This window comes from Xylanibacter rodentium (genome assembly GCF_013166575.1).
Lineage (GTDB): Bacteria > Bacteroidota > Bacteroidia > Bacteroidales > Bacteroidaceae > Prevotella > Prevotella rodentium.
Genome location: NZ_JABKKE010000009.1, coordinates 1 through 55,470 on the forward strand (window position 1 = coordinate 1; position 55,470 = coordinate 55,470).

Here is a 55,470-nt window from a genome sequence, read left to right on the forward strand (position 1 = left end):
CGCCAAGCAGGTGGAGGCTGGCATGAAAGCCAAAGGCACACTCTTGAAATACAAGACCGTTTACAAGCACCTGCAAGAGTTCCTCTCCATCCGCTACCGCGTGAAGGACATCGCGCTGAAAGAGCTTACGCCCGCCTTCATCTCCGACTTCGAGATGTTCCTGCGCACGGACAAGCACTGCTGCACCAACACCGTGTGGCTGTATGTCTGCCCTTTGCGGACGATGGTGTTCATCGCTATCAACAACGAGTGGCTCACACGCGACCCGTTCCGGGAGTACGAAATCAAGAAGGAGGAAACTGTGCGCAGTTTCCTGACGAAAGAGGAAATCCGGCTGCTGATGGAGGGCAGGCTGAAAAACGCCAAGCAGGAGCTTTACCGCAACCTCTACCTGTTCTGCGCCTTCACGGGCTTGTCGTTCGCCGACATGCGCAACCTGACGGAAGAGAACATCCATACCTACTTCGACGAACACGAGTGGATAAACATCAACCGCCAGAAGACGGGCGTGGTGTCCAATATCCGCCTGCTCGACATCGCAAAGCGCATCATCGACAAATACAGGGGGCTGTGCGGGAACGGCAGGATTTTCCCCGTTCCCCACTACAACACGTGCCTTGCCGGAATCCGTTCCGTCGCCAAACGTTGCGGCATCACCAAGCATATCACGTGGCATCAGAGCCGTCACACGGCTGCCACGACGGTGTTCCTCTCCAACGGCGTACCCATCGAAACGGTAAGTTCCATGCTGGGACACAAGAGCATAAAGACGACGCAGATATACGCGAAAATCACCAAAGAGAAGCTCAACCAAGACATGGAGAACCTTGCCGCAAGGTTGAACGGCATCGAGGAATTTGCATGTTGCACCATCTAAAAACAGAGAAGCCATGACACGAGGAACCATCATCATAGAGGACAACACAGTTATCGTAACCGGTAACGGGGTATGGATGACCGCCACAGAAATCGCCGGGCTGTTCCACACGGGCGTCCCGGCAGTGAACGCCGCCATCAGAGCCGTCCGCAAGCCGGACGTGCTGAACGACTACGAGGTGTGCCGCTACATGCGGCTTGAAAACGGGCTGCACGCAGATGTTTACTCGCTTGAAATCATCATCCCCGTCGCCTTCCGGCTGAACACCTACCATGCACACGTGTTCCGCACGTGGCTGGTAGGCAAGGCACTCTCGAAGGAAAAGTGGCAGGCATACGTGATGTTCATACAGAACGGAAAAGCCGGGTATTGCTGAACACGCATGAAAAAAAGGAAACGGACAGCCCCGTGAAGGAGTTGCCCGTTTCCTTTTTTCATGCAGCCGCCTTATTCCATCGGCTTGCGGTAGTTCGCCTCCAGCAGCTCACGCAACCCCGATTCGGGGTAAAGCACCTTTCCTCCCAAAAGGATAAAGGGCAACACCCTGTTGTTGCGGTACTCCTGCAAGGTGCGGCGGCTGACACGGAGCAGTTCCGCCACCTCCCTGTCCGTCAGGTAACGCTCCCCGTCCAACGGCGGGCGGTAACTTTCCAGAAAGGCGGAGAGCCATTTCGAGCCTTTGCGCATGTTCTGCACAAGGGTGGCAAGCGGCTCGTCCTCCATCGTAAACACTTCATTGTTCTCGTTCATCATCATTTCGGATTCAGTGGGTTGTGAATAAAAAATCAAATCATTTTCCGCCGGGATAGAGCGTGCCGACAAGCGGAATGAGCCTTTTGACCTCCTCCGGCTTGTAATAGAACCTGCGGTTAATCTGCGAGTAGCCGACAAGCGGAATGAGCCTTTTGACCTCCTCCGGCTTGTAATAGAACCTGCGGTTAATCTGCGAGTAGCCGATAAGCCGCCTGTCACGCAAGGTCTGCAACGTGCGCGGGCTGATCCTCAACTGCCCGCAGACCTCCTCGCCCGTGAGCCACCTTTCCATCCGCCCGCCGTCGCTCCTGCGCCTCAGGGCGGCAACCTTCTCCGCGAGGGCGTTGAAGGACGCCACCATCATCTCGAAGGTCTTTTTCTCGATAGATACTATTTCCATAAGCAAAACATTTCTGAGTTTGCCGCAAAGGTAACGAAGCCGCCTTGAACACGAGCCGTTTTCCGCTAAAAGGCAGCTTGTTGCGCCGTCTGTCCGGGTTACGGAGCCATTATCCGTAAAAATCTTACGTGAGCCACGTAGTGAGCTGTTAAAGCCCCTTTGGTTTATTGCCGAATTTTGCCGCATAAACCAAAAGAAATGACTGAATATGAAAGTGATAACGATGGAAAGTTCCGCCTTTACCGCATTGACGGAACAGATAGCCGAGATAGCGGCACACGTGCGTGCCGTTTCCGGCGGTAGGAAGGAAGAAGCTCCCGACAGGCTGCTCACCACCCGCGAGGCGGCACACCTGCTGAACGTGAGTTGCCGCACCCTCCAGCGCATGCGCAGCGAACAGCGCATCGCCTATGTCGTGCTGCGCGGCAAGTGCCGCTACCGGCAGTCGGAGATAGACCGCCTACTCGAAGACAGCACCGTCACGGGAGATGCCGCGACACCGGAACAGATGAAACGCAACCACACGCTGCGCACGGGCGGCAGCCCCAAAGGAAGGAGGACGTAGGACATGGAACTGCTTACCCGCAACAATTTCGAGAACTGGATGCAGAAGGTGATGGAACGGCTCGACCGTCTGGACGAAATGCTGCTCTCCATGCAGCCGTCCGGCAAAGCCCCGAACCCGATGGAAGGGATCAGGCTTTTCGACAACCAAGACCTGTGCATGCTGCTCCAGATCAGCAAGCGCACCCTGCAACGCTACCGCAGCATCGGCGCATTGCCCTACAAGACGCTCGGCAAAAAGACCTATTACAGCGAGGCGGACGTGCTGACGTTCCTCTCCGAACATGTAAAGGACTTCCGCAAGGAAGATATAGCCTTCTACAAGGCTCGTATCCATAATTTCTTTCAAAAATAACCATTAAAACATTTTTCAGATGGCAAAGAAAAAAGACGAAAAGGACGTGCTGGTTGTCCGTGACGAGAAGACGGGCGAAATCAGCGTGGTAGCCGGGTTGAACGCCGACGGCTCCCCCAAGCGCATCCCCGCGAAAGCGGAGAACGCGCAGAGTTTCCTGCAATTCGACCGGCACGGCGACGTGCTGGACAACTTCTTCAAGAACTTCTTCCGGCAGTGCAAGGAACCCAGCCGTTTCGGTTTCTACCGTGTCGCGGCGGACCAAGCCGACAAGCTGCTGGAGGTTATCAAGGACTTGCTGAAAGACCCCGACGGCAACAAGGAGATGCTTGCGCCCCACAAGGTGGACACCTCCGGCTACGAAAAGGAAGTACAGGAGGAGCAGTCCGCCGAAAAGCAGGAACAACCGGAACAGAAACAAGATGACGAACCTAAAAAACAGGAAGAAATGGAACAGAAAAACGAACAGAATCAGGAAAGCCCGCAACAGACGCAGGGCAACCGGGGCTACCAGCCCATCGACGAGAGCAAGATCAACTGGCAAGAGTTGGAGGAGAAATGGGGCGTGAAGCGCGACGACCTTGAAAAGTCGGGCGACCTTGACAGGATGCTCAACTACGGCAAGTCCGACTTGGTGAGGGTGTCGCCCAATTTCGGCGGAGAGGCTTTCGAGCTGGACGCCCGCCTTTCCTTCAAGAAAGACGGCGAGGGCAACGTCAGCCTTGTTCCGCACTTCATCCGCAAGGAGCAGAAACTTGACGAGTACAAGGAACACAAGTTCTCCGACGACGACCGGAAGAACCTGCGCGAAACGGGCAACCTCGGCAGGGTCGTGGACCTCGTGGACAGGGAAACGGGCGAGATCATCCCCTCGTTCGTCAGCATCGACCGCAAGACGAATGAAATCACGGATGTCCCGGCAAACAAGGTGCGCATACCGGAGCGCATCGGCAAGACGGAAATCACCAAGCAGGAGCAGGACATGCTGCGTGCCGGGCTGCCTGTGCGCGACAAACTCATCGAGCGCAAGGACGGCAGGAAGTTCGTCACCACCCTGCAAGTGAACGTGGAGCAGCGCGGCGTGGAGTTCGTGCCGGGAACCGGCAGGTCGCCACGTGCCGCACAAGCACAGGAAGCCAAGAACAACCCCGCACAGGGACAGGCGCAGGGTACGGAAAACACAGCCAACACGAACAAGGAGCAACGCCGCAACACGTGGACGAACGCCGACGGCAGCATCCGACCCATCAGCAAATGGAGCGGCGTGGACTTCACCGAGCAGCAGAAAGCCGACTACGTGGCTGGCAAAGCCGTGAAATTAGAGAACGTGACCGACAAGCAGGGCTTCCACGCCACGATGTACATCAGGTTCAATCCGGAGAAGGGACGCCCGTACCGCTACGACACCAACCCCGACAACGCGCAGAAGGTCGCGCCTTCCAACGAGAGCCGCACGCAGGTAGCGGTGAACAGCGAGGGCAAGACCAACGAGGCTACCAAGAACCTGAAGGAGCCGTTGCGGAAGGGACAGACCGCCCCGAAGGACACCGCACAGCAACAGCAGCAGGAGAAGCCGCAGAAGAAAACGGGCAAGGGCATGAAGATGTAATCCGGTGTCCGCCACTAAATCCGAAGTAACATTTGTAAAATTCAAAACAACAGAAGAATATGAAGACAATCATTGCAGAAAAGCCGTCTGTGGCACGTGAGATTGCCCGTATCGTGGGCGCGACAAAGAGAGAGGAAGGATATTTCGAGGGAGGCGGCTACGCCGTGACATGGGCGTTCGGACACCTCGTGCAGCTTGCCATGCCCGACGGCTACGGCATACGCGGCTTCGTCCGTGACAACCTGCCCGTCATCCCCGACACCTTCACGCTCGTCCCCCGCCAGACCAAGACGGAGAAGGGTTACAAGCCTGACAGCGGTGTGGCGGCGCAGATAAAGGTTATCGCCACCCTGTTCAACAGGAGCGAACAGATCATCGTGGCGACCGATGCAGGGCGTGAGGGTGAGCTTATCTTCCGATACCTCTACCATTATATCGGATGCGTCACCCCGTTTGTGCGCCTTTGGATAAGCTCGCTTACCGACAAGGCTATCCGCGAGGGATTACGCAACCTCGAAGCGGGAGACAAATACGACAACCTCTACCTTGCCGCCAAAGCGCGGAGCGAATCAGACTGGCTCGTGGGCATCAACGGCACGCAGGCACTCTCCATCGCCGCCGGACACGGCACTTACTCCGTCGGGCGGGTGCAGACACCCACGTTGGCGATGGTGTGCGCACGCTATTGGGAGAACCGCCGCTTTACCTCCGAAGCCTTCTGGCAGCTCCATATCGCAACGGACGGCTACGATGAAGGAACGGTGAAGTTTTCCTCTTCCGAAAAATGGAAAGAGAAAGAGCCTGCGACGGAACTGTATAATAAGGTGAAGTCGGCAGGCACAGCCACCGTCACGAAAGCCGAACGCAAGGAGAAGACGGAGGAAACACCGCTCCTGTACGACCTGACCACGCTCCAGAAGGAAGCCAACGCCAAGCACGGCTTCACGGCGGAACAGACGCTTGAAATCGCGCAGAAGCTCTACGAGAAGAAGCTCATCACCTATCCGCGAACCGGAAGCCGCTACATACCCGAAGACGTGTTCGCCGAAATCCCCAAGCTGCTCGCCTTCATCGGGGCTTTGCCCGAATGGAAAGGCAAGGTGCAGCCGAAATGCGTCCCGACACGCAGAAGCGTGGACGGCGGCAAGGTGACGGACCACCACGCCCTGCTCGTCACGGGCGAGAAGCCGCTGTTCCTCTCCAAAGAGGACAGCACCGTCTATCAGATGGTTGCCGGACGCATGATCGAGGCTTTTATGGGCAGGAAAACGAAACGAGCATAATGTGTGAGTGTGGGAAATGACGGGATGGCCTTTATTTATAGGAAGTTACAGAGGTTTGGAGGGTTGGACGCTGGAAAAACGAAACGTGCAAAAAGTTGAATTTGCTTTAATTCTGGTTTAATTTTGGAGGCGCACCCGTTAAATGGGGCTTTAACGCAGGTTTAATTCTGGTTTAATTTGGTTTAATCGACAGCTGGAAATGGTGGGGTTTGAGCTTTGAGCTGGACGCACCAGACGCTGGAGCTGCTGACGGCATGGAGCCGCTGGGCATGACCGCTAAAAACGGCACGCCTGGCGGCTTTTCTTTTGCCTGACGTGGGAACGGACGGAAACGGCGCGAAACGCGGCGACAGCGGGGGTTATGGGGCTTTCTGCGGTGTGTCTGGGCGTGTGGTGGGATACCATTTGCGTGTGGCCACGAAAAAGCCCCCATTTCGGAGGTTCCAGGGCATCGGACAGGGGCGCAGCTGGGTGGCATGGTGGCCGCTCATGGGCGACGAGGCAGGCGGCTGGAGGGGTGTTTACACGACCGTTAAATGACCCGTTAAATGGGCAGGGCTGGAGGCCGAAAAAATGCTGCCCAAAAGTGCCTTTTTCGTTCCATTTTCGAGGTCGCAAAAAGGGCTAAAAATGGGGTTGGGGGGACAGTTGGGGGGACAAATGGGTGGACAATTCGTGCAAGCATAGACCCCTTTAAGGGAAAAAATCAAGGCAAAAACCGCGAAAATCTGGCAGAACCCCCCCCTTTAATTCCATTTAACGCATAGGAAAAACACCCCTAACAAATAGGGTATTTTGCACTGAAAATAAGCAAGTTAAACGCATTTAACGGCGATTTAACGTGCAGAAAAAAGCGTTTTAGTGCCTTTTACGTTATTTCAGGGGGTCGCGGGGTGCCCATAGTGACCACCCCATTACCCTGCATTTGCAGTAGTTTCGGTGTTCGCAGCATCGGCACTTTTTTGTAGTCTATCCTTTAGCTGCACTATCTGCTCACGCAGACGGCCTATTTCTTCGGCCTGCTGTATTATTTTTGCATCTTTACGCTGAATATATGGCTCGTACTGCTTAAAAAAATCAACTAAATGCGACTGGTCAGTTAGAGGTTGTGGCGTTTCCTCTGGCTGGTTAGGCAGTGTATGATACCCCAACCCTGTGAGCAACCACATGGCATTAACCTCGTAAGATATTACGATTTTCTCCAAAATATCAGCTTTTGGCATTACGCCCTTTAGATAGCTGCGTATATTTGCCTCGGAAACACCTAATTTATCGGCAAATACGGTGTTTTTTCCGCCTGCTTTCTCATTGATTAGCAGCCTTATTCTGTCGTTTATTGTTGTACTCATTGCATTATTTTTTGAGTTAAACCGTAATTTATTACGATTTTGTTTGGTCATGTCGCAAGAAATTGCGAACTTTGCAGCGTTGTAACATATTACAGCGCGGACAAAATTACAAAATTTTGCCCACATACGAAAAAGGAAAACCCTAAAAGTAAGTATTGTAAACCCATAAAGAATAAAGGACATGACAGCAAGAAAACAAATCGAGGTAAGCAAGCAGACCCGTGAAATGCTTGTAAAATCTTTCGAGACTACGAGTGTGAGCGTATGGCGCGCATTATCATTCAGGGACAACAGCCCCAAGAGCCAGCGCATACGCAGAGCAGCAGAGCAGAACGGCGGCGTGCTGCTTATGCTGACCCCCGCCATGGAGACCATACACGACGCGGACAACTTCATGCGGCAGTATCTGCCTGGCGGTGTACTCATTGAGTGCAACAAGAATAACAGCCATGTTGACCTGCTTAAAAATGGCAAAGTCGTAAAGAGCTGGGACAATGTCCTGCTTAAAAATCTGGAGGAAATACAGCAGGAAGCTGTAAAGCTCTGCGGCACTCATGTGATACTGTAACGAGAGGAGGGCACTATGGAAATGTATAACAATGCGCTTTGCGTAAGTCCGCAGGAACTTACAGGCATTATTAGCCTGGAGGCTCTAAAGAAAATGAGCCAGCGCGGCACAGTGCAGCAGGTACGCCGTGCCTGTTATGGTAGCTGCGCGTTATATGTGGTCGAGAGCCTGCCCGTGCAGTACCGCGCAGAGGTTTACCGCCGTTATCCAGACATTAAGGAGCAGGCCGAAAGCAAGCCATTTGTGGAAAGCGTGGAGCCTGACGGCAAGGCGATGCAGTTCTTTGCCGACTACGTATTGAGCGACGGGCGGCACCTGACGACCGAGAAGCAAAGAGAGTATGCCAATAACTGCTCGGTGCTGGCCGCTTTCGGCCAGATGCTGGACAGAGCGAACAGCCACCGCATGAGGCAGAGCAAAGGCAGGATAAACGCGGGCGAGTTCTGGGCAAAGGCTGCCGCCGCGCTGCCGCGTCTGTGCGACCGCTGGCCTAACAGCCTGCCGCAAAGCCCGCGCCGCCTGCGCATGAAATATGCGGAGTATCAGGCACAGGGCTATGAGTGTATGATTAGCCGCAAGTTCCAGAACAAGAACGCCGCCAAGGTGCTGGACGCGGAGCAGACCGCCAGCTTGCAGGTGCTTTTGGCACACCACAACAACCTGCCCGACACGGAGGTGGCGCGCAGATACAACCAGGTGGCCAAGGTGAAAGGCTGGCCGCAGATAACAGCCAGCGCAGTGGCCGTGTGGCGTGAAAAATGCGACCTGGTAACGGCAGCCGCCCGCCGTGGTGCTACCAATTTCCGCAACGAGCGCACCATGCAGGTGAAGCGCAGCAGGCCGACCGCGCCGTTCCTCATGTGGTCGCTGGACGGCTGGACATGTGAGCTGCTATTCCAGCAGACGACCGTAAACAAGCAGGGGCAGCGCACGACGACCTACCACAACCGCCTGACGCTGGAGGTGGTGCTCGACCCGTGCTGTGATTACCCCATTGGCTACGCCATAGGCAGCCATGAGACACCCGCGCTTATTACCGAAGCCCTGCGCAATGCCGCGCGGCACAGCCGCGAGCTGGTGGGCGTAATGATGCGGGCGTATCAGATACAGTGCGACCGCTACGCCATTAAGACCATGACAGACCTGTACCAGGTAATGTCGAAGCACGTAACGCCCGCCCGCGCGCACAATGCAAAGACAAAGCCCATCGAGCCATATTTCAACTACCTAAACACGACCTACTGCCAGAAGTTCGATAATTGGAGCGGCTTCGGCGTAACGACCAACCCGAAAAAGCAGCCGAACAGCGAAGCCCTGAACGCTCTACGCCACAGCTTCCCCGACGAGCAGGGGGTGCGCGAACAGATACACAAAATAATGGCCTATGAGCGCGCCAGCAAGCGCGCGCAGTTCATGCAGATGCTGGCCAACCTGAGCGACGAGCACCGCCTGCCGCTGTCAAAGGAAAATTATTTGCTGTATTTCGGAGCCACCACGGGCATGACCAACGCCATAGAGGGCTGCGGGCTGCGCCCGACGCTGTTAGGCATTAAGCGCGATTATGACACCTTCGACCTGACATTCAGAGAGCACGCCAGCGAAAAATGGCAGGTGCGCTTTGACCCCGACGACCTCACCGAGGTGCTGGCCGTGAATGAAGACGGCAGCCGCCGTTACATGCTGCGCGAAAAGTATGTGCAGCCCATGGCATTGGCAGAGCGCAGAGAGGGGGACGCGGAGCAGCTGGAGGCCGTCAGAGCCTTTAACAAGCAGCTGGAAACGCACGTTACCGAGCAGCTGGGCGCGGCCTATAAGACGGTCGACCGCATGATACAGGACACGGACAGGCAGGAAGCCTTACTGTTAGGCCGTCTGCTGCTGACCGACAGCCACGGGCAGCACAAGCTCCCCGCCGCACAGCAGCGGTTAAGCCAGCAGGCCATTACGGACGTGGAGTATGAGACCGTGGAGCCAACGCCCGCCATGCCCGCAGGGTGGTAGGAGGAAGACCCCGAAAGCTACGACATATTTTAACCAACCATTTAACACCACATAAAAAGATGATTAAGGACGAAAAAACGCAGATAGCCGCACGGCTCAAAGAATACTGCGAAAAAATGGGCAGCCAGAACAAAGCCGCCCGTAGCCTGAACGGCATAAGCACGGCGACCGTCAGCAAGATGCTGTCGGGACAGTGGGACACAATCAGCGACGAGCTGTGGCGCGCCCTGGCCGCCCAGATAGGCCACGACAGCAGCGCGTGGCAAATCGTGAAAACAGGAGCCTACAAGCGCATGGCCTTTTTAATGGAGCAGGCCAAGGAAGAGAGCCTCGTAATAGCCATAACGGGCTTTGCAGGCTGCGGAAAGACCGAGGCCATAAAGAGCTACGCCAAGGGCAGACAGAACGTGTACCATTTAATGTGCAGCGAGTATTGGAACAGGCCGACGTTTATAAACAAGCTGCTGCGTGCGCTGGGCAAAGATGTGGGCGGCAGTGTGAGCGACCAAATGGACGCCATAGTGGAGACGCTGAACAGTGCAGACGCGCCGCTCATCATTCTGGACGAGGCCGACAAGCTGCGCGACCAGGTGCTCTATTTTTTCATTTCCCTGTATAACCAGCTGGAGGGGCACTGCGGCATTATCATGGTGGCCACGGAGTACCTTAAAAACCGCATAGAACGCGGCGTGCGCCTGAAAAAGAAAGGCTATGAGGAAATATACAGCCGCATAGGCCGCAAGTTCGTGCAGCTCCAGGTTATCAATGGCGAGGACATAGCCGCCGTGTGCAAGGCCAACGGCGTGAACGACCCCAAGACCATACAGGAAATAATAGCAGGCGCGGAGTGCGACCTGCGCCGCGTAAAACGCGCTGTATGGGCAGCGAAAAAGAAAGGAGGGGCACAGTAATGGCACGCTTTAATATCATACGCCCTAAACGCACGCCTAATTGGGTGCTGTCGCTGCTGGTAGGCTTTCCCTACGACAGAGGGGCAGAATACGCCGACGCAGAGTGTGAGTCCGTTATAAATGGGGTGCTGGACTATGTGCGCAGTTTTCAGTATTTGCGCAGGAACGCATGGGAGTGCCTGGGTTCCACACATTTTATAACTTCAACAGACCGCAGCATAATTATAAGCACCCCTAACGGCGTGCCACAGCTGACAATATCCCTAAATTAGAAGACATGCGCAGGGCGATAAGTAATAAGAACGTGATGCAGGCCAAGTTTGAAACAGCCCCTTTTACAGGGGCGTGGCTTGCAAGCCTGGGACGGCCAGAACTGCGGGGCGCGTGGATAGTGTACGGCGGCAGCGGAAGCGGTAAGACGACCTACGTAATGCAGCTGTGCAAATATCTTACCAACTTCGGACGCGTGGCCTACAACAGCCTGGAGCAGGGTTTGAGCTTGTCGCTGCAAAAAGCCTGGGAGCGTGTCGGCATGGAGGAAGCAGGCAGCAAAATAATACTGCTGCAAAAGGAAAGCCTCAAGGACATACGGGAACGCCTGACCAAAAAGAACGCGCCCGACATTGTGGTAATAGACAGTGTAAATTATTGGATAGGCTTTACCATGCGCGACTACACCCGCCTGAAAGACGACAACCCCAACACCCTGTTTGTCTTTATAGCCCATGAGGACAAAGGACAGCCAAAGGGCAACATGGCCAAAAACATACGCTACGATGCTGACATAAAAATCCGCGTGGAGGGTTACAAGGCATTTGCCACCACCCGCTACGAGGACAGCGACAAAGGCGAGGGCGGCCAGGACTTCACTATCTGGGAGCAGGGCGCACGTGAGTATTGGGCAGAACTTTAACACCACCAAGACAATGAAAGAAAACAAAACCATGGACGAAATCCACAGAGGGCTGCTTAAAAAGTTCCACACACTTTGCAGCGTGCTGGGCATGAGCGACGACGAGAAGCGCAGCCTCATAGAGGCATACGGCGTGGAGAGCAGCCGCGACATAGACACCCACGACCTGGTGGACATTTGCGGCAAACTGTCGGCACAGGCGGGCGGCCACAAGCAGCAGGACTATGACAAGCTGCGCAAGCAGTGCATGGCAGCCATAGGGAGCTGGCTAAAGATGTGCGGGCGTGAGAGCAACGCCACGGTCATAAAGGCCATAGCGTGCAGGGCGGCCAAGAAAGCCGACTTTAATAAAATCCCGCTGGAGCGTCTGCGCAACCTGGTGTACCTGTTTAACAACAAGGTGAAAGACCACGACGCAGTGGACGACGTAACCACAGAACATAAAAAGGTGGTCTTTCTGTACCCCACAGAAAGCGGCCTTAAACACATGAACTGACCATGAGCACGGACAGCATGATGCGCGAGACCCAGCGCAAAATAAATGAGGCCACCATAGACATGGACACCGAGGCATATTGCTGGTTTATGCGTGAGCTGGCAGAGTGGTGCCAGACACAGGCAGACATGCAGGAATACCGCGACGACGTGGTCTATGATGAAAACGAGTAACAACCAATTAAATAAAACGAAATGAGTAAAAAGAAAGACAAGAAAAAGCAGAGTATTACCGTGCACGGGTACTGCTTTAAGTGCGACGTGCGCGAGTTCTACAAGCCCGTAAGTGGTGGCGACCCGATACGCGAGGCATTGGACAGGCTGGCGGGCTTAAAAAAGCTGCGCGAACAGAACGCCCCAAAGTGTTACATAAGTGGAGCCATAGCCCACCACGACCTTGTGGAGCGCATGGACACGTTCGACAGAGCAGCCGCAGTGCTGGAAAAGGCAGGCTATGAGCCTGTAAACCCGTTTCACAACGGTGTGCCGCAGTCAGAGCATTGGACAAAGCACATGCGCAGGGACATAGGTCTGCTGGTGCGCTGCGACTATATTTACATGCTGAAAGGCTGGGAGCTGTCGAAAGGCGCGAAGCTGGAGCTCGACGTGGCCAGCTCATGCGGCATAAAGGTGCTATTTGAACATTAACCCATAAAAACAAAAAGACAATGAAAAAGAATGTATTAAACTATCTGAAGGTGGCAGTTCGTCTGCCGTTGGCCGTTTTAGGCGGCCTGCTGAAAATCACAGCCGTGGTGTTCCAGGTTCTGTCGTTCCTGGTACATGGCGACACCGAGGGCGCAAAGACTTGCACCGACACGTTAAAGAGAATATAAACACCTATTAAAACCCCGTTAAACATGGACGAAAACAAAACAACGACTGTCGAAATGACAGCAGAGGAACAGGCACAGTTTGCAGCGTTCAAAGAGGAACAGGAAAAGAAAGCCCGCCAGCAGAGGCGCAAGGAAAACCGCGAAATGTACGCGCAGCTTGTGGACGAGCAGGTGGCTTTGGCCATTCCAGAGCTGCAAAGCCTGTCTGAACAGATTAAGGCCGTAAAAAATACGGTGTTCGGCAATTTCCGCACGGTTCTGGACATGAAGGCCGACGTTATGAGCCTGACCAAGCAGAGCGGCCAGCACAGCCACACGTTTACCACCAGCGACGGAAACATGCGCATAACTTTGGGCAGTAACACCATAGACGCATACCGCGACACAGTGGAGGACGGCATCGAAATGGTGCGCAACTACATAGAGAGCCTGGCAAAGGACGAGAACAGCCGCACGTTGGTGAACGCTGTAATGCGTCTGCTGGCACGCGACCAGAAAGGCACGCTAAAGGCCAGCCGTGTGCTCCAGCTGCGCAAAATGGCCGACGACAGCGGCGACGAGACATTCCAGGAGGGTGTGCGTATCATCGAGGAAAGCTACCAGCCTGCCGAAACAAAGCAGTACATTCGCGCCGAGTACAAGGACGAGAAAGGCTGGCACATTATCCCGCTTTCAGTAACAGACGCATAGGCCATGAAAGCGGCCATAAAAAAAGCACGACCCCCGTAAGCCGTAGCCCTGGAAACCGTGCACCCGATGTGTTATAAAGGACGCTGCAAAAGTACAAAAAAATCGGGAAATGGGCAAATTTCGGCATTACAAAAGCACGTATGACCGTGTAAAATTGATTAAGGCGTTGACCGAGCAGCACTATGAGCCTGGGAATAACGCAAAATGCTACAAGGCGGTGTGGAAAAAGTATATTTACCCCATTTACCCGATGTGTTATAGAACGTACTTAAATTATCTGAATATACCACCAGAACCACCCGCCCCACCACAATCGCAGCAACCCGACCTTTTCGGCGGTCTGCTGGAGTTTTAGGCAAAAGCCCGTCAGCATTACAGAGCTGGCGGGCTTTTCTCATTTCAGGCGTAGTGTGTCTATGGGGTGCAGCTGTGCCGTTCTGGCTCCAGCAGTGAACTGCGCACGGGTAACGTAGCGTTCAATGCTTTCTATTAGTTCGGCGTGGTTGTGGTTGGTGGCCGAGGTGGTCAGCATAAAGGTGCTGAAATTGTCGCCCGCCAGCGTCGCCATGGCCGCGTGCACCTGGTCTATCAGGTCGAAATAGTCCAGAGCCGCCTCGAGGCGTTTGTCGTCTATGCCAGCGGTGTAGTTTTTCGTGCGTGTAATGATGTGGAGCCGCACGGGCACGTCGGCCATGCAGACGCGGTTAGCGCACTGCCGCACGTCGTACTGTTCAAACTCAATAAAGACCGAGGGCACAGGCCACGCCGTAGTGCTTTTGATTTCGGCGAGGTGCTCATTCCACAGGTCGATAAACTTAATGCCTGGCACCTGTTCTTTAATGCGCTGGGCAATCGCTAAAAATAGTTTCTTTCTCATTTTTTCAGTGTTTTTATTAGTTCCTGGTTGTATTGCTCCAAGTTGTCGTCGATAACATTCTGTATAATGCGCTGCGTCTCTTTGCCGTCGCCGACAAACTGACGCTGTGGCACCTTAACGGCACGGGTGTGCTGCTTTACGGTGTACGTCTTACCCTTTTTACTCTTTCGGGTGTGCTGTCGCACCGTTACCGAGCCTTTGCCGCCCTCATTGTGCAGGGTGGCATAGGGCTGGTTGGAGGTGAACTTAACCCCGTCGGGCGTTTCCTTTGCCTGTATGGACTTACGGAGGCTGCCCGTAACGACCAGCAGCGAGCCGAGGGCGTTTGGGTTCCTGCGCTTTTTCCACTTTTCGGTAAAAAAGGCTTTGCGGTTGAAATTCTTGTCAAATTCCTCTGCAAGGTCTACCCGCATGTCGCTAATTATGTCTTTTTTGAGCTGTTCGGGGGTTCTCATTGTTATTTTTTACGATTTATTTGTCTACATATCAGGAATAATTTGTAATTTTGCGGCATGAAGCAGCAAACTATACCAAAACAAATTCAGGAAGCCTTTGCATCAGAGGTGCAACGCTACGGCAACCACATTTACCATTTGGGTAAAGAGGCGGGGGTCGCTTACTACGGCTTTGCCTATCCTGACGATTTGGACATTTGCCTTCCCTCTGTCTATGGCTACGACGGCCATAGCGTCGTTATCACCGACAGCGCAGAGGTCGCGCGCCTCTTTTCTCTATTCGGTGTCGAATAAGTCCATATAACCTGCATTAAAAATTTTGTTATCTACGCGGAGCACGCCACGTTTTGGGTGTGGGTTTCCTGCGCCTTTCTTGCATAGTTCGTCTATGTCTCTTTTTGCCGCTGTTCCGTTATATTCCTGTGGCTCTATATATGCCAGCGTACCATCGGCGAAACGCTGTAAAATAGTAGCATGACCGCCGCGACCTTTCCAGCCTATTGTGAGAATATAAACGCCCTCCTCCTTTGTTACTTCCTCAAAGTATTCGTGATAGCGTTTTTCTGTCATGGTCTTATAGCCTTTTTTCTCTTTCCATTCATAGGTGTAGGCTGGCTTTGCAGGTGTACCGTCTGCATTTGTCCACATGTCGAAGCTGTGCCCATTCATAGCCCACTCGTTACGACTGCCTGAACGCTCCACGCAGCCCTTTGCCGTAACATTGAAGCCACGCAGGCGCAGTGCGTATGCAGGTGAACATGTGGCGCAATTTATACTATACCGCTCATCCCGTGACTTTTTATAGTCAGGGTTCAACTTGTAACGCTTACCTGCTTTATCGCGGTATGTGCCGTTGGGGTCTTCAATAAACTGCAAAACGTGTTTAGGGTTCGCGCTCTGTTTGTCTGCATCATCCAGGCTCATGGGTACACCTTTGCGTATTTTAGCCGCTTTTTCTATGTCTATGTAATTTTGCACAATGGCCTCCTTTTCCGCATCGGTCAGGCTGTCGGGCAGTTCTGCTTTATAACGGTCTTTTCTGACCTGTTCGCTTTCTTCCTGGACGACTTCCTGTACTACCTTTTTCGCCGCCGCTGGAGCCTTAAAATACGGGTGTTTCGGCGGAAACAGTTGCATTTCCTTACCAGCGTTAAAGCGGAAAATCTGCTGCTTTGCCGCCTCTGTGGCACTGTCGCCCAGCTCCATGGCCGCCTTTGGGTCGCTTTCGGTGTATTTGCCACGGCGTACCTGTACGGCGGTGCATCGGCAGCCCCAGCCATTCGGCGGGTAGTATTTAGACCAGAACGGGTCGGAAGGCGGCAGTGTTATGCCGTCCAGGGCTGCGTGGTCTTCGCGCACGCGGTTATCCTCTGCCGTGCGGTACTGCAACAGGTAGCGGTCGCCGTCGGCCTCTATACCCACCCATTTGGCTGCCATTTGGCTGGTGCTTATGGCGTGTTTATATTCGGCATACAGATAGGCTTTGTTATACTTGTTGTTGAGCTTTATCACGTCGGCCTGAAAATCGGCGTACTGCTTTATTTCGCCTTTGTCGTTCAGCAGCGACAGCCCTATTTCGCGCATGGCGTGGAACGTCTTAAAGCCTGAAAATATAAAAGCTGTTTTCTTCCAGGGCATAGCGCAGCGTGTCGGGCACGTCGGTAGGCAGGTGCGTGTTTACGCCCCTGTTAATGGCTGCCGCCGTCTCGATCAAGAGTTTGCGCGCCGCAGGGTCTTTAACCTGGTTTATGTCGAAGCCGCCAGCCTTATAGATAAGGTCGGCCACAGCATCGAAGACAGACGGGGCAAGGCTGGGCGCGTCGTCATCGGCGGCCAGCTGGAGCGTGTCGTCCTCATAAAGCATATTTACTGCTGCATGGAAAGCCCCGTATTTTTCGCGCAGGTCAGCAGCGTGCGCGGGGCTTACCCGAAAAAAGCGTCGGGCTGTGTCTTTTTTTCACGCACGCCTGTGATAGGCACGTTGTATTTGTCTGTGAAATACTGCGGGTCTATTTCGTAATACTCCAGAAGCACGCGCTCCATTTCGCGCTGTTCTGACGGTGTAAAGGCCGCCGCGTCGTCCCACTCAAAGCGCAGGCCGCCGACAGGGAAGCCGTGCGCCTGCATGAACGGCAGCAGGTGGTCGTTCACATTGTTAGACAGCATTTTTTTGTCGGCCTCTATGACATTCTCGAACACGTCCAGGTGCGTTTCAGACTGTGAAAGCGAGCTGCCCGCGTCTATGGTCATGGTCTGGTTAAGTATGCCCTTTGAAATTTCGCTGTTACATCTGTCCACGCGCTTGTCATAGACGTTGTAAGCGTCGCCCCTGCTGCTTTCCTTTATGTCTATTTCGGTGCCGTCAGGGAACAGACCCCAAAACGCGCTGCCCATGTTTTCGAGGGCACTTTCAATTTTGGCACGTTCCGCGTCGTCTGTGGTGGTGGCCCTTGCTATACGCATAGGCGCGCCGAAAATTTCGCCGAACATGTCCCAGAAACCCAGCATATTTTTTTTGCTTATGCACTGCGGGGCGCATTTCAGCAGCAGGCCGAGGTCGTAGGGTTTGCCTATCTCCAGGCACCAGCTGGCCAGCTCACCCTCGCGGTAGCTTATGCCGCTGCGCCAATCGTCGCCCGTGTTCCGCAGCAGCATACCATGCTCCTGGCACACATGCTTACGTGGCACCAGCTCCACGCCCTCAAAGCTCAACCCGTCCGAGGTCTTCACAATGTCGCCAAACTGCACAAGGCTGTGCCCCCAGAAACGGGAGTCCAGAGCCAGGGAGCAGTAGTCGTTAAACCATTCGCGCTCAAACATAGCCGTGGCCTTTTCCACCTCTTTGCCGTCTGCGCCCACCATGCGGAACTTTTGTTTCATCACCATGCCTTTACGCTGGCCTATGCAGCCCTCAAGATGCAGGTCAATGAGGCAGTCGGTATAAATGTCGTAAAGGTTCTGCCGTTTGGGGTTGTCTATGTTTATGGCCATTTGCCAGGCCTGCCGCCACATGCCCACGTCCTTTTTTGTCAGGCTGTCGGTCTGTCGTATGAGTTCGGCGGTAAGGCGGCGACCCTCTTTGCTTTTGACAAATTCGGCAATGCGGTGCACCTCTGCACTGCTGTACGTCTGGCCGCCTGTAAAGATATTGCCTATTTTCTGTAAAATGTTCATTTAACGGGTGTTTAACGGTTTGTAAATTACCATGTGCAGCTGCCCACCTTATCCAGGCCAGAGCCGAAGCGCACGGGGTTGTGGCTGTCAGTGTCGCCGTCGTCGCTTATGTATCTGGGCAGGTCAGGCGTGGCCTTTGAGGCTTGCACGTCTTTGAGCCATTTAATGCTGTCCTCATACATCTGGTCGCGTCTTTCGCTGCCCATGTCTCCAGGCAGACGGTGTACAAGTATATACAGCGCAATGTTTACGGCGCAGTCCACCAGCATGGCGTTACGGCAGTCGCCTTTCTGGGCAAACGCCTTTTTCATGTCGTAGCGGTCGCGGGTGTAGCTGCTTATTTTCTCCATGGCGGCCTTTTCGGCCTGCTTTCGTATGTCGGTGTGTGCCTGGAGCTGTTCAAACTCGAAATCGTCGCACACGGACTTGTAGTCCTCATCTGTAAGAAACATTTGCTTTACTTTTTAATGGGTTGCGGGTCTGCCACATAAAGGGCTATTTCGCGGGCTTTCTCTGCCGTGAAGCCCTTTGCAAAGCGGTGGCACCGTATGAGCTTTTTAACGCCCTGCATCGACACGACAACGGGCTTTCCGTTCTGTACCAGCACCAGGAAACGACGGCGCAGGAGGTTAGCATCTTTCTGCGCCTTTTTTATGGCGCGTTTTCTGCGCCACTCAAATACGGTGGCGCGCACAAGTTTTTTAATAAAAGTTACCATGTTACATTTTTTGCGTTTCGCCGCTTTCCGAAAGACGGCGTGAAGTTTGTAATTTTAGAGTGTTTTTGCAGTATGCTAATAGCCGACTCGTCAGCGTCTGGCGCATCATCGTGGCCGCGCATACCCTTTTGGAATGCCAGCGTCTGGTCAAGGCCGCGCAGCATGTCGGGGTCGTCCTTTTGGCTCTCGTCGTAAAAGACAAAGCCGCGCTCCCACAGCGGTGCGGAGGCCTCAATACGCTGGAACTTGTCGGGCTTTTTGCGTTTGTCGCCAATAATAGGCAGCTGGTAGCCGCGCAGGTCGCCCTCCTTTGTAAAGTCGTCCATTAACATGTCCTGCATGAAGTTGGCCTCCATGTAGAACTTTATGGCCACGCCTGTGGCCTGTGCCCATTCGTAGAGGTCGTAACACCAGCGCACCATTTCGGCCACGGTAGCCTGCCGCACGAAAGCGCGCAGGTGCCACAGCTGGCCGCCTTTGACCTTACCCCAGAGCTTTGCGGCTTTGTAGTCGTTCTTTGTTGAGCCTTTCCATGAGGGGTCGATATACAGGACTATTTCCTCAAACTGTCGCCACTGTGGCCGTTTTGCCCACCTTATCCATTCCTGGCGGAACACGGCACCCTCGACAATCGGGTTGTTCATGTACTCTTTTTGAAATGAGCGGTACCCCTGGAAGTCCTCAATGGCCTGCACCTCTGCGCGTGTCCATTTGGCCGCCCATGAGACGTTGCCGTTCTCGTCCAATATATTGACCTGCGACACGCGCACGCCTTTGGTCTCTGAAATCTTTTGCAGTACGCTGTTTTTGGCTATGAGGTTGCCGACCATGATAAAGCGGCCACGGCCACCGTCCAGGGCACCGAACAAAGCCTCCTTTACCCAATCGGTAAGCCTCTGCACGCGGCTGGGGTTTTCGCACAGCTCGTCGTCGTCCAGGTCGTCTATGACAATGTAGTCAGGGCGGTGGCTGCGGTATCGCAGACCACGGGGCGACTGACCACGGCCACGGGCAAAAAAGGCCGTGCCGTCCTTTGTAACAAATTCGCCCTCCTCCCATGAACCGCTGTTGTACTGTTCGCCGAAATCGTTAATATAACGCTGGTTGTACTGAAGCTCTGCCTGCACGTCAGCCAGCAGGGTATTTGCGTTGTCTTCACTCTTACCCACCAGCACCATGACGTTAATTTCGCGCTGTTCCTGACACTTTAGCCACAGGGGGATAAATATGTCCAGGTGTGTGGACTTTGCCGCGCCACGGTGCCATTTATAGACCGCCCGCAGGTTCCTGTTTGCCTTTACCTCTTTGGCCGCCTTAATGTGGAAAGGCGCGCATGGTGTTTGCGCGCCTGTCTGCGAGTTCTGGGTGTAATGGGGAAAATAGTAATCGACAAACGCGGAATAATCGGCACGCACACGCTTAATGCGCTGCTCCCGCTGGGCGTTTGTTTCGCCGCGCCCTATCATGGTGGCCGTCTGCACATCAGCACAGTGCTGTTTCCACAGTTCGAGTGCCTCTTTTCTTGTCAGTTTGTCGTAATTTGGCATGTTACTTTATAAGTTTGTTTTGCATCAGGTAGTCGATATATTGGTTGTGGTATCTGTTTATGGTTTTGAGCAGTTCGGGTGTTATCTCATCATCAAACTGCGCCTGGAACTGTAACCACTTACTAAAGGCCATAAAGACCTCGATAACGTCCACTATGCTGGTGTGTTTGTCCAGCTTTTCAATGGTGGCCGAGAATTTGGCCAGCTTGTCGCCCAGGCCGTTTATGGCCGTCGGGTCTTCGCTGTTGTTTACGCTCTCAAGCATTTTGTCAATGGTGCGCAGCAGCTTGTTTACAAGTTCGGGGCGTGTGATATTCTGCGCCGCCCGCTGTTCCTGCCAGCCCTCACCGTTCACCCACTTTGTAATGGTCTGCGCGCTTATGCCTGTCTTTTCGGCTATGACCTTTTGGCTGTCTCCCTGCATAAACAGAATGCGGGCGTAGTCTTTCTTTTCCTCACGTTCTTTTTTAGTTGCCATTCATAACTTTTTAATGTGTTAGGGCAGCATATGGAAAATACCAAACGCTGCGGGGTTAATACTGTTAAAACTGCTGCAAAATTCCGCATTATTATTGGGAGTAAAAAAAAGTGTGTCAAGTCTTTACACTCTTTTTGCGGGGGCAGAAAAAAGCCCGCAAATTTGCACAGAAAAACCTAACCACATCGCGGCGTAGAGCAGTGGTAGCTCGGGAGGTTCATTCCCTCCAGGTCGCAGGTTCGAGTCCTGCCGCCGCAACAACCCAGAGTAGAAAAATGACGCTGACGGCACAGGCTGGCAGTCCACGCAAAAGAGTGCTTAAACGGGTTTAGCACCAGGGCTGCCGCCTACCGTCTTTTTAAGACCTACGCAATGAAATGGCAAAAGAAATGATTATCAGCACCAGCCGCCTGAACAGTTACGGCAGCCGTGTGATTACAGCGGGCATCGACATTTCGCAGTACTCAAAAAATCCCGTGCTGCTGTGGATGCACCGTAGGAGTTTTAGCAATGGCACCCCGCTGCCTATCGGCAGGGTGGAAAACTTGCATTTTGACGGGGACGCGCTGAAAGGCACGCCCGTGTTTGACGTGAACGACCCATTCGCCAAACAGATAGCCGACAAGTGGGAGGGCGGGTTCCTGAAAATGTGCAGCGCAGGGCTGGACATCGTGGAGACCAGCGTCGACCCCGTGCACCTGCTGCCTGGCCAGACGCGTGCCACTGTGCTGCGCTCCAAACTTACCGAGGTCAGCATTGTGGACATCGGCAGCAATGACGACGCTTTGCAGCTGTCAAACAGCGGCCAGCTGCTGACGCTGGCGGCGGGTGAGGCGTGCGAGGCTCTGCCCCTGCTGGAGCTGTCCAAGACCGACGGGCAGGACGACACGACAGACGACAAAGGAAAGGCCAAGGGCGGCAAGCCTGCGGCAAGTATTAACAATAACAATAATAAACGCATGAAGAAAGAAACCTTACAGTTGCTCGGTCTGGCCGAAGAGGCGACCGAGGAGCAGGTACACAGTGCTGTGCAGCTGCTCAAACAGAGTGCCGACAAGGCGCAGAGCATGGAGCTGGCCGCTATCACTGCGGCGGTTGACCAGGCAGTCAAGGACAAACGTATTACGGAAGCCAAGCGCGACCACTTTATCCAGCTGGGTAAAAATGTAGGCGTGCAGCAGCTTAATGAAACGCTGGAGTGCATGTCGCCCGCCAGCAAGCCGCTGGACATGATTAACCAGCAGCCTGGCAGCAACGGTGCGCCCGCTGGTGCGGAGCATCAGACCTTTGCCAAACTGTCCGAGGTGCCCGCCGACAAAATCGAGAGCCTGAAAAAGGAGCAGCCCCAGGAGTATGCCCGCCTGTATAAGGCAGAGTATGGCATCGACCTGCCCCGCTAACCGTAGTTAAACAACCATTTAACAAGTTATAAACAATGAAAGCAATTACAAAAATTTTCAGCTGTCTGCTTATGATGCTGGTAGGCATCGGAGTAAACAGCGCAATGGGAGCCACAATTTCCTGTGCCGTAGGCGGCACCCCTGTGGTGGGTGCACTTGCAGCCAACGGCGTGGCTTTGCTGGCAGGCGGCTTTATGCCTGCAAACGCCCTCCATGCAGGTGTACTTACTGAAATCTGGACAGGCGAAATGATTAAGGCGTTCCGCACCGCGCCCGAGTCTCTGGGCTGGTACGACCGCATCCGCTCTTATGACCAGTATGTGGAAAATGACGTTATCCACTTTACCGAAATCGGCGGCGACCCTAAAGTGCTGGTAAATAACACCACCTACCCGCTGAACATCACATCGCTGGACGACGCGGACAAGCCTGTGAGCCTGGACAAGTTCGACACCGAGGCCACCCCCGTAACAGACGACGAGCTCCACGCTGTCAGCTATGACAAAATGGCCAGCGTGCAGGAACGCCACCGCGAAGCTCTGAAAGAGAAGAAACGCGAAAAGGCCATACATGCCATCGCTCCAGACAAGGCCGAAGCTGGTAAGACCATAGTCCTGCGCACCACAGGAGAGAAAGACGCTGCCACCCTGCGCAAGCGCATGGTGCCTGCTGACCTCATCGCATTAAAGGCCGCATTTGACAATATGGGCACACCTGCAAAAGACCGTATTTTGGTGCTTTGCAGCGACCACGCAAATGACCTGCTCCTTGTCGATCAGAAATTCCGCGAACAGTACAACATCAACCAGACAGAGGGTAAGATTGCCCGCCTTTACGGTTTTGACATCTACGAGTATAACGGCACACCGTTCTACACCAGCGCAGGCAATAAAAAAGCCTTTGGCACCACGGCAGCCGCTACCGACCGCCAGGCCTCTGTGGCTTTCTATTGCCCTGGTATGATGAAAGCGAACGGCAGTGTGAAAATGTATTACAGCGAAGCAGAGAAAGACCCGCTTTACCACCGCAATTTGGTGAACTTCCGCAACTGGGGTATCTGTCTGCCTCTTAAAGCCGACAAGACCCGCGCGGCAATCGTCAGCACGGTAGAAACTGCCTAAAGATGAAACAGGAACTTAAATATCTGGTACTTCACTGCACTGCCACCCCCGAGGGGCGCGACGTGTCGGCGGCTGAAATACGCCGCTGGCACACGTCGCCCGTCTCTGCGGGCGGCAGAGGCTGGAAACAGGTAGGATATACAGACCTGGTGCACCTCAATGGCAGCGTGGAGCGTCTGGTCGCCAACAACGAGGACGCATGGGTAGACCCCTGGGAAATCACCAACGGCGCAAAAGGCTACAACAGCATAAGCAGGCATATAGTCTATGCTGGCGGTGTGGCAGCAGACGGAAAGACCCCCAAGGACACCCGCACCGCAGCCCAGAAGGCAGCCCTGGAAAAGTATGTTAAAGACTTCCACACCGCGCACCCGAAAGTAAAAATTATCGGCCATAATCAGGTAGCCGCAAAAGCCTGCCCGTCTTTCGACGTGTCAGCCTGGCTGCGTGAAATCGGCATAAATCAGTAATAACCCATTAACCCCCTGAATGAGCAGCATAACGACAATTATACTCGCAATTATCGGCAGCAGCACCATAAGCGCGTCCCTGGGCGCGTGGTTAGGCTCCATATTGACCCGCGACAAGTACAAGGCTGAAATCGACGCACTGCGCGCCGAGGTGGCCGCCAAAATGTCAGCTGTGGAAAATTCGGAGCTGGACAACGTACGCAAAGCCAATCAAATGCTTGTGGAGACTGTCGTTGAGCCGCTCCAAAAGGAAATAACAAGCCTACGCCGCAATGTTGATAAATTCCGCAAAGCTATTGAAAAAATCCCTGGCTGTCCTCATGCTAACGAGTGCCCTGTATCTCGTCAGCTGTGGGACGACGAAGGTAACGACGACAACCGCCAGGGCGCAGTATGACCGCGCCGCTGAAAGCGTCGCCGACAGCATCGGAGCTGAAACAACCGCGACGCAGACACGAATAAAGGCGCAGGTCGATAGTCTGTTGCAGGCTGCCTTACAGCAGACATTTGACCAAGAGAGTGAGGCCAGCGTTGAACAGACCCTGCACCTTTTACTATTCGATACGACACAGCCAGCCGACACGGCCACAGGGCTGCCGCCTGTCAAAGCAGCTTTAACGCAGACCACAGCGACCAAGCGAAAGGACACGACCAGAAGCACGGCGCAGGCCGACATTAAAGCGGAGCTGACCAAGGAACAGACCGACAGCACGCAGACTGTTACCGACCGCACGGCACACGTGCAGACGGAACAGCAGACGACCGAGGCCGCCAGGACCGACACCACGGACAACGTAAAGACCCAGCGCAGCAGCTGGAAAGCCTGGGCGGTCATTATCCTGGCACTACTGCTTGCAGCAGCGGGCTGCGTCTTTTGTCTGCGTAGATATTACAAACATTAAAAACAAAGAAAATGAACTCTTTAGAAATCAAAAGACAGAACGGCAACGTCCCCAAAAGTCTGCCAGGCCAAGACCATGTGTCAGGCATGATTTTCTACGTAAACGAAGCCGACATCCCCGAAGACTTCAAAGCCGAAGCCGTGCAGGCCGTCAGCACCATAGACGCAGCCGAAGCGTTGGGTATCACGTCAGACGCAACGTCCTGGGCTGCCCGTGTCATGCACTACCAGCTGTCCGAGGTGTTCCGCATTAACAACGGCATAACGCTGTATGTGGGTATTTTCACGAAGCCCGCCGCGCACACCTTTGCAGAGCTGGCCACCGTGCAGAACTACGCCGACGGCGCAATCCGTCAGTTCGGCATTTGGGACGGCCTTACAGAGCTGACAAAGGAGAACGTCACCCTGCTGCAATCGCAGGCCGACGCTTTAGACCTCAATAACGCCCCTGTATCGGTGGGCTACGCACCGAGCCTCAAAGGGGGCTACCAGGCACTCCCTACCGACATAGCAGGAGCCGCCCCGCGTGTGTCCGTTATCATCGCCCAGCCAGGCGGTACCAACGACACGGGCGCGCTGCTTTTCGCGGAGGCTACCAACAAGACGACCAAGAACGCCGTCAGCTGCATAGGCGTGTGGCTGGGGCATGTGTCTGCGGCGGCAGTTCACGAAAGCATTTCATGGGTTAAGAAATTCCCGTCTGGCATTTCCCTGCCCGCCTTTAGTGACGGCACCCTGGTGCGTTCAGTGGACAAGGCATGGCTGGAGAAATTGGACACAGCGCGCTATTTGTTCCTGACCCCCATTGTGGGCGTGTCGGGCAGCTATTGGAACGACAGCCATAACATGGACGCGGCCATTAGCGACTACAACGCCATAGAGCTGGTGCGCACCATGGACAAGGCGTGCCGTGGCATACGCACTTACTTGACCCCAGAGCTGGGCGGTAACGTGTATATAGACGCAAACACGGGCAAGCTCCAGAGCTACACCGTGGCTTATCTGGAGACCGTGGCCAACAAAGCCCTCGAGGACATGGAGAAAGCAGGCGAGCTTTCAGGCTATGAGGCTAAAATCGACCCTGAGCAGGACGTTTTGAGCACCAGCACCGTAGAGGTGGTAATCAAGAACGTGCCCGTGGGTGTTATCCGCAAAATGAAAGTAAAAATCGGTTACGTAAAATCACTGTAATATGGTAGGAAACAACGGCGTGCCATTCATCAATGGCAAATTATATGATTGGGCAGACATCGTGCTCGTCATAGCAGGTGTGCCCGTTACAGGCATTACGGGCATCGAATACAAGGACGATCAGGACATCGTAACAAAGTACGGCGCAGGCCGCTACCCTGTCGGCTACGCGAAGGGGCGCATTACTGCGACGGGCAAAATTACACTGTACCAGGAAGAGGTCGAGGCAATCCAGCGGCAGAGCCTTACGGGCAGGCTTCAAGACATCGCGCCTTTTGACATCATCGTCAACTATCTGCCCGACACGGGCATCGTATCAACCGACAAGCTGCGCAATGTCATTTTCAAGAACAACGGGCGCGGCTGGAAAGAGGGCGACACAGGCCAGGAGGTGGAAATCGACCTCGTAATGTCGCATATCGAGTGGAACAAATAAGCGCGGGTGGTGGGCGGCCATAGTGCCGACCCACCGCCAACGTAAAGCAGTTTTAAGACACATTAAAAACCCATTAAAGACCCATTAAAATGAATACAGACACCAAGGCTGCACAGGCAGAAAAGCACACCTACGACGGAGGTGTAACACAGGAAACCATTAACAAGTGGAAAGCCCAGCACAGAAAGGTTACGCGCATCGACGTAGAGGACGACGGCGACCTGCATGTGGGCTATTTCAAACGTCCGAGCATGGAGACCATGGCGGCGGTCAATAAGCTGGCAAAATCAGACGAAATGCGAAGCGCGCAGACGCTCTTCGACGGTTGCTGGTTGGGCGGCAGTGAAGACCTGCGCCATGACGCTGTGCTCTTTACTGCATGTATGGGGCAGCTCAATGTGGCGTTTGCCTCTGTATCTGCAAGCCTAAAAAACTTGTAGAGGCGCACCAGCTCAACGCACAGGACGACGTGGAGGACAAACCCGAGGACGGCTTTCTGAAAGCCTGCGCCCTCATCAGGTCAAACCTGCACATCGACCCGACCGCTGGGAGTGCCGAGGACTTCGCAGCATATTATGCGCAGGCCGTATGGCTGGAAAATTGGAGGCTGAAACGGCAGGCCGAAATGATAGCCGCACTTTTTACACCAAAAGACAAATAAACAAGTAACACAGCAACCATGCAGGCGTTTAATTATCAGTTTAACGTAAACGGCGACTTTACTTCCAAAATGTCGCAAATGAACGAGGCGGTCGGCGAGTTTTCCGCAAAGGTGGAGAACGCGCAGGGCTGGGTCGTGAGCATGGCGCAGAAAATGGCGGCCTTTGAGCTGGCCAGCGGCTACGTGGAACGCCTGGCGAGCACCTTTGAGGGGCTGGCAAGCAGCGGCGTAAAGCTGGACAGCCAAATGCACGACCTTTCAGCTGTGGCAGGTGTTACAGGCGACTCGCTCAAAGAAATAGAGGGCTACGCCCGCCAGAGTGCAAAAGCCTTTGGCACGGACGCGTCCGTGGCCGTGGAGGGCTACAAACTGCTGCTGTCGCAGCTGACCCCAGAGCTGGGCAAATGCCCCGAAGCTCTGCAAGCCATGGGCAACAGCATACAGATAACAAGCAAACTTATGGGCGGCGACGGCGTGGCCGCCGCGCAGGTGCTGACCACCGCCATGAACCAATACGGCGTAAGCCTGGACGACCCCATAGCAGCCAGCAAGACCATGGCCGACATGATGAACACCATGGCCGCCGCTGGTCAGGCTGGTAGTGCTGAGCTGCCCGCAATCAAGGCCGCCCTGGAGCAGTGCGGTATGGCCGCCAAGGCTGCCAACGTCAGCTTTGAAGAAACGAACGCGGCCATCCAGGTGCTGGACAAAGCGGGCAAAAAAGGCAGTGAGGGCGGTGTGGCTCTGCGCAACACCATGGCTATACTGTCGCAAGGCAGATTTTTGCCGAAAGACACCCGCGAGGAGCTGGAGGCTGCGGGCATCGACGTGCTGGCTTTAGGCGACAAGAACAAGACCCTGAAGGAACGCCTGGAAATGCTCAAGCCCGTGCTTAATGACAGCGCGCTATTTAGCAAGCTGTTCGGCATGGAGAACGCCAACGCCGCCCGCGCCCTGGTGCAGGGCACCGACCAGCTGGCAGCCTTTACCGAGCAGGTAACGGGCACCAGCAGCGCGGAGGAACAGGCGGCCATTATCATGGACAGCTACGCCGAAAAGCAGGCGCGCATAAACCAGCAAATCGAGGACGTGAAAATTAGCCTTTTCCAGGCTACGGGCGGCGCGACCATGTGGGCGGGTGCCCTGTCTTCCGTTCTGGTGCCTGTGGCGCAGCTCATGCCCCTGTTTTCAGGTCTGGGCAGTCTTATGACCTGGATAAAGGGCATACAGTGGGCGAACATGTGGGGCAACATTCGCGGCTACATGTACGCCGCCCGCATACAGGCTGCCTTAATGAACAGGGAGCTTGTGACGGGTCAGTTTGTCAGCAACGGGTTTATGATAAACATCACCCGCGCCACGCTGGCAGTGCTGCGCTTTGCCACGGTGGGCATCTTTGAGGGGCTTAAAGCCCTGGGCGCGTTCCTGCTGTCATTGGTTACGACGGGCACCGCATCGACCACTTTTGCGGGCATAGCCTCTACGGCTTTCGGCGCGTTCAAAATGGCGGCAGTTACTGCCTGCCGTGCCGTAAGCGTGGCCATTATGAACATACCCATCATCGGCTGGATAGCTGCGGCCATAGCCGCGCTGGTGGCTGTGGGTGTGTACTTCTGGAACACGTCGGCCAAGTTCCGCGCTGTCCTGAAGGGAACGTGGGCATCATTTAAGGCCATGTTTACAGGCATCGCAGAGCTGGCCAAACAGGTGTTTGGAGCCATAGGCGACCTGCTGAAAGCGTGCTTTCATCTGGACGGGGCGGGCATCAGTGCAGCCCTGAACAAGTTAAAGGCGGGCTTTTCGGACTACGGCAAGCAGATAGGCTCCGCCTTTAAGACGGCCTACGACGAGGAAATGGCCGCCAGCGCAAAGGAGCAGGAGGTCAAAAAGAAAAAGGAGCAGAAGCCGACACAGGCGGCCATACCAGGCATCCCAGAAACGCCGCAGGTGCCGACCATACAAAGCCCGACAGCTGGAGCCACCGACGTAACGGGCGGCAAGACCAGCACCAAGAGCGCGGGCAGCACAGGTGCCGACAAGATAAGAAACATAACTGTGAATATCGAGCGGCTGGTGGATAAGTTCGAGGTGCACACGGCCACTTTAACCGAAAGCGCGGAAAGGGTTAAAGAGACTGTAACCGAGGTTTTGCTTTCCGCGCTTAACGACACGCAATTAGCATAATATGTTACCGCTTAATTTCAACTTTGTAAGCGTCGCAGCCATAGGCGCAGCGCATCAGCTCAAGGGCGCGCTGTACCGCTTTAAGCCTGCCCGTACCGCCGCCCCACCAAATTGGGACAACAACGGCGCGACCATGCAGGCCAAGGAGATAGCGGCACCCATGACCGACCCGTCTTTCTGGGCTGACCGTTACGCGCTCTGTACGCTCTATTTCCGCAAGGAGAACGGCGAACAGCTGGAGATGAACGACGCGGTCGTGTCAGTAAGCCGAAAAAAGAACATAGTAACCACCCAGCTGGTGGGCATGGACGGCACGGTAAAAGAGTATGTGAACGCAGACGACTACACCGTTAAAATTGCCGTGGGCGTGCAGGCCGTAAAGGACGGCGTATTTGTGGACGAGTACCCCACCGAGGGCATCAAGGAGCTGCGGGCGTTCTTTGACCTGAACGAGCCCATCCTGGTAAATTCTGCCTTTCTGGAGATTTTCGACATAGACAGGCTGGTAATAACCGACTTTGCAGTGGCGCAGGCCACGGAAAGCAACTACCAGCCCATTACGCTGTCGGCTCTGTCAGATACGGAATATAATGTTTACAGCACCGAGTATTAACACCTATTAAATGCCTGTTAAATGTACGTATTAAGCGCAAAAATAGAGATACAGGGCGACAAGTCGTGGCAGGTGCCTTTCGTGTCTTCGGTGGAAATCACCAGGGACACCGAGAAGCTCACGGACGAGTGCAAAGTAACCTTACCGAAACGCATAAAGTGGGACGGTGAGGCGCAAATCCCTGTGAAGCGCGGCGACAGCATCAAGGTGTGGACGGGCTACGGCGAGGACATGGAGCTGGCCTTTGCTGGGTATGTGCGCAGCGTGGGCATTAAAACGCCCATAGTGCTGACCTGCGAGGACGAAATGTTTAAGCTCAAACAAATGGCCTGCACCAAAAAGGCATATAAAAACGTGAACCTGGGAACGCTGCTGAAAGACCAGGGGCTCGAAAATGTTAAGGTGTTCGGTGAGCAGAACCTGGGGCAGTTCCGCGTTACGGACGACACGGTGGCCGCCCTGTTGGGCAGGCTCCAAGACAGTGGCATCCGCAGCTTTTACCGCTATGAGGACGGCACGCCCGTACTTTACTGCGGGGTGCTTTTCGAGCGCGACACACAGCCCAGCCAGGTGTTTGCCACGGGGGTGAACATCATAAGCGACAGCAGCCTCGAGCAGCAGCTGGCTGCAAACATACGCCTGTGCATTAAAGCCGTCAGCATCATGCCCGACAACAAAAAAATAAAAGTGGAGGTGGGCGACAAGGACGGCGAGAAGCGGACGATCCATACGTACAACAAGACGGAAAGCGAGCTAAAGGCATGGGCAGAGCAGGAAATAAAACGCCTAAAGGTGGACGGCCTTACAGGCAGCTTTACCACATTCGGCTACCGTCTGGTCGATAAGCTGGACGCTATCGGCATAAAGATAGACGGCAACAAAATGGGCGTATATCAAGTAAAGAAAAACGTAATAAAGTACGGCACGGGCGGCTATCGTCAGGAAATAACGCTCGGCCTAAGAGTAGCGAAATAATGAGCGGACTAAAACACATAATACGGCAGCTTGCCACCGAGGGAGAAAGTGCCAGCATCATGGTGGGCACTGTGTCCGCTGTGGACACGGAAGCCCGCACGGTGGACGTGGAGCCTATCAACGAGGACGCGCCTGTGCTGGGCGTGAACCTGCAAGCCAACCAGGCGGCGAAGCTGGGCGTGGTGCTTTTCCCCCGCGTCGGCAGCTATGTGGCTGTGGCCATGCTGTCGGGCTATTCCGCTGGCGTGGTGGTGCTGACCGAGGACGTGGAAAGCATCGAGGTGAACATCAACGACGGCACAAAGCTGACCATAACAGAGGGCGGCATCAGCCTGAACGTGAAAGACAGCATAACGCTGGACATCGACGACAGCTCGGCAGCTTTCAACGGCGGCAAGCTGGGCGGCCTTATCAACGTGGCCGACCTGACCAGCCACCTGAACACAATAGAAAAGGACATTAACAACCTTAAAACGGTCTTTTCCTCATGGGTGCCAGCACCGCAGGACGGTGGCGCAGCCCTCAAGGGTGCCGTATCATCGTGGGCGGGTCAGCAGCTGGCCTTATCCCAGCGCAGCGACTATGAGGACGACAAAGTAAAGCATTAAGGCAATGAACGGACTAATAACAGACACCAACACGGGCGACCTGCTTATCGGCAGGGGCAAACAGGCCGAAATTACAGGCTGCGAGGCGCAGGTCTGTGAAAGCGTGCTGCTGGCCATGCGCGGCGAGTTCAAAGAATTTCCGCTGCTGGGTGCCGAGGTGCGCCAGCAGTTGGGCGGCTGTGTCGACCCGTTCTGGCCGCAGGAAACAAAAAAAATGCTCCGAGCCTGTAAGGTGGCCGCCGAAACGGTCAGACTGAACGAGGACGGAACCTTAACAATAGAGTAAATGAAAGTAACGGTAAAAGACAGGCAGAGCCTTTTTGACGTGGCCATCCAGGTGCTGGGCAGTGCCGAGGGCGTGTTCGCCCTGTCAGAGCGCAACGGGTTGAGCATTACCGACCGCCTGACGGACGGCCAGGAGCTTGAGTATGACCTGGGCGACATCGTGGACAGCCGCACGGCGGAGCTGGTGGCGGCGCGTGGCATCTGTCCTGCTACCGAGATACCGAGCACAGACGAGCGGGCACTGCTGCTGCGTGTGCGCTCTATCCACGCGCCGAACATCTTACCACCGCCGCCGCTTGTGCGCCCTGGCATCATTACGACCATAGGCACCATGTACGACAGCGGCGTAACGACACAGCAGCCTAAAGCCATGGGAGTGGCGGCAGAACCCGAGGAGAACGTATTAAACGACGTACTGAACGAGGCCAAGAAAGCCGCCGCAAGCAATGAGCCGCCACCGAACAAGAGCGGCCAGGCTGTAACAAGCATATTTAGTAATGAATTTAACGACAGTTTCGCATAATGGAAATTACAAACATCACGCTCAAAGACTTTGACAGGCTGACGCTCCAGGAACGGGCGGCAGCTATCCGCGACGCAGTGGCAAACAAGGCCGTAACGCCCCACATGGTGGGCGCGCTCTTTGCCGACCTAATAGACACCTGCGGCGACATTCGCACGGCTTTGCAGCTCTTTCTCAACACCAACGTGCCCGAAATTACGCAGGACATCGACAAACGTCTGGCAGGTGCTGACGAAGCGGCCACAGCTGCAACAGTGGCAGCCCAGCGTGCTGAAGCTACCCGTCTGCTGGTGGAAGAACTGACGGCCACCCTGCAAGCAGAGGCAAGCACCAAGCCCGCCCCCAAACAGGTGGTAATAGACTACTGCCCGACGGAGGTAACGCTGGCCGAGGGTGTGCACCCGCAAATTAAAGCGCGTGCCGTGCCTGGCTATGGTGAGGGCGGCGTGCTTTTCATCGCAGACAACCGCGCCTTAATGATAACTCCCGACGGCATCATCACGCCGACAGCAGCAGGCACCACCGTGGTGAACGCTGCCTCGGTCTATAAATCGACTGTTTACAAGCAGCTGACCATAGCCGTGGTGCCGCCGCGCATACGCACCACATCATCAGGCACCATGCGCCTGGACGCAAACGGAAATATAAGACTGACATAATGGCTACACAATACCAGAACTATAAAAGCGACTTTGTGCTGCGTGAGTCCTTTGTGGACATCACAGGCAAAGCGGTGCCACTGCCTACCGACATAGACTTCACGCTCCGCTATTGGACACAGCACGGGCGTGAGTACGTCGCCAGCAGGCAGGGCGGCGTTTACACCAACTGCACGCCAGAGGGCGGCGACCTGCTGGTCTTTTTCAAGGCGCACAACCTCTGCGAGGGTGAGCTGCACCATGAACTGCATTTGCAGCTGGATAACCCAGCCTTTGAGGGCGGCGTGCAAAACGTCTTTTACCCTGCTGACCTGCACATCCTCTTATGGGATAAGCCGAGCAGCACCGACAAGCAGGGCAGTGCGCTGGTAGCTGACTACACCCGTGGCAACGCCTTTACTTACGACGACTTCACGCCCGAACAAATCGAGCAGCTGCAACGGCCAGCCCAGGAAGCTGCCGACCGCTACGACAAGGCCATGGCCGAGTATGACACGAAAGCCAGCGAGCAGGTGGCGCGCATCGAAAAGTCGGCCACCGAGCTGGAGGGGCTTGTGGGAAAATTCGGGAGTGAAAGCGCGGAGCTGGTCGCCACCATGAACAGCACCACCGACGAGGCGCGCAAGGCCGTAGAGGCGGCAGAACAGCGCACGGCGGCAGCTGTCAAGGCAGCCACCGACGCGGCAGCAGAAGCCCAGGCAGCCAAACAGCGGGCAGACGAAGCGGCACAACGTGCGGCCACCGCACAGAACGCCGCAGCAACAGCAGCGCAGGAGGCGGCCACAGCCACACGGCAGGCACAGACGGCCACCGACGCAGCCAGCACGGCCAAGCGGGAGGCAGACGCGGCAGCACAGGCCGCACGGTCAGCTGCTGGGGACGCGACATCAAACGCCCAGGAGGCGAGGACGGCAGCACATGAAGCCCGCACCGCCATAAGCACCCTCGAACAGGTAACAAACGACGGGCGCAGCATTGCGGAACGTGCAGAGGCAGCAGCAACGGCAGCCACCGAGGCAAAGAAAGCCGCCGACACAGCCACGGCAGCGGCCAACAAGGCAAAGGCCGACGCGGACACAGCAGCCGCAGCAGCCAGGAAAGCAAAGCAGGACGCAGACACGGCCACAGCGGCAGCCATAGCGGCGGCGCAGCGTGCAGAGGCCGCCACGCAGGCAACAGAGCAGCAGCGCGCCATACTTGAGGCACTCATAGAACGGGCGCAGCATGTAACCGCTGGCGTGCCTACGGGCATGGAGGTGGAAAGCCCCGCCACTGTTACCATGGGCAACCCCGTGAAGCAGTATGTGCGCGGCAGAGTTCTGCCGACATCTGCCCTGCAAAATGTCCTTTACCTGTCAGACGGCAGAGCGGTGGACGTGCTGCCAGACGGTGAAATCGTGCCGAAAGCGGCAGGCACCAGCAGGGTGCATGTCATACCGACAGACGGCACACGCTTTTATAAGACTATCCAGGTGGAAACGGTAGCCCCACGCATCAGAACTGCGGGCAGCACCATGCGCCTGGACGCACAAGGAAACATACGTTTAACATAAATAAAACATCAGTAAAATGGCTTTTACATCAGAACAGGAGCAGGGCATCAAAGACATGCTGACTGCATTTCAGAACGGTAAGCGCATTAACGACCTGCCCGAAGCGACAGGCGCGCTTAAAGACATGAGCGTCGAGGTAATGGACGAGACGGGCGAAACGCGCCGCATGGAGCTGGCCAAGGCCATAGAACAGGCAGGAAACCCCATAGCTGGCCGCTACTGGAACGAGGCTAACAACACCAGCACGGCAGCAGGCTACTACGGCAGCCTGGACGCTTTGCGCCAGCTGCCCGAAAAATTGGGGCTGGGGCGTTATCTGGTAACAGACGACCGCAAGAGACGCAAGCTCGACCCATTCGATAGCACCCGTTATGCTGACGGCACACCTGCCGCCCTGGACGGCACGCAGGGGCAGTGCATGTGGTACTGGAACGGTTTTTACGCCAACATCTGGAAAGAGGGCAACAACCTTATCAAGGCCGTAACATTCGACAAACCCGTGGGCAACGGCGTGAGCATCTGGGTACCCGCTGGCGGTATTTCGTGGCTGGGTGCTGGTGTCATGGACAGAACAAACCAGAAGCTGTGCAGCCTCATTTCAGACGCAGAGCAGTACCGTGGCGGCGGTGGCGCAGCTCTTAACCCTGCCAGCTACGCAAAGGCACCAGCCGCAGACAGCCCGCAAATTACCATGCTGGGCATGGCGGCCACCAACATAAGCACGACCAACTTTGGCAACTTTGCCCGCAAGCGTGGGCAGGGCTGGGAGGCTAATTGGTTTGTAGCCCGTTTCGTCGTTGAGTTCCTCTTTGAGGTCATCATGGGAACCGAGAACAGCCAAGCAGCATTTAACGCCGACAAGGACGAGAACGGCCTGTATCAGGGCGGCTTTGGCACGGGCGTAACCGACATGCAAGACTGGGGCGGCTATAATGGCTATTACCCGCTCATCCCTACCAGCGTCGGCCTGGAGGCAGGCGACGGCGTTTGCCTGGTACCTTTCAGCCTGCCGCAGACAGAGGGAACAGAGGGCGAAGCATACAAGACATTTAACGTGCCTGTATTCTTTGGCCTGGTACATGCTGGCTTTGGCCACCTCTGGAGGTGGACACGCGGCCTTATCATGGACGCAGGCGAGGAGAAGTCGCTGGTCTATGTAACCCCAAGCATGTACGCGGACTATGACCCCGCCACGGTAGAGGATAAAATCCTTGTGGCCGAGTGCCCGCAGGTAGAGGGGTACATCAAGCGCAAGAGTTATCAGGGTTTGTGCTGTATGCCCACAGAGGTAGGAGGCAGTGCGACCATTCGTTTTGCCGACTATTTATACACGAATGCCAAGACCTCTAAGGGTCTCCGTGTCCGTGCTGCTGGCGGTCACGCGAGCAATGGTGCGGCTGCGGGCGCGTCGTACTCGGATACGGCTTGCACGGCTGCGAGTGCGTATGCGCGCTACTCCGCGCCGCTCTGCTATTTTGAGGAAGACCCTGTCATCCCCGAAAGTCAGAAAATAGGATAAAGCGAACTTTGAAAGCATGGAAAAAGCCAAACGGCGGGGCGAGGGCGAAAGCGACCAACCCCGCCGTCAGGCGGGTGAAAAATTTTAGTTCTGCAACATAAACGGGCTGCCACGTTTGGCAGCTGGCGGCACCTCTCTGCGTGGTAGGTCTCCGTGTCCGTGCTGCTGGCGGTAACGCGAACAATGGTACGAATGCAGGCGCGTCGTACACGAATACGAATAACACGGCTACGAATGCGAATGCGAACTACTCCGCGCCGCTCAATTTTGCATAAAGAAGAAAAAAGGAAATAAGCTATTATGAGGTGAGCCATGCCCCATGGCAAAAAACAACAACGTAAAAAGGGTGTTAGTAGGGCGCAAGCATCGAAAGCTCCCGAGTATGCAAAGCAGACTAAAAACATGCACAGCATTATAATGAATGAAACGCATAGGCTATTTATTTGACAAGGTTTGCGACCTGGATAACCTGCGCATGGCAGAGGCCAACGCAGGAACAGGCAAAGGCAGCCGCCAGGAGGTGGCACAGTTCCGCGCCAATCTGGAGCAGAACCTGGCAGAACTACGGGCAGAGCTGGTAAATAAAACCTACCACACGTCCGAATATACTTGCTTTATCAAACATGAGCCGAAAGAGCGCGTAATTTTTAAGCTGCCTTACCGCGACCGTGTGGTGCAGTGGGCTATAATGCAAGTGCTGGTGTCTATATGGACACCTATTTTCACCAGCGACACATACGCCTGTATAAAGGGGCGCGGCGTGCACTCTTTGCTGGTGCAGCTGCGTAAAGACTTGCGGAACGACCCAGAGGGCACGAAATACTGCTACAAGATAGACATCCGCAAGTTTTACCCGTCAATAACGCACAGCATACTGAAGCAGGTAGTGCGGGAACGTATAAAAGACCCCGACCTCCTTTGGCTGCTGGACGACATCATCGACAGTGCGGACGGTGTGCCCATTGGCAACTACATAAGCCAATACTTTGCAAATCTGTATCTGGCGGAACTTGACCACATAGCCAAGGAGCAGTGGGGCGTAAAGTATTACTACCGCTACGCGGACGATATAGTCATACTTTCGGACAGCAAAGAGTTTTTGCACGGCATACACACCAAAATGGTGCAGTACCTGGCAGAACACCGACGGCTGGAGCTAAAGCCAAATTATCAGATTTTCCCCGTCGAGGCGAGAGGCATTGACTATGTGGGCTATGTCGTAAGGCATAACTACTGCCTTGCCCGCAAACGCAACAAAAAGGCTCTGTGTAAGATAGTGGCCAAGTTGCGCCACAAAGGGCTGACAGGCGAAGAAATCAGGCTGCGCGTAGCATCAAGGCTGGGCTTTATAGTACATGCAGACAGTAAACATTTAATAAACATTTTAGGCGTGAAAAAATTACATGAAGTTAGAAAGACCCCAGGCAACCACGGGCAAATGGTGGGCGACAAGCTCCACATCGACAAAATAACGGGGCGGGAACTCCACCTGCTGCGCTATGAGCTTACGCCGTCAAAGATGAACTCGGGCGACTGTCTAAAGTTCCAATATGAACTATATGAGCAGCTGCGCGACGACAAAGGCCAGCCGCAGATCGACGAACACGACCAGCCCGTCATGGGCTGGGTTAAGCACATCACCTTTACAGGCTCCAAGACGCTGGCCGAAGACATGGCCGACCTGGACTTGTCAGAGCCTGTGCAGTGCCAGATAGTACGGCAGCCGTGCGGCGACAGAAAAGACCGCGCATTTTACAAGCTGGAGGAATGGAACGAGCCGCAGCAAGCGGTCGGCCAGGAACCTGTACCAGCGAGCCATTAAAAAGACATTTAACAACCATTTAACAACTCATAAAAATGAACACAGCATTTAACCCCCAGCGTCAGAACTATGCAAAGTATGACGACAAGCATTTCCTGCTTTTCCTCAATGAGCAGGAAGCGGAACAGACCAACGAGAACGGCGACACCGTTAAGGGCTACACCTACACAGGCAACCGCCCCGACGGCTCCACGCTCATAGAGGCCACGGACGTAACCGAGGAAAACAAGCGCAGCAAGTTTATTGCTGGCCTTATCGGTACCGAGTACACCACGGACGACCAAATCGCCCTGCTGGCCAACGGCGAGGACAGCAACGAACACGCCGAGGAGCTGGCCATTTTCCACGAAAACAGACGCATGGCAAAAAAGGCCGTGGACGAACTTTTGGCACGTAACATCTAAACCCCTGCACAATGGCACGCACAGTAAAAGAAATAAAAGACGCTATGACGGCCACGTTCTGCCAGGAGCGTGCCGTTGTATCAGCATACGGCCTGAACCCTAAGAAAACCTTTGACCAGCAGTTCAGCAGCGTAAGCATTGAAAACATACTGTTTTACTGCTTTGCTTTCGCTGTCTGGACGCTGGAGGTGCTTTTCGACAAGCACCGCGAGGAAGTGGAAACGAAAATCGAGCAGCTGGAGCCTCACACGCTCCGCTGGTACGTGCGCAAGGCCAAGGCGTTTATGTATGGCCGCCAGCTGGTGCCAGACGCAGACTACTACGACACTGCCGCCATGAGTGAAACGGACATCGACGCTGCCAGGGTGGTAAAATACGCCGTGGCATCAGAGAGTAACACAGTGGTGTATCTGAAAGTGGCCGCCCGCGACGACAAAGGACAGCCCACAAAGCTGAACCCGTCGCAGTTTGCCAGCCTCACCAGCTACATGAACACCGTAAAGGACGCAGGTGTGGCCATTAAGCTGGTAAACGAGGACGCGGACAAGATACAAATCAGCATGGTGGTGTATTACGACCCTACGGCCATGGACAGCAACGGAACGACCAACGACGGCAAGGAACCCGTGGTCGAGGCGGTTAAAGCTGTCATTACCAACCTGCCGTTTAACGGTGTCTTTCGCAAAAGCGACCTGCTGGCTGCCGTTACTGCCGTGCCTGGCGTGGAAGTGGCCGACGTGGAGCGTGTGCGCGTGAAGACGGCCAACGCTGCCGCATTTATGGACGTGGTGGGCTACGACAAGCCTTACAGCGGCTATTATGCCATAGACAGACTTAACATCACTTACAACTCCTACGACGCATTAAATAACCCGACAGCCGAATGATTTACAAAATAGATTTTAGGCGGTTATTTATCAACCTGCTGCCCACGTTCCTGCGACAGCCTGTCATTTACGGCATGTTGCACGCTGGCGCGGTGGTGCTGGGCGATACGACGTATCAGAGCTTTACCGACGCACGCGAAGAACATAACTACAAGCTGAACCATAACGGCCAGGTGTGCTATTTGCGGGCGGTCTTAAATGACGCTTTCGGCGGCGGCTTTGATATTCTGGAGGTGGAGAGGCGGGGCGACTGGCTCTACGCCATTACAGAGAACGGCACGGGCATTTTGCTGACCGTCGGCGAAGACAGCAACGCCGCAGAGGTGGCGGGCGGCCAAAAGGTGCCGTTGGTCTATAACGAGGCACTGCTGAACGCCACGCAAAACAGCTTTATAGTAAGCGTGCCTTATTCCATATACCAGACGAACCTCCCAGCGGTGGCCGCCCTGGTAGATAAATACAAGTTAATCAGTAAACGCGCCATTTACGTGGCGAATAGTTAAAACAAAAATTATGCAAACAGCATCTTATACAACAGTGAAGACAGCGACGGGCGGCGAGGGTAAATACCCGCTTTCTACCCAAACGCTGGAATTTATACAGCAGCAAATTTTACTGCTGCAAGAAATAGTCGCCATTTGCGGCGGTAAGGTCATTATAAGAGAGCCTGACGGCACCAACACGGGGCTCCTGGCTCTTAACGGCGAGGTGCTGCACATAGCAGCCACCCCGAAGCTAACAACGTCTATAAAATACGTGTTAGTTACCACCAAGAAGACCGACATCCTGGCAGACGGCGAAACATACAAGGAAGCCCGCACGGTGCGCACGGCCAAGTTCTCCGCGTCGCAGTCCACTGCCGACAACGTGGAGACCTACAAAATAGGCGACTTTGTGAAGCTGACCTCAAACTCCACGCTGGCCGAAAAGGTCAATAATATGCCGTCCATAGTCCTGCAATACCTTTCGGACACCCTGGCAAGCAAGCTCGACCGCCTGACGCTCACAAACGCGACACAGGCGCAAATAAACGGCCTGAAAAATGCCTGCGTGGTGAACTGCATAGACAGCGTGGCCGTTCTGGGCTTTAAGAACTACTGCCTCACAGTTAAATGTGTCGGCAGCGGTGTGGTGGAACAGGTACTGACCACGACAGAGGGCGCAGAGTATTACAGAGCATATAACGCGGCCACGAAAAAGTGGTCGGGCTGGTCTGTCATTTCCGACAGTATGCACATAGAGGTCAAGAGCGTGGGCAGCACTCTGTATGTGCGTCATGGCGTGCTTCCCGTAGATGCAAAAATCATCTTACTGCGCAAAAAGAAGCGCAGCGGCTGGCGCAGAACAGGCGGGGACAAGTCCTACACCCAGAACAAAGGAAAGAGGCAGAGACGGCAAAAGAAGCTGCAATATGTCCACTTTAAGGGTGTCATATTGTCAAAGGGCGAACCTGGTAAATGGTATGTACCCAAATGTGTGGACGTAAGAGACAAGAACGTCGACGCTAACCTCATAGACAGGGAGGTCAGCTCCATAGCTGGCCTGCTGGTAAAGCAGAAGCAGCCGAACAAGAACGGCGGCCTTGTCTATAAGCTGGCAGGTGTCCGCAAGTACCTGACCAAGACAGAAACGGGCAAAAACTTTAAGCGTAGCGGCTACATAAACATGGCCGTCCAGGTGGCGAAGCTCAACGACAAGTGGGGAAAAGACGCAGGCGGCGAACTGGCGCGCTTTAAGCTGCGAGTCGCGCCCAAAAAGGTGTATGCTGGCTCGTCTGGTGGTATCTTTACGCCACAGCACGATAGATATAAGCACGTTTATATACGCACGTTTTCGGTCGAATAGGGACAAAAAAAGATAGTGGGGAGAAATCCTCACTATCAAGTCCCTGCGGTCGTAACTCAATGTGTGCCGTGCTCAAATTCCTGTTTTTTCAAGGTCTTTTTTAATGAAATCACCAAATTTTCGGAAGCCTTTAGCTCCACGCGGGTAATTCCAAGTGCAAAGGGACGACGTTAAACGATGCGGACTGAACCCTATTAAGGCCAAGCCTGTGTTTCAGGGTTAGGCGCAGCAAGTTGCTCGGACAGTCCCCACATTCCAGGGACGAGCAATAGACCGAAGCCCAAATAACATGCTGCAAAATTAGTCATTTTTGGCAAACTGCGCAAGCAAACATGGATAAAATCAGTATATTATGAATGAAAAAAGTATTTAAGACATCACCGCTGCCGTTTAGAGGGCAGAAACGCTACTACATTAAGCGGTTTAGCTCTGTTCTGGAGCAGTGCGAAGACATTACAACAGTCGTCGACCTTTTCGGCGGCTCTGGCCTGCTTTCACGCGTGGCAAAAGACAAACTGCCAAATGCCCGCGTAATTTACAACGACTTCGACCACTTTAACAAGCGCGTGGAAATGATAGACCGCACAAATGCGCTCTGCGCCGAAATTGCGCCGCTTGTCAAAGGTGTGGAAGATAACAAGCGAATACCTGACGACATAAAGCAGGAGTGCTTAAAGCTCATGCGAAAGTATGAGCAAACAGGAGCAGTCGATTATATCACGCTTTCTGCGTCGCTGCTGTTTTCTGGTAATTGGGCAACAAGTTACGAACAGTTTGCAAAGCAGACGTTCTATAACAGAGCTGTAAACACACATTACGATGCAGCAGGTTATTTCGACGGGCTGGAAATTCGGCATCAAGATTATAGGGAATTGTTCGCAGAGTTCAAAGACCAGGAAAATGTGCTGTTTATTCTCGACCCGCCTTATTTGCAGACAGAAGTAACAGCGTACAAAAGCGACACATATTGGCAGCTGAAAGACTATTTAGACGTGTTAAACATGCTGAAAGGCACAAAATATGTCTTTTTCACGTCTGGAAAGTCCCAAATAATCGACCTTTGCAAGTGGATAAATACAAACTTTCCAAATGCAGAGCTGCTGAAAGGTGCAGAACTTTGGGAGCAAAACAGCAGAGTGAACGACTTTAACAGCTACAAAGACATTATGATTGCGAAAGTATCAGCATAAAACGCCCAGAAAGGCCACAGAAATGGCCGACAAACGCTTTGAAATGTTTTGCTGGTAAGTTGTGGGGCAGAGAAAGAAAAGAGTGCGACAAAGGCTTAAAATGCGCTGCGTGAAATGAGGCGGAAAGCTGGAGCCGAAAGCTGGGACGAAAAGCCAAACGGCAGAATAAAATAAACGCTGGTTAAAAGCCTTTCAAAAGGTCTTTAATCAGCGTTTTTATGTCGTTCAAATTCTTTCCAATTCTCCAAACATTGGAAAGAAAAGCCGTTTTTTTTGAGAGAAAAAAGGAAGCGAAAAAAAGAGAGTTTTTGCTCGTTTCGTTTTCAAAATGCTGCTCGTTTCGTTTTCGCGATTATACATATCGAAATACTACAATAGAAATATATTCATACAAAGAGATTCGGGCGGTTCTTCAAAGTTATGAGCCTCTGTACATAATGCACCCAAAAAGTTTTTTATGACTTTTTGGGTGCTGTTCAAACGGTTGGTCGTAATTTCAAAATCGGGTAATCATTCCAAACAGAATTGTGGCGGGAATCAGAGGCTCTGCGGCCCCAATTTTTAGAAAAGCGGATTACATCTGACCGATTGTCTTCATCACATCCTCCGCAACCAAATCCTCGCGCAAGCGGTTGGCGACAAGGAAATCGGCAAGCACGTAACGGTCGACAAACTCCTTGCGGGCACCGTAGCAGAGCACCTTCATGTCGGAGCTGCCGAAATGGCGGGCAATCTTCTCACCGAAACCGCCTTCAACGGCACCGTCCTCAAGAGTCACCACAACACGATGGTCGCTCTTCAGACTTTCCATGAGCGCGGTGTCGACACCGGTGATGTAACGCGGATTGACGAGCGTAGCATCGATACCCTTTTCCCTCAGCACGGCGCAGACTTTCTCACCGAGCGTGAAGAAATTGCCGAGAGCGAGCACGGCCACATCCTTTCCGCGGCTCACCACCTCGTAACGGTTTAGGCACGAGTAATCCGTGGGCACGGGGCGACGGGCCGGAACGGTAAGTCCCACCGGCACACGTATGGCCACGGGATGCTCCCTATAGCCGATACTCCAGTCGAGCATGGCGAGATATTCCTCACGGTTGGTCGGGGCGAGATATACAAGATTGGGAATGTTGGAGAGCAGAGGTATATCGAAATGGCAAAGATGAGTGACATCGGTCATAGTCGAAAGCGAACCCCACAGAACGAGTATCGTGGCCGGACTGTCATTGATACACAGGTCCTGCGACACTTGGTCGTAAGCACGCTGCACGAACGAGCTGCACACACCGAACACCGGCTTGCCTCCGGCTTTGGCTATGCCGGAGGCAAGAGCCACGGCGTGTTCCTCGGCAATACCGACATCGACAAATTGCGGGCCGGCCTCATTGCGACGCTCTGGTGTCCATGCCCATATTCCGGGCGTTCCGGCAGTAATGGCACAGACGGCAGGGTCGTTCTTCATCAGCTTCAGCAGATGGGTGGCCGTCAGTTCGTCATAGTTCTCGGCGGCGGACACATGTTTCAGCTCGCCCGTAGCAATGTCGAACGGCCCACTCCAGTGCCAACGCTCCTTGTCGGCTTCGGCCGGCGCGTAGCCCTTACCCTTCAGCGTGTTGATATGCACCACTATCGGATGGTCGATATCCTTCACTTTCACGAACGCCTCTATGAGCGACGGTATGTCGTTGCCCTTGTCAACGTATATGTAGTCAAGGCCCATGGCCCGGAACAGATTGTTGGCGCAGGTTCCGCCGCTGTGGCGCAGCTCTTCAAGATTGCCGTACAGGCCGCCATGGTTCTCGGCTATGGACATCTGGTTGTCGTTGACCACGATGATGAAGTTGGTGCCCAGTTCGGCCGCCCAGTCAAGTCCCTCAAGAGCCTCGCCGCCGCTCAACGAGCCGTCGCCTATAACGGCAATCACATTGTGCTTTCCGCCCACAAGGTCACGCCCCTTTGCCAGTCCGCCGGCAAGACTCACCGATGTAGACGTATGCCCGATGACGAAATTGTCGTGCTCGCTCTCCGACGGCTCGGTATATCCCGACACATCGTCGTAACGCTCTTCGCTGAGAAACGCTCCGGCGCGTCCTGTAAGCATCTTGTGGGCATAACTCTGGTGTGACACATCGAACACAATCTTGTCCTCAGGCGAGTCAAACACATAGTGCATGGCAATGGTGGCCTCGACCATGCCGAGATTGGGACCACAGTGGCCGCCATGGCGGCTGAGTTTCTCGATGAGCAACGTGCGCATCTCCACTGCCAGTTCGTTCATCTCCTCCAGCGCGAGACGTTTCACGTCGGCCGGAGACTGGATTTTGTTTATGTACTTCATATGTATGTTTATGTTGTATTTTGTTTGTATCGATTCGAATTATGAAAATACATTCCTGCCATACCGCAGTCCGGGCAAACAGGCTTTGACGATGCAAAATTACATTATCCACACCTTTTTCCGCATAACCAAAACAAGGAAAAAGATACCACTATTACGGTTTGTGTGTCTTATTTTGCCTCACACGCAATTAATCACTCCGCCTTACGTTAAATATAATATCATGCGAACAGAAAGATTTTCAAATTTCGAATTACTGAGATTGTTCTCGATATTCCTCATCCAGACAATGCACATCATAGGGCCGATACACAATCATCCCGACATGTCGTTTATGAACATACAGATAGAATCACTCGTAAATATCATAGGCAACACAGGAGTGACATGCTTCGTACTGCTGTCGGGATGGTTCGGGATAAAAAGAGACATCGGCAAATTTTTCAATCTCCTCATTGTCTCCATAGTCTATTCGATGCTCACCGCAGCCTGTCTTTCGGGCGGTGATATCAAAAGTATACTGATGTCGGCATGGGGCATTCTGTGCTACAAGAACTGGTTCATTGGATGCTACTTCGTACTGATGTTCATTGCGCCATGGCTCAACGAATCTGTGGATAAAGGCGACAGGGACAGTATAAGGAAATTGCTCGCGACACTCATAATAGCCATCGGCTTAATACCAACACTGACTCACGCACCAAACGGCAGCGTAGTCTTTTGGCACGGCAAGTGCATCGCCTGGATCGTCACTCTGTATCTGACCGGAAGATATCTGCGCCGATACCATCCCGACGGCCCATCGACAGCGACAGCTGCCAAGATGATGCTGACGCCTATGGGATTTCTTTTTCTGTTCCGCTTCAGTGTCAGTTTGCTTCCCGCACGGTTCAGTGGTTTAAGGGATTATCTATCGGGCGATTCTTCCCCATTGATAATGCTTGAAGCCATCGGCATTTTCTATATGTTCAAGTCACTGAACATCAAGTCAGGAACAATCAACTACATGGCCAAAAGCGTATTCCCGATTTATCTTATGGGAGGAGCAATAGCATTGTTGGACAAGCACATATACCACATCAGCGATAATAGTGGAAGCATGATGCTTTCATTGCTTATTGTTGCCGATGCCGCCACTATAATGCTGGCTGCCACCGTCATAGACAAGACTTACTATCTGCTGTTCGGAACCTTACAACAACGGATGGTGATGCAAATGACACGTTTATACGAAAAAGCGAAGACGCTTACCGCCCCACTGATAAGAAAGTTCTGAACATGACATTTTTTATTGAAACAGCATAAAGACTCTATATGTTTTCTCGCCATGGCTGAGCTGAAACAAGTTTCACTCTGCTCATCCGGCTTAACGAAAACGTTCATATTCATGCGCGTTTTCTCGCCATGGCAGAGCTGAAACAAGTTTCACTCTGCTCATCTGGCTTAACGAAAACGTTGGATTTATTCTGAAAAAAACGCATTTTATTTTTCGTGAAATAGAAAAGCCGGAAGGCCTTCCCGGCTTACTTTACACACGTTTTCCGCACTGTTTTCTTGCCGTAAGGCCCTCCCGACACTCCCGGAACGGCCGTTTTGCATTGCAATAAGGCCTGTTTCGCAATGCAACAACGGCCTTATTGCAATGCAAAACGACCCTCTCTGCTTTCTTGACAAAGCCTCGGCTACATAACCTGCTGACTGTCAGCGCTCCCCATTTAAAGCAAAAATCGCGATTTTCGGGCCGTTGGCAGGAAATCGCATATCCGACACCGCTTAACATACGTTAAAGTAAAGAAAGTTCAGAATGACTGTCACGTTCCGGACACATTACGGCACTTCACTACAAATATCGTGGAATTGATGCCACTATGAGGCCTTTGCAACTGACTTATTACACAGGCAAGTAAGTATTAAAGAATGTTTATGTCCGTGCCGTGTAACGTGAAATAAAGAATAAAACATATAAAAACGTAAAACAGCAACGACAAAATCCTACACATGACATAAATAGTACGTATATTTGCAGATACGCTGAATCAACCTACGTATCCAATTAAGATGAACCACAAAACTCTTACGACAACGCTGATCATAGCTTTCAGCATCACGGCGGCGGCACAACGCACTATGGTAGTGACAGATGCCGAAACAGGCGTTCCGATAAGAGATGTGCAGATATTTGTAAACGGTGACGACAACAACCGTATCGTCACCGACTACAAAGGTGAATTCATTGTCCCGGATACTGCCGGCAACCTGACTCTATGCCACCGGAAATACGAAAAACGACTGATGGACGACAAAGAATTTGCCGATACCATCAGTCTGCTGCCCAACTACAACCGTCTGAACGAACTCGTTGTGAAGGGCAAGTCGCCGAAAATAAACATGAACATTATGGCGGCTACTAAAATGGCGGCTCTGACAGCACCACACCCTAAAACACTGGCCACATTCGATTTCTTCGACATATTCACAGCCAAGAAACGGAAAAAAACGCGCAAGCGCATAGAGGCCATCAAGGACTACTGACACGAACACATATCCCGGGAACTTCATCAACAAGAGCTGCCGTCACTCTCCGTCATCCGTTCCCGTCAATATCATCTTCATCGCACTTTCCCCCACTGATTTGCTACTGTTCCTTTTTTACGGCTGCTGAAATCAGAATCATGCAACTTGGCATATGCACGTATATATTTGCGCAGAGCCGATACCATCTCCTGGGTTTCCTGAAGCATGTTGATGTACACATACATCACTGTCATCGACGACGGGTCGACCTCGCGCAACTGGCGGTAAAGACGATGATATGTGTCAGACAACATGTCCTTTATGTCGTCACAACGACGACGCAATGCCGGAACTTGCTCCGATGTACCGTTGTTGACCATGTCAAACACTTCGGTGAAAAGAACACTTATATGTCCGCGCATCACCTCAAACTCGGATATGTATCTCGACGGCAGCGGGTGGAAATTGTTGTCTACATGCTCACGGCATATCTCATTGATGCGGCGCAGATTGTAAAGCACATTCATACAACAGTTGTTACTGAGATGGAACCAGGCATTCTTCTCTATCGCCATCTCGTGACTCACACGGCGCAAACATAATGTCTCCTTACGACGGGCATTCTTCAACATACTTTTACTACGCAACAGACTCGCTTCCGTCTTGCCAAGAGTTCCGGCATTTTCGTTTATGAATGCATCCGTGATCTTGCCATAGCTCTCTTCTGCAAAGCGCAAGAACTTCTTTTGCTGTTCCATGACGTATATGAGCAACAGTTCCCATGTCCTTGTCTTGTCGTCGGTGGTAAGGATTGTCTGAAACAGAGTGTCGCCATCGTCCTCGGCTTTCTTCATCCGGAAACGTCGGTTGCTGCGCACGATGATGAATATGGTAAGCACGGCAAGCCCTATCATGGCCCAATGACCGCCTACGTACATCAACACCACGATAACTCCGGCACCGATAAAGGCCGCTCCGGCGGTAAGGAACCATCCGCCGATGACGGATATGACGCCCGTTACACGGAACACGGCACTCTCACGTCCCCATGCCCGGTCGGCAAGCGACGTACCCATGGCCACCATAAAAGTGACAAAGGTGGTGGACAAAGGGAGCTTGAGCGACGTGCCGAATGCTATGAGAGCGCCGGCAAGCACAAGGTTTATCGAACCGCGGATAAGATCGAAGGACGCCCCCTGCTCCATTATCATCTCATCGATGTTGAAACGTCGGTTGAACCATGCACGTACATTGCGCGGCGTATTATCCCTGACCCAATAAAACAGAGAGATAGTCCACCGCACAAGCCGGCGGGCAATACGCGACGAACCGAATATCTCGTCACCGCCCTGCTGACTGCCCAATCCTATCTCGGTCTTCGACACGTTACGGGTCTTCTTGGATGTGGAGAGGGCCACCACCATAATCACTCCGGCAGCGATCAGGAACACCACCGGAGTATCGGCCGGACCGTTGAGAGAGTTCATCAGATAGCCGTGGGCATCACCGCCACCATTGGCAATATAATCCTGATAAGATGCCAACCCGCTGAGCGGCACACCGATAAAATTGACAAGGTCGTTGCCGGCAAAGGCCATGGCCAAGGCAAACGTTCCCATCAGCACGACGATTTTCAGTACGTTGACTTTCAATGCATGCAACAACTGCATAAGCACCGTAAACACTGCAAAGCATCCGCCAAGGATAAGACTTGTGTTGGCACCTATCCATTCCTTCGCATCGGGCGTCATGAACGAAAGATCTTTCACACCTTTTATCAGCATAAAATAGATAATGGCTGTCGAGCATATTCCGCCATAAATGCCGATATTCCACTTAAGATGTCTGCGATAGTTGAACGAAAACACCATTCGCGCAACAAACTGCACTATCATACCGAACACAAAAGCTATTGCCACCGACAGGAATATACCCATTATAATGGTAAGTGCCTTCTCGGTGTTGAGCAGTTCGCTGAGCCCCTGTTCAATACCACCGGACATCTTGATCAGAGCCATCACAAAGGTTGCTCCGAACAGTTCGAACACCATCGACACAGTGGTGGAGGTGGGCATGCCAAGTGTGTTGAACATGTCGAGCAGTATGATGTCGGTCACCACTACAGCCATGAAGATACACATCAGTTCGTAGAACGTAAAGTATTCCGGTCTGAAAATGCCATGACGGGCTATCTCCATCATGCCGTTGCTCATGGACGCTCCAAGAAACACGCCTATCGACGCCACTATGATTATACGCTTGAAAGGAGCGGCCTTGGACCCGATGGCCGAATTGAGAAAGTTTACAGCATCATTGCTTACACCCACTGACAAGTCAAACACTGCCAGGAGAAGCAGGAAAACGATTACAAATAAAAACAATATGTCCATAATCTCTTAAATATAAAGTCATGTTTATAATCTGCATGCAAAGTAAAGATGAAGTTGTTTCATAAATGTTTCATTATCTTTAAGTATTTGTGAAGTTTGTGAAAAAACAGTAACTTTGCAGGATGAAGTTACGAAAAGAGTGTATTTTATTGGAAATGAACGTATGTTAATCGCTCATGATAGTAATAGGTTACGATTTAGTTAGTTATCTGCTGCATTATTCTTCTGCGCATTGCGTAACCTTCAAAGAACTCTTCGTATGCAAAAGTAACAATAAAACGGGAGATTTTGATATGAATCTCCCTGATTTTTTCTATCTCATACAAGTTTTTCCGTAAAAGCGGCTTTATTCGTCGGCACACCATCGTACAAAAGGATTTTGAACGAACGTGTGCCGACTATCGCATAAGCGGAGAAAAGGGCTTTGCCTCACGCCTAAACAACAGTTTAGACTGATGAGGCAAGGCCCATTTCTTTTATGCTTATGCCAAAGAGGAGCTTTTACGGTTTTTCAGATGATTTTTCTTTTTCGCTGTTCCTTTGAGCCGGAAGCGGAAAGCCGTGTATGACCGCTTGTCCATAAATGGAACAAGCCGTCACCCACAGCAGGCAAACTGGGAAGAATGATTTTATCTGCCCGCCCCGACGCGTCTGGCCAGACAGATAAAACCATACTTCCTTACAGGTGGTTTGCCCGGTTTCACGTTGCCGGCTACGTTCTTTTTTTGTTGGGAGCTTCCTGTTTTCACGGATTTCTCTTTTGAAGTTTTCTGTCTAATCTGCCTCTACTTCCGTTTACCTCCATTTTCGCGCCTTTCAGTGAGCCGCATCAGGCAGTCATTTCCGTTCTGGGCGCAAAGGTAACTCCGGGATTTGACGGGAAAGCAAGGTCAAGCCTCCTGTTTTCGGGAAAAATCTCCAGCCCTGTGGGTGGTATTTTTCCCGAAAAACCTTGCATTCCCTAATCCCTACCTTTTTAAGCACCCGAAACGAAAACGACCGATGCGACAGAAAGACGCATTAAAAAAAATGTCGGATAAACGAGAGGCAGATAAGATAGTTTGAAACTCAACTCCCTCAGCTCTTGAATCCGCATTAAAAAACAAAAAATCAAAAACAGCAAAGATATGACAGCAACGGCAGATTTCAGACAAATGGCGCAATACATTGGGCTTGCGATGTGCAGCTTAATCATGCGCACCGCCTTTTGGGTGTTCGGCATCATTTGGGGCATCGTCAGAGAGATAGTAAACGGAGTGTTCCGAGTGGCGATAGGTGTAATAGTGGCTATCCTTTCCACAATCGTCTTTTTCGGCTTCATCCTTTGGTTATTCACCCTTTAATCCTTAATCGACATGGCAAAGAGAAGAAGCAAGACAGTAGAGCAACAATGCAGATACTATGAGGTGGACAACATATTCGAGTACATGGTGGAAACATACATCAACGGCAATATATCCGTGTTCCGTGAACTCTACCACGAACTGAACAAGGACGCACGGAAGGACTTTACAGACTTCCTTTTGAGCGAGGTTGAGCCGACATATTGGAGAGAGATACTGAAACAGACAATCTAAAGCGACAGCGATATGAAAACGACAGACCATTTCAAGAGAACGATACAGATGTATTTGGAGCAACGTGCAGCGGAAGATGCGCTCTTTGCGAAGAACTACCGCAACCCTGCCAAGAACATAGACGATTGTGTGACCTACATTCTGAACTATGTGCAGAAAAGCGGTTGCAACGGCTTCACGGACGGCGAGATATACGGACAAGCCGTACACTACTATGACGAGAACGAGATAGAGGTGGGCAAGCCTATCCAATGCCACATAGCCGTGAACCATGTGGTGGAACTCACCGCAGAGGAAAAGGCGGAGGCACGGCAGAACGCTATCCGACAATACCAAGAGGAGGAAGTCCGCAAGTTGCAAAACCGCAACAAGCCTAAGACCGCCAAACAGACAACCCAAGTTCAACAATCCTTATTCGACTTTTGATTATGAAACCGAGAACACGCATACAGCAGGAAGTCGCACGTTTGAGCAAGCGGCTACCGAGATTGAACGCCACACAAAAGGCATACGCTTTCCGCCATTGCTTCAAGCATTATGCAATCAAGAGAGCGGACGGCACGAACATCTGCACTGAGTGCGGACATTCGTGGAAGAGCGACCACGACCTTGCAGACACCCTTTGCGGATGTATCTGCCCACATTGCGGTATGCAGTTGGAAGCGTTGCGCACCCGAAAGAGTGTTTTCAGCGAGAACGAGTACTTCTCCATCGTCACCACCAGCAAGCAGCACCAAGTGATACGCTTCTTCTTCGTGAAGTCCCGATACAAGGCAGGGCAAGCAGCCGAGTATTCAATCTATGAGGTGGTGCAAAGGTGGATTTCACCCGATGGAAAGACAACGACCATTGCCCGACTGCGTGGTATGTCAATGTTGTATTACGACCAATGGGCGGAATACAGCGACATGGAGGTACGCAAGAACAACAGACTTCACGCATACGATATAGCACCTATGTGTACCTATCCCCGACAGCGTTTCATCCCCGAACTGAAACGCAACGGCTTCAAGGGGGATTATCACAACACACTGCCGTATGACCTTTTCACGGCTATCCTTTCCGACAGCCGAGCCGAAACACTCTTGAAGGCAGGGCAATACCCCATGTTACGCCACTACATCCGCAGTTCCTTCGACATGGAGAGGTATTGGGCATCCGTGAAGATATGTATCCGCAACGGCTATACCATTTCGGACGGCTCAATGTGGCGTGACACCATAGACCTGCTCCGTCATTTCGGCAAGGACACGAACAGCCCGAAATACGTCTGCCCTGCCGACCTCAAAGCCGAACACGACATATTGGTGGCAAAGCGCAACCTGCAAAGGGAGCGTAAGCGGACGGAACAGCAACGGCAAAAGGCGATTGAGGACGAGAAAAACTATCTGAAAAACAAAGGAATGTTCTTCGGGTTGATGTTCTCCGACAACCTTATCCTTATCAAAGTTATTGAGAGCGTGGAGGAAATGGAAGCAGAGGGAAAAGCCATGCACCATTGCGTGGGTGGCTACCATAGAAGAAAAGACTCCCTTATCCTATCCGCCACCATTGACGGCAAACGGATTGAAACGATAGAAGTGTCACTGAAAACGCTGAAAGTGGTACAGAGCAGAGGGGTATGCAATTCCAATACCGAGTACCACGACCGCATCATCCGGCTTGTGGAGGACAATACCGAACTTATCCGTCAGCGGATGAACGCAGCATAATATCAACCTATAATAAAGAACAATATGGAAGTAAGATTTGAAAGCATGGTATGCTTGTGGGACGATAAAATCCCCACGATGTTCCTTGAATTTATGAACCTCCTCACTCTTTGTCAGAGTGAGGGGCAGTTAAGGGCGGGCGTCAAGGACTTCGCCAAGAAGCACGAACTTGACAAGTTCTTTCATTACGGCTTCGGCTCACACCATTTCTACCTGCACCAACGCTACACAAGCGACCCCGAAATGGTGATGCAGAACAGAGTGCTGTCAGTGCATTTCTAACCATCAAAAGCAACGATTATGGCAACACGAATGACCATCAACGGAGTAAGCACCTGCACAGAGGCAGGTACGGAGAAATACGAGAAGTTCCAAACGGGTATCGGCAGGCGCAAGCGGACACTTGTGCAGTACGACTACCGCCACACGGACGGAGAACTGTTCTCTTGTGTCAAACCCACGTTGGACGAGTGCCGAACCGCACGGGACAAGTGGCTGACGGCAAAAAGAGGAAAGGAGGACAAGCGATGAACGAATCAAGCTACCAAACGCTGATAGTCAAGTTCAGCAAGCCCATCACGGAATTGGACGGCATCTTTGACGATGCCGAAGCGTGGGGAGTTGAAACCCTTAAAGGATGGTTAGAGGACTACGAGAGCAGTCGGTTTACCGCCATTGACAGCCATACGGCAGTCATAACGAGCGAGTACAATATGGAGTGTGTGAAAACATGGTTGGAAAGGAACACCCCCATAGCCGAGAAAACAGAATTTTGAACATTCGGGCGGTGCGGACACCGCCCGAACATAGCAACCAAAGAAGAATGAATATGATAGCAAAGACGATTTTGGAACAGATAGGCGGCAGACGCTTTGCCGCCATGACGGGGAGCAAGGACTTCATAGACATGGGCAACGGCTTACGCATGAGCCTTGCGAGGAACAAGACGAGTGCCAACCGCCTTGACATCATCTATGACGGAGGGGCAGACCTCTACAATATGCGTTTCTACCGCAAGACGTTCAGCAAAAAGACCTTTGAGTGCAGGACGAAAGACATTGAAACGCACGAGGGGATATATTGCGATATGCTGGAGGAAATGTTCACGATGGTGACGGGGCTTTACACCCGTTTTTGAGAGGTGGGCGGCGAAAGCCGCCTACTTTCTTTCAGTGAGCATGATGGCGGACAAAGAAAGTAGCAAAGAAACCTTTGTTTCAATCTACGATAATCAGCAATTTCAAATAGATTTATTCATAGGAAATTTCTCATTATGAATAATATTCAGTAATTTTGCAAAAAAGGAAATATGCTATGAACGAAGAAAAAACTTTTTCAGATATACTATTTAAATCCACTCTGGCTGTAAAACTGATAAGTTTAGTTAAGCCTATTGTTAGTTCACATTTGGAACAATGTTTAGCTGATAAAAGTCTTAATTATGATGAGTTAGGTAATGAACATGAAAAAATGCTCAAAAAGGCAATCGCCATATATGCTAATCTTGGAACAGTTGTTTCAGATTTAGAAAAGGTTGTTGTTTTTTTGAAGCTTGATAAAGAAAAGGTTTCCCAAACATATCCTGATTTAAGTCTTGAAGAGTATTATAATTATCATCTTGAAAACTATGTTATTAGAATAAACTCACTTCCTGACATATTAGCACAATTGGGTAATACAATTTGTAATTGGGGCATACCGAAAAAGAAATGTTATGGAACTACTATCCCCGACAGCACAAAAGTTACTAATGAGGATATAAAAAATAAAATGCAACTTTTGTTGTCAAAGATTTCTTCAATAAGAACAATTAGGAATGAAAAAATCCACACGGGAGATGCAGAGATAGGTTATTTTGATAAATCACTATGTTGGGATACGCTTCCAACATTAGGTATTCCATTATCACCATTACTTGAAGAATATTCAAAAGGGAAAAAAGTTGAAGCTATAGACTTAATCTGTGATGAAGTAGTTGAAGTTATAAATATAGTTGCCGAGATATTAAACATATATGATTCTTATCTTTAAGAATTTAGACACATTTGCACATGATAAAGAATTAGAGAGAACATTTAAATGTTCTCTCTAATTCTTTAAGGTACATACAGCAGCGCAAACTCCGCCTTTCTCCGTTTGAGTAGCATGGCGTGCCGTTTTCCCTTGTAGTTGCAGAAAGCGATATACTCCCGATAAATGTTTCTGTCGCCCGCCTCCAACTTTCGGATCAGCTTGCTTTTGGGTATCTTCCCACTCCCCAACAGACGGTACGGACCGACATTATAGGCAAGCGTGGCAAGTAACAGTTATCCCAACTTCATTATTATCCCAACCAAAGAGGTATATATCCTGTAAAACAGATTATTATATACGATTATGGTTGGGATAATAATTTGATTGTCCAATCAAACTTTGTTGAGTTTTTGCTACTTCAGACCAAAGGCAGCTGCAAGAGATTTTTTGACTTTGGATGTTTTGTAATGCTTTTCAATGTTTTTTGTAGTGGCATCATCCATTATGGCAAGAGCCTTGATCATTTGTTCTTTGGATATGCCGACATACTTCATGGTCGTTTCGATACTTTCATGTCCGAGCAACCGTTGGATTTGTACGATGTTCACACCATCTTCCAGCCAGTGTGTCGCCCTTGCATGCCGCAAGCTATGACAATGGAATTTGTCCGATACCATTGGTGATTTGGATGCATATAGTTTAAGACGTTTTGAGACTGCCTCCTGACATAGCTTCGTATTTCTCCTGCCGTTGATTGGAAAGAACAGAAAGTCCGATGGAACAGGGGCTTTCCCATGGAACACGGATATATAATGACCGATGATTT

Annotated in this window: 65 protein-coding genes, 1 tRNA gene and 3 pseudogenes (1 of these 69 only partly in view); 53 read left to right on the forward strand and 16 right to left on the reverse strand. The window is 52.6% G+C overall.

What is annotated here, in order from left to right; translation table 11 throughout:
• Both HPS55_RS06460 and HPS55_RS06465 read left to right on the forward strand, forming a co-directional pair.
• Positions 1-877, forward strand: an 877-nt coding sequence (locus HPS55_RS06460; protein ID WP_172324766.1) for a site-specific integrase, incomplete at its 5' end; no start/stop codon positions are given.
• Positions 878-890: 13 nt separating this feature from the next.
• Positions 891-1,253: a RhuM protein gene (locus HPS55_RS06465; protein WP_172178221.1), complete on the forward strand. Its 363-nt coding sequence runs from the start codon at positions 891-893 to the stop codon at positions 1,251-1,253.
• Positions 1,254-1,324: 71 nt separating this feature from the next.
• Here HPS55_RS06465 and HPS55_RS06470 read toward each other — a convergent pair whose 3' ends face one another.
• Together HPS55_RS06470 and HPS55_RS14405 are read right to left on the reverse strand one after the other, a co-directional pair.
• The gene (locus HPS55_RS06470) at positions 1,325-1,630 is read right to left on the reverse strand and encodes a helix-turn-helix domain-containing protein (RefSeq protein WP_025066921.1); all 306 of its coding nucleotides are present in this window, start codon (positions 1,628-1,630) and stop codon (positions 1,325-1,327) included.
• Positions 1,631-1,760: 130 nt separating this feature from the next.
• Positions 1,761-2,030, reverse strand: a pseudogene (locus tag HPS55_RS14405) (helix-turn-helix domain-containing protein); the annotation flags it as partial.
• 208 nt (positions 2,031-2,238) lie between these two features.
• On the opposite strand from HPS55_RS14405, the gene HPS55_RS06480 reads away from it, so the two are divergent.
• The 4 genes and pseudogenes from HPS55_RS06480 to HPS55_RS06495 all read left to right on the forward strand — a co-directional run.
• On the forward strand, positions 2,239-2,595 hold the full coding sequence (locus tag HPS55_RS06480) for a helix-turn-helix domain-containing protein (protein WP_172178219.1): 357 nt from the start codon (positions 2,239-2,241) through the stop codon (positions 2,593-2,595).
• 3 nt (positions 2,596-2,598) lie between these two features.
• Positions 2,599-2,949 carry a helix-turn-helix domain-containing protein gene (locus HPS55_RS06485; protein WP_172178217.1) on the forward strand — a complete coding sequence of 117 codons (351 nt, stop codon included), beginning with the start codon at positions 2,599-2,601 and terminating at the stop codon, positions 2,947-2,949.
• A gap of 19 nt (positions 2,950-2,968) precedes the next feature.
• Entirely contained in the window at positions 2,969-4,558 is a 1,590-nt protein-coding gene (locus HPS55_RS06490) for a DUF4099 domain-containing protein (RefSeq protein ID WP_172178215.1), read from the forward strand.
• Positions 4,559-4,617: 59 nt separating this feature from the next.
• Positions 4,618-5,832: pseudogene (locus HPS55_RS06495) on the forward strand (DNA topoisomerase); the annotation flags it as partial.
• Between the two features lie 923 nt (positions 5,833-6,755).
• Here the strand turns inward: HPS55_RS06495 and HPS55_RS06500 are convergent.
• A complete protein-coding gene (locus HPS55_RS06500; RefSeq protein ID WP_172324768.1) occupies positions 6,756-7,190 on the reverse strand; it encodes a helix-turn-helix domain-containing protein in 435 nt (144 codons plus the stop codon).
• Between the two features lie 181 nt (positions 7,191-7,371).
• Here HPS55_RS06500 and HPS55_RS06505 point away from each other — a divergent pair, with 181 nt between their 5' ends.
• The 10 genes from HPS55_RS06505 to HPS55_RS06550 are packed head-to-tail and all read left to right on the forward strand — an operon-like array spanning position 7,372 to position 13,604.
• Positions 7,372-7,758, forward strand: coding sequence for a hypothetical protein (locus HPS55_RS06505; protein WP_172324770.1), 387 nt, complete (start codon positions 7,372-7,374; stop codon positions 7,756-7,758).
• A 15-nt stretch (positions 7,759-7,773) separates the two neighbouring features.
• On the forward strand, positions 7,774-9,759 hold the full coding sequence (locus HPS55_RS06510) for a hypothetical protein (RefSeq protein ID WP_172324772.1): 1,986 nt from the start codon (positions 7,774-7,776) through the stop codon (positions 9,757-9,759).
• 59 nt (positions 9,760-9,818) lie between these two features.
• Positions 9,819-10,670, forward strand: coding sequence for an AAA family ATPase (locus HPS55_RS06515; RefSeq protein WP_172324773.1), 852 nt, complete (start codon positions 9,819-9,821; stop codon positions 10,668-10,670).
• Positions 10,670-10,942 carry a hypothetical protein gene (locus tag HPS55_RS06520; RefSeq protein WP_172324775.1) on the forward strand — a complete coding sequence of 91 codons (273 nt, stop codon included), beginning with the start codon at positions 10,670-10,672 and terminating at the stop codon, positions 10,940-10,942. The genes HPS55_RS06515 and HPS55_RS06520 overlap by 1 nt, the downstream gene beginning before the upstream one ends.
• A gap of 5 nt (positions 10,943-10,947) precedes the next feature.
• Entirely contained in the window at positions 10,948-11,583 is a 636-nt protein-coding gene (locus HPS55_RS06525) for an ATP-binding protein (protein ID WP_172324777.1), read from the forward strand.
• A gap of 13 nt (positions 11,584-11,596) precedes the next feature.
• Positions 11,597-12,079: a hypothetical protein gene (locus tag HPS55_RS06530; protein ID WP_172324779.1), complete on the forward strand. Its 483-nt coding sequence runs from the start codon at positions 11,597-11,599 to the stop codon at positions 12,077-12,079.
• A gap of 2 nt (positions 12,080-12,081) precedes the next feature.
• Positions 12,082-12,252: a hypothetical protein gene (locus tag HPS55_RS06535; RefSeq protein ID WP_172324781.1), complete on the forward strand. Its 171-nt coding sequence runs from the start codon at positions 12,082-12,084 to the stop codon at positions 12,250-12,252.
• Between the two features lie 21 nt (positions 12,253-12,273).
• On the forward strand, positions 12,274-12,726 hold the full coding sequence (locus HPS55_RS06540; protein ID WP_172324783.1) for a DUF4406 domain-containing protein: 453 nt from the start codon (positions 12,274-12,276) through the stop codon (positions 12,724-12,726).
• 20 nt (positions 12,727-12,746) lie between these two features.
• Positions 12,747-12,914 carry a hypothetical protein gene (locus HPS55_RS06545; protein WP_172324785.1) on the forward strand — a complete coding sequence of 56 codons (168 nt, stop codon included), beginning with the start codon at positions 12,747-12,749 and terminating at the stop codon, positions 12,912-12,914.
• 24 nt (positions 12,915-12,938) lie between these two features.
• Complete coding sequence (locus HPS55_RS06550) at positions 12,939-13,604, forward strand: DUF3164 family protein (protein ID WP_172324787.1); 666 nt, start codon at positions 12,939-12,941, stop codon at positions 13,602-13,604.
• Positions 13,605-13,998: 394 nt separating this feature from the next.
• On the opposite strand, the gene HPS55_RS06555 is transcribed toward HPS55_RS06550, so the two are convergent.
• Positions 13,999-14,481, reverse strand: a complete 483-nt coding sequence (locus tag HPS55_RS06555) for a hypothetical protein (RefSeq protein WP_172324789.1) — start codon at positions 14,479-14,481, stop codon at positions 13,999-14,001.
• Positions 14,478-14,936: a phage virion morphogenesis protein gene (locus HPS55_RS06560; protein WP_172324791.1), complete on the reverse strand. Its 459-nt coding sequence runs from the start codon at positions 14,934-14,936 to the stop codon at positions 14,478-14,480. Before HPS55_RS06560 ends, HPS55_RS06555 begins: the two co-directional genes overlap by 4 nt.
• Positions 14,937-14,993: 57 nt before the next feature.
• Between HPS55_RS06560 and HPS55_RS06565 the strand changes: the two genes are divergently transcribed.
• Positions 14,994-15,230 carry a hypothetical protein gene (locus HPS55_RS06565; RefSeq protein ID WP_172324793.1) on the forward strand — a complete coding sequence of 79 codons (237 nt, stop codon included), beginning with the start codon at positions 14,994-14,996 and terminating at the stop codon, positions 15,228-15,230.
• On the opposite strand, the gene HPS55_RS06570 is transcribed toward HPS55_RS06565, so the two are convergent.
• Genes HPS55_RS06570 through HPS55_RS06600 form a run of 7 tightly spaced genes read right to left on the reverse strand, consistent with a single transcriptional unit; the run spans position 15,213 to position 20,853 of the window.
• On the reverse strand, positions 15,213-16,520 hold the full coding sequence (locus HPS55_RS06570; protein WP_172324795.1) for a toxin glutamine deamidase domain-containing protein: 1,308 nt from the start codon (positions 16,518-16,520) through the stop codon (positions 15,213-15,215). The genes HPS55_RS06565 and HPS55_RS06570 overlap by 18 nt on opposite strands.
• A 13-nt stretch (positions 16,521-16,533) precedes the next feature.
• Complete coding sequence (locus HPS55_RS06575; protein ID WP_172324797.1) at positions 16,534-16,800, reverse strand: hypothetical protein; 267 nt, start codon at positions 16,798-16,800, stop codon at positions 16,534-16,536.
• 59 nt (positions 16,801-16,859) lie between these two features.
• Entirely contained in the window at positions 16,860-18,110 is a 1,251-nt protein-coding gene (locus tag HPS55_RS06580) for a phage portal protein family protein (protein WP_172324799.1), read from the reverse strand.
• Between the two features lie 26 nt (positions 18,111-18,136).
• Positions 18,137-18,562, reverse strand: a complete 426-nt coding sequence (locus HPS55_RS06585; protein WP_172324801.1) for a phage protein Gp36 family protein — start codon at positions 18,560-18,562, stop codon at positions 18,137-18,139.
• Between the two features lie 5 nt (positions 18,563-18,567).
• Positions 18,568-18,828 (reverse strand): hypothetical protein, encoded by a 261-nt coding sequence (locus tag HPS55_RS06590; protein WP_172324803.1) that lies wholly within the window; start codon positions 18,826-18,828, stop codon positions 18,568-18,570.
• Positions 18,822-20,375, reverse strand: coding sequence for a hypothetical protein (locus HPS55_RS06595; protein WP_172324805.1), 1,554 nt, complete (start codon positions 20,373-20,375; stop codon positions 18,822-18,824). The genes HPS55_RS06590 and HPS55_RS06595 overlap by 7 nt, the downstream gene beginning before the upstream one ends.
• Position 20,376: 1 nt before the next feature.
• On the reverse strand, positions 20,377-20,853 hold the full coding sequence (locus tag HPS55_RS06600; protein WP_172324807.1) for a terminase gpP N-terminus-related DNA-binding protein: 477 nt from the start codon (positions 20,851-20,853) through the stop codon (positions 20,377-20,379).
• Positions 20,854-21,039: 186 nt separating this feature from the next.
• Here HPS55_RS06600 and HPS55_RS06605 point away from each other — a divergent pair.
• The 25 genes from HPS55_RS06605 to HPS55_RS06725 all read left to right on the forward strand — a co-directional run bounded on the left by HPS55_RS06605 (position 21,040) and on the right by HPS55_RS06725 (position 42,100).
• Positions 21,040-21,111 (forward strand) — tRNA-Met (locus HPS55_RS06605).
• A gap of 119 nt (positions 21,112-21,230) precedes the next feature.
• The gene (locus HPS55_RS06610; protein ID WP_172324809.1) at positions 21,231-22,253 is read left to right on the forward strand and encodes an HK97 family phage prohead protease; all 1,023 of its coding nucleotides are present in this window, start codon (positions 21,231-21,233) and stop codon (positions 22,251-22,253) included.
• 35 nt (positions 22,254-22,288) lie between these two features.
• Positions 22,289-23,374 (forward strand): major capsid protein, encoded by a 1,086-nt coding sequence (locus HPS55_RS06615; RefSeq protein ID WP_172324811.1) that lies wholly within the window; start codon positions 22,289-22,291, stop codon positions 23,372-23,374.
• Positions 23,375-23,376: 2 nt separating this feature from the next.
• Positions 23,377-23,844, forward strand: coding sequence for an N-acetylmuramoyl-L-alanine amidase (locus HPS55_RS06620; RefSeq protein WP_172324813.1), 468 nt, complete (start codon positions 23,377-23,379; stop codon positions 23,842-23,844).
• A 19-nt stretch (positions 23,845-23,863) separates the two neighbouring features.
• Positions 23,864-24,241, forward strand: coding sequence for a hypothetical protein (locus HPS55_RS06625; protein ID WP_172324815.1), 378 nt, complete (start codon positions 23,864-23,866; stop codon positions 24,239-24,241).
• On the forward strand, positions 24,165-24,746 hold the full coding sequence (locus HPS55_RS06630; protein ID WP_172324817.1) for a hypothetical protein: 582 nt from the start codon (positions 24,165-24,167) through the stop codon (positions 24,744-24,746). The genes HPS55_RS06625 and HPS55_RS06630 overlap by 77 nt, the downstream gene beginning before the upstream one ends.
• Positions 24,747-24,757: 11 nt before the next feature.
• On the forward strand, positions 24,758-25,936 hold the full coding sequence (locus HPS55_RS06635; protein WP_172324819.1) for a DUF2586 family protein: 1,179 nt from the start codon (positions 24,758-24,760) through the stop codon (positions 25,934-25,936).
• Position 25,937: 1 nt separating this feature from the next.
• Complete coding sequence (locus HPS55_RS06640; RefSeq protein ID WP_172324821.1) at positions 25,938-26,372, forward strand: hypothetical protein; 435 nt, start codon at positions 25,938-25,940, stop codon at positions 26,370-26,372.
• A gap of 89 nt (positions 26,373-26,461) precedes the next feature.
• The gene (locus tag HPS55_RS06645; protein ID WP_172324823.1) at positions 26,462-26,812 is read left to right on the forward strand and encodes a hypothetical protein; all 351 of its coding nucleotides are present in this window, start codon (positions 26,462-26,464) and stop codon (positions 26,810-26,812) included.
• Positions 26,813-26,841: 29 nt separating this feature from the next.
• Positions 26,842-27,033: a hypothetical protein gene (locus HPS55_RS06650; RefSeq protein WP_172324825.1), complete on the forward strand. Its 192-nt coding sequence runs from the start codon at positions 26,842-26,844 to the stop codon at positions 27,031-27,033.
• Positions 27,034-27,051: 18 nt separating this feature from the next.
• Entirely contained in the window at positions 27,052-29,217 is a 2,166-nt protein-coding gene (locus HPS55_RS06655) for a phage tail tape measure protein (protein ID WP_172324827.1), read from the forward strand.
• 1 nt (position 29,218) lies between these two features.
• Positions 29,219-29,830 carry a DUF6046 domain-containing protein gene (locus HPS55_RS06660; RefSeq protein ID WP_172324829.1) on the forward strand — a complete coding sequence of 204 codons (612 nt, stop codon included), beginning with the start codon at positions 29,219-29,221 and terminating at the stop codon, positions 29,828-29,830.
• A 21-nt stretch (positions 29,831-29,851) separates the two neighbouring features.
• On the forward strand, positions 29,852-30,805 hold the full coding sequence (locus tag HPS55_RS06665) for a hypothetical protein (protein ID WP_172324831.1): 954 nt from the start codon (positions 29,852-29,854) through the stop codon (positions 30,803-30,805).
• Entirely contained in the window at positions 30,805-31,413 is a 609-nt protein-coding gene (locus tag HPS55_RS06670; protein ID WP_253947653.1) for a hypothetical protein, read from the forward strand. Before HPS55_RS06665 ends, HPS55_RS06670 begins: the two co-directional genes overlap by 1 nt.
• Positions 31,414-31,417: 4 nt before the next feature.
• Positions 31,418-31,699 carry a hypothetical protein gene (locus HPS55_RS06675; RefSeq protein WP_172324833.1) on the forward strand — a complete coding sequence of 94 codons (282 nt, stop codon included), beginning with the start codon at positions 31,418-31,420 and terminating at the stop codon, positions 31,697-31,699.
• A complete protein-coding gene (locus HPS55_RS06680) occupies positions 31,700-32,221 on the forward strand; it encodes a hypothetical protein (RefSeq protein WP_172324835.1) in 522 nt (173 codons plus the stop codon).
• Entirely contained in the window at positions 32,221-32,880 is a 660-nt protein-coding gene (locus HPS55_RS06685) for a hypothetical protein (RefSeq protein ID WP_172324837.1), read from the forward strand. The genes HPS55_RS06680 and HPS55_RS06685 overlap by 1 nt, the downstream gene beginning before the upstream one ends.
• A complete protein-coding gene (locus HPS55_RS06690) occupies positions 32,880-34,433 on the forward strand; it encodes a hypothetical protein (protein ID WP_172324839.1) in 1,554 nt (517 codons plus the stop codon). The genes HPS55_RS06685 and HPS55_RS06690 overlap by 1 nt, the downstream gene beginning before the upstream one ends.
• 16 nt (positions 34,434-34,449) lie before the next feature.
• Entirely contained in the window at positions 34,450-35,952 is a 1,503-nt protein-coding gene (locus HPS55_RS06695) for a hypothetical protein (protein WP_253947654.1), read from the forward strand.
• 421 nt (positions 35,953-36,373) lie between these two features.
• Positions 36,374-37,774, forward strand: coding sequence for a reverse transcriptase/maturase family protein (locus tag HPS55_RS06700; protein ID WP_172324841.1), 1,401 nt, complete (start codon positions 36,374-36,376; stop codon positions 37,772-37,774).
• Positions 37,775-37,809: 35 nt separating this feature from the next.
• On the forward strand, positions 37,810-38,178 hold the full coding sequence (locus HPS55_RS06705) for a hypothetical protein (protein ID WP_172324843.1): 369 nt from the start codon (positions 37,810-37,812) through the stop codon (positions 38,176-38,178).
• An 11-nt stretch (positions 38,179-38,189) separates the two neighbouring features.
• Positions 38,190-39,065 carry a hypothetical protein gene (locus tag HPS55_RS06710; RefSeq protein ID WP_172324845.1) on the forward strand — a complete coding sequence of 292 codons (876 nt, stop codon included), beginning with the start codon at positions 38,190-38,192 and terminating at the stop codon, positions 39,063-39,065.
• On the forward strand, positions 39,062-39,568 hold the full coding sequence (locus tag HPS55_RS06715) for a hypothetical protein (RefSeq protein WP_172324847.1): 507 nt from the start codon (positions 39,062-39,064) through the stop codon (positions 39,566-39,568). The genes HPS55_RS06710 and HPS55_RS06715 overlap by 4 nt, the downstream gene beginning before the upstream one ends.
• A 10-nt stretch (positions 39,569-39,578) precedes the next feature.
• A complete protein-coding gene (locus HPS55_RS06720) occupies positions 39,579-40,910 on the forward strand; it encodes a hypothetical protein (RefSeq protein WP_172324849.1) in 1,332 nt (443 codons plus the stop codon).
• A 356-nt stretch (positions 40,911-41,266) separates the two neighbouring features.
• Positions 41,267-42,100: a DNA adenine methylase gene (locus HPS55_RS06725; protein WP_172324852.1), complete on the forward strand. Its 834-nt coding sequence runs from the start codon at positions 41,267-41,269 to the stop codon at positions 42,098-42,100.
• A 574-nt stretch (positions 42,101-42,674) separates the two neighbouring features.
• Here HPS55_RS06725 and HPS55_RS06730 read toward each other — a convergent pair.
• On the reverse strand, positions 42,675-44,438 hold the full coding sequence (locus HPS55_RS06730; RefSeq protein ID WP_172176930.1) for a 1-deoxy-D-xylulose-5-phosphate synthase: 1,764 nt from the start codon (positions 44,436-44,438) through the stop codon (positions 42,675-42,677).
• A gap of 223 nt (positions 44,439-44,661) precedes the next feature.
• On the opposite strand from HPS55_RS06730, the gene HPS55_RS06735 reads away from it, so the two are divergent.
• Both HPS55_RS06735 and HPS55_RS06740 read left to right on the forward strand, forming a co-directional pair.
• The gene (locus HPS55_RS06735) at positions 44,662-45,714 is read left to right on the forward strand and encodes an acyltransferase family protein (protein WP_172176932.1); all 1,053 of its coding nucleotides are present in this window, start codon (positions 44,662-44,664) and stop codon (positions 45,712-45,714) included.
• 782 nt (positions 45,715-46,496) lie between these two features.
• Positions 46,497-46,970, forward strand: coding sequence for a hypothetical protein (locus HPS55_RS06740; RefSeq protein ID WP_172176934.1), 474 nt, complete (start codon positions 46,497-46,499; stop codon positions 46,968-46,970).
• Between the two features lie 77 nt (positions 46,971-47,047).
• Here the strand turns inward: HPS55_RS06740 and HPS55_RS06745 are convergent, their stop codons facing one another.
• Entirely contained in the window at positions 47,048-49,342 is a 2,295-nt protein-coding gene (locus HPS55_RS06745) for an inorganic phosphate transporter (RefSeq protein ID WP_172176936.1), read from the reverse strand.
• A 1,127-nt stretch (positions 49,343-50,469) separates the two neighbouring features.
• Here HPS55_RS06745 and HPS55_RS06750 point away from each other — a divergent pair.
• The 9 genes from HPS55_RS06750 to HPS55_RS06790 all read left to right on the forward strand — a co-directional run bounded on the left by HPS55_RS06750 (position 50,470) and on the right by HPS55_RS06790 (position 54,662).
• On the forward strand, positions 50,470-50,685 hold the full coding sequence (locus tag HPS55_RS06750; protein WP_120139199.1) for a hypothetical protein: 216 nt from the start codon (positions 50,470-50,472) through the stop codon (positions 50,683-50,685).
• 12 nt (positions 50,686-50,697) lie between these two features.
• Positions 50,698-50,919, forward strand: coding sequence for a hypothetical protein (locus HPS55_RS06755; RefSeq protein ID WP_032947780.1), 222 nt, complete (start codon positions 50,698-50,700; stop codon positions 50,917-50,919).
• Between the two features lie 12 nt (positions 50,920-50,931).
• Positions 50,932-51,345 (forward strand): PcfK-like family protein, encoded by a 414-nt coding sequence (locus HPS55_RS06760; protein WP_007840032.1) that lies wholly within the window; start codon positions 50,932-50,934, stop codon positions 51,343-51,345.
• Between the two features lie 2 nt (positions 51,346-51,347).
• Entirely contained in the window at positions 51,348-52,631 is a 1,284-nt protein-coding gene (locus HPS55_RS06765; protein WP_172324854.1) for a PcfJ domain-containing protein, read from the forward strand.
• Positions 52,632-52,655: 24 nt separating this feature from the next.
• Complete coding sequence (locus HPS55_RS06770; RefSeq protein WP_172324856.1) at positions 52,656-52,913, forward strand: hypothetical protein; 258 nt, start codon at positions 52,656-52,658, stop codon at positions 52,911-52,913.
• An 18-nt stretch (positions 52,914-52,931) separates the two neighbouring features.
• Positions 52,932-53,162 (forward strand): DUF3873 domain-containing protein, encoded by a 231-nt coding sequence (locus HPS55_RS06775; protein ID WP_172324858.1) that lies wholly within the window; start codon positions 52,932-52,934, stop codon positions 53,160-53,162.
• A complete protein-coding gene (locus HPS55_RS06780) occupies positions 53,102-53,407 on the forward strand; it encodes a DUF6956 domain-containing protein (protein WP_172324860.1) in 306 nt (101 codons plus the stop codon). The genes HPS55_RS06775 and HPS55_RS06780 overlap by 61 nt, the downstream gene beginning before the upstream one ends.
• A 53-nt stretch (positions 53,408-53,460) precedes the next feature.
• The gene (locus tag HPS55_RS06785; protein WP_148373006.1) at positions 53,461-53,769 is read left to right on the forward strand and encodes a hypothetical protein; all 309 of its coding nucleotides are present in this window, start codon (positions 53,461-53,463) and stop codon (positions 53,767-53,769) included.
• Between the two features lie 176 nt (positions 53,770-53,945).
• Entirely contained in the window at positions 53,946-54,662 is a 717-nt protein-coding gene (locus HPS55_RS06790; protein ID WP_119958559.1) for a Cthe_2314 family HEPN domain-containing protein, read from the forward strand.
• A 65-nt stretch (positions 54,663-54,727) separates the two neighbouring features.
• On the opposite strand, the pseudogene HPS55_RS06795 reads toward HPS55_RS06790, so the two are convergent.
• A pseudogene (locus HPS55_RS06795) lies at positions 54,728-54,937 on the reverse strand (glycoside hydrolase family protein); the annotation flags it as partial.
• 120 nt (positions 54,938-55,057) lie between these two features.
• On the reverse strand, positions 55,058-55,470 hold the final stretch of the coding sequence (locus HPS55_RS06800; protein ID WP_068959954.1) for a tyrosine-type recombinase/integrase. It continues 619 nt past the right edge of the window; 413 of the gene's 1,032 nt are visible here — the last part of the coding sequence; its start codon lies off the right edge, out of view; the stop codon is at positions 55,058-55,060.

Excerpts from the sequence above, each read along its gene's own strand:
- HPS55_RS06775 (WP_172324858.1), top strand. The coding sequence starts at position 52,932 with ATGGCAACACGAATGACCATCAACGGAGTAAGCACCTGCACAGAGGCA.
- HPS55_RS06515 (WP_172324773.1), top strand. The coding sequence starts at position 9,819 with ATGATTAAGGACGAAAAAACGCAGATAGCCGCACGGCTCAAAGAATAC.
- HPS55_RS06710 (WP_172324845.1), top strand. The coding sequence starts at position 38,190 with ATGGCACGCACAGTAAAAGAAATAAAAGACGCTATGACGGCCACGTTC.
- HPS55_RS06595 (WP_172324805.1), bottom strand. The coding sequence starts at position 20,375 with ATGCCAAATTACGACAAACTGACAAGAAAAGAGGCACTCGAACTGTGG.
- HPS55_RS06735 (WP_172176932.1), top strand. The coding sequence starts at position 44,662 with ATGCGAACAGAAAGATTTTCAAATTTCGAATTACTGAGATTGTTCTCG.
- HPS55_RS06730 (WP_172176930.1), bottom strand. The coding sequence starts at position 44,438 with ATGAAGTACATAAACAAAATCCAGTCTCCGGCCGACGTGAAACGTCTC.
- HPS55_RS06790 (WP_119958559.1), top strand. The coding sequence starts at position 53,946 with ATGAACGAAGAAAAAACTTTTTCAGATATACTATTTAAATCCACTCTG.
- HPS55_RS06665 (WP_172324831.1), top strand. The coding sequence starts at position 29,852 with ATGTACGTATTAAGCGCAAAAATAGAGATACAGGGCGACAAGTCGTGG.
- HPS55_RS06715 (WP_172324847.1), top strand. The coding sequence starts at position 39,062 with ATGATTTACAAAATAGATTTTAGGCGGTTATTTATCAACCTGCTGCCC.
- HPS55_RS06550 (WP_172324787.1), top strand. The coding sequence starts at position 12,939 with ATGGACGAAAACAAAACAACGACTGTCGAAATGACAGCAGAGGAACAG.
- HPS55_RS06470 (WP_025066921.1), bottom strand. The coding sequence starts at position 1,630 with ATGATGAACGAGAACAATGAAGTGTTTACGATGGAGGACGAGCCGCTT.
- HPS55_RS06700 (WP_172324841.1), top strand. The coding sequence starts at position 36,374 with ATGAAACGCATAGGCTATTTATTTGACAAGGTTTGCGACCTGGATAAC.
- HPS55_RS06760 (WP_007840032.1), top strand. The coding sequence starts at position 50,932 with ATGAAAACGACAGACCATTTCAAGAGAACGATACAGATGTATTTGGAG.
- HPS55_RS06770 (WP_172324856.1), top strand. The coding sequence starts at position 52,656 with ATGGAAGTAAGATTTGAAAGCATGGTATGCTTGTGGGACGATAAAATC.
- HPS55_RS06695 (WP_253947654.1), top strand. The coding sequence starts at position 34,450 with ATGGCTTTTACATCAGAACAGGAGCAGGGCATCAAAGACATGCTGACT.
- HPS55_RS06745 (WP_172176936.1), bottom strand. The coding sequence starts at position 49,342 with ATGGACATATTGTTTTTATTTGTAATCGTTTTCCTGCTTCTCCTGGCA.
- HPS55_RS06525 (WP_172324777.1), top strand. The coding sequence starts at position 10,948 with ATGCGCAGGGCGATAAGTAATAAGAACGTGATGCAGGCCAAGTTTGAA.
- HPS55_RS06630 (WP_172324817.1), top strand. The coding sequence starts at position 24,165 with ATGCTAACGAGTGCCCTGTATCTCGTCAGCTGTGGGACGACGAAGGTA.
- HPS55_RS06640 (WP_172324821.1), top strand. The coding sequence starts at position 25,938 with ATGGTAGGAAACAACGGCGTGCCATTCATCAATGGCAAATTATATGAT.
- HPS55_RS06620 (WP_172324813.1), top strand. The coding sequence starts at position 23,377 with ATGAAACAGGAACTTAAATATCTGGTACTTCACTGCACTGCCACCCCC.
- HPS55_RS06720 (WP_172324849.1), top strand. The coding sequence starts at position 39,579 with ATGCAAACAGCATCTTATACAACAGTGAAGACAGCGACGGGCGGCGAG.
- HPS55_RS06685 (WP_172324837.1), top strand. The coding sequence starts at position 32,221 with ATGGAAATTACAAACATCACGCTCAAAGACTTTGACAGGCTGACGCTC.
- HPS55_RS06690 (WP_172324839.1), top strand. The coding sequence starts at position 32,880 with ATGGCTACACAATACCAGAACTATAAAAGCGACTTTGTGCTGCGTGAG.
- HPS55_RS06535 (WP_172324781.1), top strand. The coding sequence starts at position 12,082 with ATGAGCACGGACAGCATGATGCGCGAGACCCAGCGCAAAATAAATGAG.
- HPS55_RS06610 (WP_172324809.1), top strand. The coding sequence starts at position 21,231 with ATGGCAAAAGAAATGATTATCAGCACCAGCCGCCTGAACAGTTACGGC.
- HPS55_RS06510 (WP_172324772.1), top strand. The coding sequence starts at position 7,774 with ATGGAAATGTATAACAATGCGCTTTGCGTAAGTCCGCAGGAACTTACA.
- HPS55_RS06500 (WP_172324768.1), bottom strand. The coding sequence starts at position 7,190 with ATGAGTACAACAATAAACGACAGAATAAGGCTGCTAATCAATGAGAAA.
- HPS55_RS06490 (WP_172178215.1), top strand. The coding sequence starts at position 2,969 with ATGGCAAAGAAAAAAGACGAAAAGGACGTGCTGGTTGTCCGTGACGAG.
- HPS55_RS06540 (WP_172324783.1), top strand. The coding sequence starts at position 12,274 with ATGAGTAAAAAGAAAGACAAGAAAAAGCAGAGTATTACCGTGCACGGG.
- HPS55_RS06580 (WP_172324799.1), bottom strand. The coding sequence starts at position 18,110 with ATGAACATTTTACAGAAAATAGGCAATATCTTTACAGGCGGCCAGACG.
- HPS55_RS06785 (WP_148373006.1), top strand. The coding sequence starts at position 53,461 with ATGATAGCAAAGACGATTTTGGAACAGATAGGCGGCAGACGCTTTGCC.
- HPS55_RS06625 (WP_172324815.1), top strand. The coding sequence starts at position 23,864 with ATGAGCAGCATAACGACAATTATACTCGCAATTATCGGCAGCAGCACC.
- HPS55_RS06670 (WP_253947653.1), top strand. The coding sequence starts at position 30,805 with ATGAGCGGACTAAAACACATAATACGGCAGCTTGCCACCGAGGGAGAA.
- HPS55_RS06530 (WP_172324779.1), top strand. The coding sequence starts at position 11,597 with ATGAAAGAAAACAAAACCATGGACGAAATCCACAGAGGGCTGCTTAAA.
- HPS55_RS06675 (WP_172324833.1), top strand. The coding sequence starts at position 31,418 with ATGAACGGACTAATAACAGACACCAACACGGGCGACCTGCTTATCGGC.
- HPS55_RS06590 (WP_172324803.1), bottom strand. The coding sequence starts at position 18,828 with ATGGTAACTTTTATTAAAAAACTTGTGCGCGCCACCGTATTTGAGTGG.
- HPS55_RS06600 (WP_172324807.1), bottom strand. The coding sequence starts at position 20,853 with ATGGCAACTAAAAAAGAACGTGAGGAAAAGAAAGACTACGCCCGCATT.
- HPS55_RS06755 (WP_032947780.1), top strand. The coding sequence starts at position 50,698 with ATGGCAAAGAGAAGAAGCAAGACAGTAGAGCAACAATGCAGATACTAT.
- HPS55_RS06725 (WP_172324852.1), top strand. The coding sequence starts at position 41,267 with ATGAAAAAAGTATTTAAGACATCACCGCTGCCGTTTAGAGGGCAGAAA.
- HPS55_RS06740 (WP_172176934.1), top strand. The coding sequence starts at position 46,497 with ATGAACCACAAAACTCTTACGACAACGCTGATCATAGCTTTCAGCATC.
- HPS55_RS06585 (WP_172324801.1), bottom strand. The coding sequence starts at position 18,562 with ATGTTTCTTACAGATGAGGACTACAAGTCCGTGTGCGACGATTTCGAG.
- HPS55_RS06480 (WP_172178219.1), top strand. The coding sequence starts at position 2,239 with ATGAAAGTGATAACGATGGAAAGTTCCGCCTTTACCGCATTGACGGAA.
- HPS55_RS06485 (WP_172178217.1), top strand. The coding sequence starts at position 2,599 with ATGGAACTGCTTACCCGCAACAATTTCGAGAACTGGATGCAGAAGGTG.
- HPS55_RS06560 (WP_172324791.1), bottom strand. The coding sequence starts at position 14,936 with ATGAGAACCCCCGAACAGCTCAAAAAAGACATAATTAGCGACATGCGG.
- HPS55_RS06520 (WP_172324775.1), top strand. The coding sequence starts at position 10,670 with ATGGCACGCTTTAATATCATACGCCCTAAACGCACGCCTAATTGGGTG.
- HPS55_RS06570 (WP_172324795.1), bottom strand. The coding sequence starts at position 16,520 with ATGCGCGAAATAGGGCTGTCGCTGCTGAACGACAAAGGCGAAATAAAG.
- HPS55_RS06575 (WP_172324797.1), bottom strand. The coding sequence starts at position 16,800 with ATGCTTTATGAGGACGACACGCTCCAGCTGGCCGCCGATGACGACGCG.
- HPS55_RS06635 (WP_172324819.1), top strand. The coding sequence starts at position 24,758 with ATGAACTCTTTAGAAATCAAAAGACAGAACGGCAACGTCCCCAAAAGT.
- HPS55_RS06465 (WP_172178221.1), top strand. The coding sequence starts at position 891 with ATGACACGAGGAACCATCATCATAGAGGACAACACAGTTATCGTAACC.
- HPS55_RS06555 (WP_172324789.1), bottom strand. The coding sequence starts at position 14,481 with ATGAGAAAGAAACTATTTTTAGCGATTGCCCAGCGCATTAAAGAACAG.
- HPS55_RS06655 (WP_172324827.1), top strand. The coding sequence starts at position 27,052 with ATGCAGGCGTTTAATTATCAGTTTAACGTAAACGGCGACTTTACTTCC.
- HPS55_RS06645 (WP_172324823.1), top strand. The coding sequence starts at position 26,462 with ATGAATACAGACACCAAGGCTGCACAGGCAGAAAAGCACACCTACGAC.
- HPS55_RS06660 (WP_172324829.1), top strand. The coding sequence starts at position 29,219 with ATGTTACCGCTTAATTTCAACTTTGTAAGCGTCGCAGCCATAGGCGCA.
- HPS55_RS06615 (WP_172324811.1), top strand. The coding sequence starts at position 22,289 with ATGAAAGCAATTACAAAAATTTTCAGCTGTCTGCTTATGATGCTGGTA.
- HPS55_RS06505 (WP_172324770.1), top strand. The coding sequence starts at position 7,372 with ATGACAGCAAGAAAACAAATCGAGGTAAGCAAGCAGACCCGTGAAATG.
- HPS55_RS06565 (WP_172324793.1), top strand. The coding sequence starts at position 14,994 with ATGAAGCAGCAAACTATACCAAAACAAATTCAGGAAGCCTTTGCATCA.
- HPS55_RS06680 (WP_172324835.1), top strand. The coding sequence starts at position 31,700 with ATGAAAGTAACGGTAAAAGACAGGCAGAGCCTTTTTGACGTGGCCATC.
- HPS55_RS06765 (WP_172324854.1), top strand. The coding sequence starts at position 51,348 with ATGAAACCGAGAACACGCATACAGCAGGAAGTCGCACGTTTGAGCAAG.
- HPS55_RS06545 (WP_172324785.1), top strand. The coding sequence starts at position 12,747 with ATGAAAAAGAATGTATTAAACTATCTGAAGGTGGCAGTTCGTCTGCCG.
- HPS55_RS06705 (WP_172324843.1), top strand. The coding sequence starts at position 37,810 with ATGAACACAGCATTTAACCCCCAGCGTCAGAACTATGCAAAGTATGAC.
- HPS55_RS06750 (WP_120139199.1), top strand. The coding sequence starts at position 50,470 with ATGACAGCAACGGCAGATTTCAGACAAATGGCGCAATACATTGGGCTT.